At 52.6% G+C, this 57,671-nt stretch carries 51 protein-coding genes, 1 tRNA gene and 1 pseudogene (2 of these 53 only partly in view); 22 read left to right on the top strand and 31 right to left on the bottom strand.

The annotated features are described in order from the left end of the window. Positions 1 to 481: the 3' portion of a YecA/YgfB family protein gene (locus tag MWH02_RS11695; protein ID WP_101762207.1), read on the top strand. The gene continues 197 nt to the left of window position 1, outside the view; the window shows 481 of its 678 coding nt (coding positions 198-678); its start codon lies beyond the left edge, outside the window; its stop codon occupies positions 479 to 481. Between the two features lie 80 nt (positions 482 to 561). Here MWH02_RS11695 and MWH02_RS11690 read toward each other — a convergent pair whose 3' ends face one another. After that, positions 562 to 1,611: a DUF1176 domain-containing protein gene (locus tag MWH02_RS11690; RefSeq protein WP_271460691.1), complete on the bottom strand. Its 1,050-nt coding sequence runs from the start codon at positions 1,609 to 1,611 to the stop codon at positions 562 to 564. Between the two features lie 83 nt (positions 1,612 to 1,694). Next, positions 1,695 to 2,588: a LysR family transcriptional regulator gene (locus tag MWH02_RS11685; RefSeq protein WP_271460761.1), complete on the bottom strand. Its 894-nt coding sequence runs from the start codon at positions 2,586 to 2,588 to the stop codon at positions 1,695 to 1,697. Positions 2,589 to 2,676: 88 nt separating this feature from the next. Here MWH02_RS11685 and MWH02_RS11680 point away from each other — a divergent pair, with 88 nt between their 5' ends. Then, entirely contained in the window at positions 2,677 to 3,456 is a 780-nt protein-coding gene (locus tag MWH02_RS11680; protein ID WP_271460690.1) for an NAD(P)H-dependent oxidoreductase, read from the top strand. Between the two features lie 30 nt (positions 3,457 to 3,486). On the opposite strand, the gene MWH02_RS11675 is transcribed toward MWH02_RS11680, so the two are convergent. From MWH02_RS11675 to MWH02_RS11660, 4 genes are all read right to left on the bottom strand, one after another. Continuing rightward, positions 3,487 to 3,816, bottom strand: a complete 330-nt coding sequence (locus tag MWH02_RS11675) for a DUF1493 family protein (protein ID WP_008107769.1) — start codon at positions 3,814 to 3,816, stop codon at positions 3,487 to 3,489. Positions 3,817 to 3,944: 128 nt separating this feature from the next. Then, positions 3,945 to 4,331, bottom strand: a complete 387-nt coding sequence (locus tag MWH02_RS11670; RefSeq protein ID WP_271460689.1) for a DUF1090 domain-containing protein — start codon at positions 4,329 to 4,331, stop codon at positions 3,945 to 3,947. A gap of 184 nt (positions 4,332 to 4,515) precedes the next feature. After that, the gene (locus MWH02_RS11665; RefSeq protein WP_271460688.1) at positions 4,516 to 8,034 is read right to left on the bottom strand and encodes an AAA domain-containing protein; all 3,519 of its coding nucleotides are present in this window, start codon (positions 8,032 to 8,034) and stop codon (positions 4,516 to 4,518) included. A gap of 1,580 nt (positions 8,035 to 9,614) precedes the next feature. Further along, the gene (locus MWH02_RS11660; protein ID WP_271460687.1) at positions 9,615 to 10,550 is read right to left on the bottom strand and encodes an aromatic alcohol reductase; all 936 of its coding nucleotides are present in this window, start codon (positions 10,548 to 10,550) and stop codon (positions 9,615 to 9,617) included. An 85-nt stretch (positions 10,551 to 10,635) separates the two neighbouring features. Between MWH02_RS11660 and MWH02_RS11655 the strand changes: the two genes are divergently transcribed. After that, positions 10,636 to 11,037 (top strand): winged helix-turn-helix transcriptional regulator, encoded by a 402-nt coding sequence (locus MWH02_RS11655; protein WP_192235511.1) that lies wholly within the window; start codon positions 10,636 to 10,638, stop codon positions 11,035 to 11,037. Between the two features lie 991 nt (positions 11,038 to 12,028). On the opposite strand, the gene MWH02_RS11650 is transcribed toward MWH02_RS11655, so the two are convergent. From MWH02_RS11650 to MWH02_RS11640, 3 genes are all read right to left on the bottom strand, one after another. Next, the gene (locus MWH02_RS11650; protein ID WP_271460686.1) at positions 12,029 to 12,883 is read right to left on the bottom strand and encodes a helix-turn-helix domain-containing protein; all 855 of its coding nucleotides are present in this window, start codon (positions 12,881 to 12,883) and stop codon (positions 12,029 to 12,031) included. 622 nt (positions 12,884 to 13,505) lie between these two features. Beyond that, positions 13,506 to 14,468 (bottom strand): SDR family NAD(P)-dependent oxidoreductase, encoded by a 963-nt coding sequence (locus MWH02_RS11645; protein WP_271460685.1) that lies wholly within the window; start codon positions 14,466 to 14,468, stop codon positions 13,506 to 13,508. Between the two features lie 152 nt (positions 14,469 to 14,620). Further along, positions 14,621 to 15,550 (bottom strand): NmrA/HSCARG family protein, encoded by a 930-nt coding sequence (locus MWH02_RS11640; protein ID WP_271460684.1) that lies wholly within the window; start codon positions 15,548 to 15,550, stop codon positions 14,621 to 14,623. A 70-nt stretch (positions 15,551 to 15,620) separates the two neighbouring features. Between MWH02_RS11640 and MWH02_RS11635 the strand changes: the two genes are divergently transcribed. From MWH02_RS11635 to MWH02_RS11625, 3 genes are all read left to right on the top strand, one after another. Then, positions 15,621 to 16,220: a TetR/AcrR family transcriptional regulator gene (locus MWH02_RS11635; RefSeq protein WP_271460683.1), complete on the top strand. Its 600-nt coding sequence runs from the start codon at positions 15,621 to 15,623 to the stop codon at positions 16,218 to 16,220. Positions 16,221 to 16,621: 401 nt separating this feature from the next. Continuing rightward, on the top strand, positions 16,622 to 17,782 hold the full coding sequence (locus MWH02_RS11630) for an IS30 family transposase (RefSeq protein WP_110868471.1): 1,161 nt from the start codon (positions 16,622 to 16,624) through the stop codon (positions 17,780 to 17,782). A 136-nt stretch (positions 17,783 to 17,918) separates the two neighbouring features. Further along, the gene (locus MWH02_RS11625; RefSeq protein WP_271460682.1) at positions 17,919 to 18,659 is read left to right on the top strand and encodes an SDR family oxidoreductase; all 741 of its coding nucleotides are present in this window, start codon (positions 17,919 to 17,921) and stop codon (positions 18,657 to 18,659) included. A 133-nt stretch (positions 18,660 to 18,792) separates the two neighbouring features. On the opposite strand, the pseudogene MWH02_RS11620 reads toward MWH02_RS11625, so the two are convergent. From MWH02_RS11620 to MWH02_RS11610, 3 genes and pseudogenes are all read right to left on the bottom strand, one after another. Then, a pseudogene (locus MWH02_RS11620) lies at positions 18,793 to 19,175 on the bottom strand (Rid family hydrolase). 175 nt (positions 19,176 to 19,350) lie between these two features. Continuing rightward, entirely contained in the window at positions 19,351 to 19,881 is a 531-nt protein-coding gene (locus MWH02_RS11615; RefSeq protein WP_271460681.1) for a 5' nucleotidase, NT5C type, read from the bottom strand. A 62-nt stretch (positions 19,882 to 19,943) separates the two neighbouring features. Further along, positions 19,944 to 20,285 carry a winged helix-turn-helix transcriptional regulator gene (locus tag MWH02_RS11610; protein WP_271460680.1) on the bottom strand — a complete coding sequence of 114 codons (342 nt, stop codon included), beginning with the start codon at positions 20,283 to 20,285 and terminating at the stop codon, positions 19,944 to 19,946. A gap of 95 nt (positions 20,286 to 20,380) precedes the next feature. On the opposite strand from MWH02_RS11610, the gene MWH02_RS11605 reads away from it, so the two are divergent. Together MWH02_RS11605 and MWH02_RS11600 are read left to right on the top strand one after the other, a co-directional pair. After that, the gene (locus tag MWH02_RS11605) at positions 20,381 to 21,130 is read left to right on the top strand and encodes an SDR family NAD(P)-dependent oxidoreductase (protein WP_271460679.1); all 750 of its coding nucleotides are present in this window, start codon (positions 20,381 to 20,383) and stop codon (positions 21,128 to 21,130) included. A gap of 291 nt (positions 21,131 to 21,421) precedes the next feature. Beyond that, complete coding sequence (locus MWH02_RS11600; protein ID WP_271460678.1) at positions 21,422 to 21,709, top strand: helix-turn-helix domain-containing protein; 288 nt, start codon at positions 21,422 to 21,424, stop codon at positions 21,707 to 21,709. 193 nt (positions 21,710 to 21,902) lie between these two features. Here the strand turns inward: MWH02_RS11600 and MWH02_RS11595 are convergent, their stop codons facing one another. Next, positions 21,903 to 22,304, bottom strand: a complete 402-nt coding sequence (locus tag MWH02_RS11595) for a RidA family protein (RefSeq protein ID WP_271460677.1) — start codon at positions 22,302 to 22,304, stop codon at positions 21,903 to 21,905. Positions 22,305 to 22,442: 138 nt separating this feature from the next. Between MWH02_RS11595 and MWH02_RS11590 the strand changes: the two genes are divergently transcribed. After that, on the top strand, positions 22,443 to 23,045 hold the full coding sequence (locus MWH02_RS11590; protein WP_271460676.1) for a TetR/AcrR family transcriptional regulator: 603 nt from the start codon (positions 22,443 to 22,445) through the stop codon (positions 23,043 to 23,045). Positions 23,046 to 23,447: 402 nt separating this feature from the next. Here the strand turns inward: MWH02_RS11590 and MWH02_RS11585 are convergent, their stop codons facing one another. Both MWH02_RS11585 and MWH02_RS11580 read right to left on the bottom strand, forming a co-directional pair. Continuing rightward, on the bottom strand, positions 23,448 to 24,110 hold the full coding sequence (locus MWH02_RS11585) for a glutathione S-transferase (protein ID WP_100936154.1): 663 nt from the start codon (positions 24,108 to 24,110) through the stop codon (positions 23,448 to 23,450). Positions 24,111 to 24,464: 354 nt separating this feature from the next. Then, positions 24,465 to 25,028: a TetR/AcrR family transcriptional regulator gene (locus MWH02_RS11580; RefSeq protein WP_100936153.1), complete on the bottom strand. Its 564-nt coding sequence runs from the start codon at positions 25,026 to 25,028 to the stop codon at positions 24,465 to 24,467. 127 nt (positions 25,029 to 25,155) lie between these two features. Here MWH02_RS11580 and MWH02_RS11575 point away from each other — a divergent pair, with 127 nt between their 5' ends. Further along, positions 25,156 to 26,565: an amidase gene (locus MWH02_RS11575; RefSeq protein ID WP_271460675.1), complete on the top strand. Its 1,410-nt coding sequence runs from the start codon at positions 25,156 to 25,158 to the stop codon at positions 26,563 to 26,565. 233 nt (positions 26,566 to 26,798) lie between these two features. On the opposite strand, the gene MWH02_RS11570 is transcribed toward MWH02_RS11575, so the two are convergent. From MWH02_RS11570 to MWH02_RS11550, 5 genes are all read right to left on the bottom strand, one after another. Next, positions 26,799 to 29,123: a phage/plasmid primase, P4 family gene (locus MWH02_RS11570; RefSeq protein ID WP_271460674.1), complete on the bottom strand. Its 2,325-nt coding sequence runs from the start codon at positions 29,121 to 29,123 to the stop codon at positions 26,799 to 26,801. Then, a complete protein-coding gene (locus tag MWH02_RS11565) occupies positions 29,120 to 29,461 on the bottom strand; it encodes a DUF5375 domain-containing protein (protein ID WP_271460673.1) in 342 nt (113 codons plus the stop codon). Before MWH02_RS11565 ends, MWH02_RS11570 begins: the two co-directional genes overlap by 4 nt. Then, on the bottom strand, positions 29,458 to 29,682 hold the full coding sequence (locus tag MWH02_RS11560; protein WP_271460672.1) for a hypothetical protein: 225 nt from the start codon (positions 29,680 to 29,682) through the stop codon (positions 29,458 to 29,460). Before MWH02_RS11560 ends, MWH02_RS11565 begins: the two co-directional genes overlap by 4 nt. Beyond that, entirely contained in the window at positions 29,679 to 30,218 is a 540-nt protein-coding gene (locus MWH02_RS11555; RefSeq protein ID WP_271460671.1) for a host cell division inhibitor Icd-like protein, read from the bottom strand. The genes MWH02_RS11560 and MWH02_RS11555 overlap by 4 nt, the downstream gene beginning before the upstream one ends. A 218-nt stretch (positions 30,219 to 30,436) precedes the next feature. Continuing rightward, positions 30,437 to 30,703, bottom strand: a complete 267-nt coding sequence (locus MWH02_RS11550) for a helix-turn-helix transcriptional regulator (RefSeq protein ID WP_271460670.1) — start codon at positions 30,701 to 30,703, stop codon at positions 30,437 to 30,439. 629 nt (positions 30,704 to 31,332) lie between these two features. Between MWH02_RS11550 and MWH02_RS11545 the strand changes: the two genes are divergently transcribed. Continuing rightward, complete coding sequence (locus tag MWH02_RS11545; RefSeq protein WP_271460760.1) at positions 31,333 to 31,602, top strand: ogr/Delta-like zinc finger family protein; 270 nt, start codon at positions 31,333 to 31,335, stop codon at positions 31,600 to 31,602. Between the two features lie 371 nt (positions 31,603 to 31,973). Here the strand turns inward: MWH02_RS11545 and MWH02_RS11540 are convergent, their stop codons facing one another. The 3 genes from MWH02_RS11540 to MWH02_RS11530 form a co-directional block, all read right to left on the bottom strand. Continuing rightward, entirely contained in the window at positions 31,974 to 33,467 is a 1,494-nt protein-coding gene (locus MWH02_RS11540) for a TIR domain-containing protein (protein ID WP_271460669.1), read from the bottom strand. 106 nt (positions 33,468 to 33,573) lie between these two features. After that, entirely contained in the window at positions 33,574 to 34,842 is a 1,269-nt protein-coding gene (locus tag MWH02_RS11535; RefSeq protein WP_271460668.1) for a tyrosine-type recombinase/integrase, read from the bottom strand. Between the two features lie 164 nt (positions 34,843 to 35,006). Then, a tRNA-Leu gene (locus MWH02_RS11530) sits at positions 35,007 to 35,091 on the bottom strand. Between the two features lie 273 nt (positions 35,092 to 35,364). Between MWH02_RS11530 and MWH02_RS11525 the strand changes: the two genes are divergently transcribed. Then, positions 35,365 to 35,874 (top strand): YjjA family protein, encoded by a 510-nt coding sequence (locus MWH02_RS11525; protein WP_101762213.1) that lies wholly within the window; start codon positions 35,365 to 35,367, stop codon positions 35,872 to 35,874. A 45-nt stretch (positions 35,875 to 35,919) separates the two neighbouring features. Here the strand turns inward: MWH02_RS11525 and pdxR are convergent, their stop codons facing one another. Further along, complete coding sequence (gene pdxR / locus MWH02_RS11520) at positions 35,920 to 37,296, bottom strand: MocR-like pyridoxine biosynthesis transcription factor PdxR (protein WP_271460667.1); 1,377 nt, start codon at positions 37,294 to 37,296, stop codon at positions 35,920 to 35,922. Between the two features lie 110 nt (positions 37,297 to 37,406). Between pdxR and MWH02_RS11515 the strand changes: the two genes are divergently transcribed. The 3 genes from MWH02_RS11515 to MWH02_RS11505 all read left to right on the top strand — a co-directional run bounded on the left by MWH02_RS11515 (position 37,407) and on the right by MWH02_RS11505 (position 39,428). Then, on the top strand, positions 37,407 to 37,886 hold the full coding sequence (locus MWH02_RS11515; protein WP_271460666.1) for a carboxymuconolactone decarboxylase family protein: 480 nt from the start codon (positions 37,407 to 37,409) through the stop codon (positions 37,884 to 37,886). Between the two features lie 95 nt (positions 37,887 to 37,981). After that, positions 37,982 to 38,617, top strand: a complete 636-nt coding sequence (locus MWH02_RS11510) for a hypothetical protein (RefSeq protein ID WP_101762216.1) — start codon at positions 37,982 to 37,984, stop codon at positions 38,615 to 38,617. A gap of 133 nt (positions 38,618 to 38,750) precedes the next feature. Then, positions 38,751 to 39,428: a MarC family NAAT transporter gene (locus MWH02_RS11505; RefSeq protein ID WP_110868046.1), complete on the top strand. Its 678-nt coding sequence runs from the start codon at positions 38,751 to 38,753 to the stop codon at positions 39,426 to 39,428. Positions 39,429 to 39,517: 89 nt separating this feature from the next. On the opposite strand, the gene MWH02_RS11500 is transcribed toward MWH02_RS11505, so the two are convergent. Genes MWH02_RS11500 through MWH02_RS11490 form a run of 3 tightly spaced genes read right to left on the bottom strand, consistent with a single transcriptional unit; the run spans position 39,518 to position 43,317 of the window. After that, a complete protein-coding gene (locus MWH02_RS11500; RefSeq protein ID WP_271460665.1) occupies positions 39,518 to 40,774 on the bottom strand; it encodes a c-type cytochrome in 1,257 nt (418 codons plus the stop codon). Between the two features lie 4 nt (positions 40,775 to 40,778). Beyond that, entirely contained in the window at positions 40,779 to 42,548 is a 1,770-nt protein-coding gene (locus tag MWH02_RS11495) for a GMC family oxidoreductase (RefSeq protein WP_192235833.1), read from the bottom strand. 37 nt (positions 42,549 to 42,585) lie between these two features. Further along, positions 42,586 to 43,317 (bottom strand): gluconate 2-dehydrogenase subunit 3 family protein, encoded by a 732-nt coding sequence (locus MWH02_RS11490; RefSeq protein ID WP_101762220.1) that lies wholly within the window; start codon positions 43,315 to 43,317, stop codon positions 42,586 to 42,588. 532 nt (positions 43,318 to 43,849) lie between these two features. Here MWH02_RS11490 and MWH02_RS11485 point away from each other — a divergent pair. From MWH02_RS11485 to MWH02_RS11475, 3 genes are all read left to right on the top strand, one after another. Further along, entirely contained in the window at positions 43,850 to 45,418 is a 1,569-nt protein-coding gene (locus MWH02_RS11485) for an ABC transporter substrate-binding protein (protein WP_271460664.1), read from the top strand. Positions 45,419 to 45,659: 241 nt separating this feature from the next. Then, positions 45,660 to 47,162 carry a helicase HerA-like C-terminal domain-containing protein gene (locus MWH02_RS11480; protein WP_101762223.1) on the top strand — a complete coding sequence of 501 codons (1,503 nt, stop codon included), beginning with the start codon at positions 45,660 to 45,662 and terminating at the stop codon, positions 47,160 to 47,162. An 80-nt stretch (positions 47,163 to 47,242) separates the two neighbouring features. Further along, a complete protein-coding gene (locus MWH02_RS11475; protein ID WP_271460663.1) occupies positions 47,243 to 48,520 on the top strand; it encodes a DUF445 domain-containing protein in 1,278 nt (425 codons plus the stop codon). A gap of 32 nt (positions 48,521 to 48,552) precedes the next feature. On the opposite strand, the gene lptG is transcribed toward MWH02_RS11475, so the two are convergent. Continuing rightward, on the bottom strand, positions 48,553 to 49,629 hold the full coding sequence (gene lptG / locus MWH02_RS11470; RefSeq protein ID WP_101762225.1) for an LPS export ABC transporter permease LptG: 1,077 nt from the start codon (positions 49,627 to 49,629) through the stop codon (positions 48,553 to 48,555). After that, the gene (gene lptF, locus MWH02_RS11465; RefSeq protein ID WP_110868051.1) at positions 49,629 to 50,729 is read right to left on the bottom strand and encodes an LPS export ABC transporter permease LptF; all 1,101 of its coding nucleotides are present in this window, start codon (positions 50,727 to 50,729) and stop codon (positions 49,629 to 49,631) included. The genes lptG and lptF overlap by 1 nt, the downstream gene beginning before the upstream one ends. Positions 50,730 to 50,998: 269 nt before the next feature. On the opposite strand from lptF, the gene pepA reads away from it, so the two are divergent. From pepA to MWH02_RS11445, 4 genes are all read left to right on the top strand, one after another. Further along, positions 50,999 to 52,510 carry a leucyl aminopeptidase gene (gene pepA, locus MWH02_RS11460; RefSeq protein WP_271460662.1) on the top strand — a complete coding sequence of 504 codons (1,512 nt, stop codon included), beginning with the start codon at positions 50,999 to 51,001 and terminating at the stop codon, positions 52,508 to 52,510. A gap of 172 nt (positions 52,511 to 52,682) precedes the next feature. Further along, the gene (locus MWH02_RS11455; protein WP_110868052.1) at positions 52,683 to 53,144 is read left to right on the top strand and encodes a DNA polymerase III subunit chi; all 462 of its coding nucleotides are present in this window, start codon (positions 52,683 to 52,685) and stop codon (positions 53,142 to 53,144) included. A gap of 2 nt (positions 53,145 to 53,146) precedes the next feature. Continuing rightward, entirely contained in the window at positions 53,147 to 56,002 is a 2,856-nt protein-coding gene (locus tag MWH02_RS11450) for a valine--tRNA ligase (protein WP_101762228.1), read from the top strand. A gap of 66 nt (positions 56,003 to 56,068) precedes the next feature. Further along, positions 56,069 to 56,572, top strand: a complete 504-nt coding sequence (locus tag MWH02_RS11445) for a GNAT family N-acetyltransferase (protein ID WP_110868053.1) — start codon at positions 56,069 to 56,071, stop codon at positions 56,570 to 56,572. Between the two features lie 88 nt (positions 56,573 to 56,660). Here the strand turns inward: MWH02_RS11445 and miaE are convergent, their stop codons facing one another. Both miaE and rraB read right to left on the bottom strand, forming a co-directional pair. After that, positions 56,661 to 57,422 carry a tRNA isopentenyl-2-thiomethyl-A-37 hydroxylase MiaE gene (gene miaE, locus MWH02_RS11440; protein ID WP_101762230.1) on the bottom strand — a complete coding sequence of 254 codons (762 nt, stop codon included), beginning with the start codon at positions 57,420 to 57,422 and terminating at the stop codon, positions 56,661 to 56,663. A 60-nt stretch (positions 57,423 to 57,482) separates the two neighbouring features. Further along, positions 57,483 to 57,671 carry the 3' portion of a ribonuclease E inhibitor RraB gene (rraB, locus tag MWH02_RS11435; protein ID WP_008104254.1) on the bottom strand. It continues 234 nt past the right edge of the window, so the window shows 189 of its 423 coding nt (coding positions 235-423); its start codon lies off the right edge, out of view — the gene reads right to left on this strand; its stop codon occupies positions 57,483 to 57,485.

The raw sequence follows: 57,671 nt of genomic DNA, 5'->3' as shown, positions 1-57,671 counted from the left end.
GTCGAATGAGCGCGAGATGGATCGCTTTATGACGCTGACCTTCCAGCATCTGAACGACATCGCCGAGCGTCTGGCCGAGTTCCCGGAGCAGTTTGATCCGCTGTTTGGCACCCAAGAGATGGAAGGCCAGGAATTCACCGTGGTGGAAGATTGGTGCTATGGCTATTTGCGCGGCGTGGCGCTGGATGCGGACTGGTCGCTGCTGCCAGAATCACTGCAGCCGATGATGGATACGATTGCCTTGCACGGCAGCGAAGATCATCTGGCGAAGCGCGAAGCCTTCACGCCGGAAGAGTTTGAAGCCAGCATCGAGGCGATTCGCCCCGCGGCGCTGGAGCTGCATGAATACTGGCAGGAACAGCGCATGGCGCAGCCCGATCCTGAACCTCAACTGCCGCACTTTGCCGGCGAGAAAACCGGCCGTAACGATCCTTGCCCGTGCGGCAGCGGTAAAAAATATAAGCAGTGCTGCGGTAAATAATATTTGCACCTTCCGTAGCGGCGCAATTTATTGCGCGTCCCTGGCCTTTTAATCGCGCCGCTACCGATATGTGCGTTTTTTCAGGGAGCCGGTTTCACCTCGGTCACCCAGGTTGACAACTGCCATGCGCCGCCCGCACGAATCGCGCGGCACATGCCGGTGGTGGCATCGCTGCTCTGCTCAAACGCTTTGCCATCCCACACCCACGCCGCTGTACTCCAGCAATCGCCGATGCCGCGCCCTTTCTGCGCTTCTGAGATCACACCTTCACTGTAATCAGAGCCGGAATCCGTCACCAGCTGCGGCGTGCCCTGCAATGCTTTATCGATCAGCCAATAGCCATAACCTTCGTTATACGCTCCGCGCCAGCACAGCGCGGCGATCAGCACATGCGCATCATCAACCGGCGTTAAGGTCAGCGGCTCCGCGCCCTCTTCCGGCTGATCGTCGGACGGAGCCAGATTGTCGCAGCTGTCGTCGTCGGTGAGTGAGGCGATCAGCTTTGGCTTCAACAGCGCCAGCTCATCGGCCGTCAACGGACGCGCATCGGCCTTAGCCACTTTTACCTGCTGAATCACCGGCATCGCCATCGCTGCCGGTACGCTGCTTTCCGGCTTGTTCCCTTTGCGCACCAACGCGCCCGGCGTACTAAGACGACCTTGCGCATCATCCATCTTCAGCAGCACCGCAAATGCGCCATTACTGGAGAGATCGAAAGGCTCATCACCACCGCGAAACTCCACTTTGCCGCTGCCTTTAATGCCGTTAATTAGCGCCTGGGTTTGTTCATCCGTCAGCGTCCATTCGTCGTTATCGGCTTTCGCCACGTCGCCCAGCGCACGATCATCAATCCACAACGCTAAGTTGTTCACCACTTTAGAATCGTCATCGCCGGTATCGGCCAGCACCACGCGACCATGCGTCACCGCATTCGCTCCGCCCGCGCGTACCAGCAACACCGAGCCGCCCGCGCCCTCTTCAGCGCTGTAACCGGCGGCACGACAGGTCAGCGTGTTATCGCAAGCCAGTTCCCAGTCTTTGTGGCTAAAGGAGACGCCGTCTTGATCTGCCAACAGCGGCGCACTCATGCTGGCAAGTAGCGACATCGCCAGCAGCAATCGGGTAATCATGCCATCTCTCCATAATGGTAAAGGTGGCTAGTGTGATGATTTTTGTGACGCGGGAGAAGTGAATTTTTGGCGGCGATGCTGATTTAAAGCGCCGCCACAATCTGCTGCCGCAACCACTGCTGGGCCGGATCGCGGTGCAGACGTTCATGCCACAGCAGCAAAATATCAAAGCCTGGCACCTCCAGCGGCAGATCGACAACCGCGAGGTGCGAATCGTGACGCACCAACCGCTCGGGCAGTACCGCCACTAAATCACTGCTCGCCAGCGTTTCCTGCATAAACAAGAAGTGCGGCACCGACAGCACCACGCGGCGTGAACGCCCGAGCTTCGCCAGCGCATTATCGGTGGCGGCGCTAAAGCCACCGCCATCGGGCGATACCATGACAAATTCCAGCTGACAGAATTGATCCAGCGTCGGTGGACGTTGCAATTGCGGGTGATCGCGCCGTCCCGCCAGCACATAGCGCTCGCTGAACAGTTTGCGTTGATGCAGCGTCGGCGGCGCGTTATCGCCCGTATGAAACACCACATCCAGCTCACCTTTTTCCAACTGCTGTGCTACCAGCGGCGGATTCAGCGCCAATATCGCCATACGACTTTGCGGCGCAGCTGCGCGGATCAGGTTGAGCGCGGGCAGCACCAACGCCGACGAGGTGTAATCGGTGGCGGCGATGCGCCAGGTGATATCGGCATTGGCCGGATTAAAGGTATCGGGCGGCGCTACCGCACGCTCAACCGCTTCCAGCGCCAGACGCAGCGGCTCACGCAAAGCTGCTGCGCGCGCCGTTGGCAGCATGCCACGCGGCCCCGGTAACAATAGCGGATCGTCAAAATGCCTACGCAATCGCGCCAACTGAGCGCTGACGGAAGGCTGCGAGAGATGCAAACGCTGCGCCGCGCGCGTGACGTTGAGTTCGCTTAACAGCACGTTGAGCGTCTGCAGCAGATTCAAATCCAGCGAGTCGATATTCACTATGGCTATACCTGGGATAACAGCAATTGATTTCCACTATAGTCAGCGCCGACTTAATCTGCAGTGGTTTTCATCTCACAGGATTAAGCCCATGAATGTACTGATTGTGTATGCCCATCCGGAACCGCGTTCGCTGAGCGGTTCACTTAAAGACTTTGCCGTGCAGCATCTGCAGCATGCCGGACATCAGGTGCAGGTCTCTGATCTCTATGCGATGCAGTGGAAAGCGCCGCTCGACGCTGCCGACACGCGCGCCCCATTAGTGGGCGACCACTTCGATGCGACGCTGGATTCTCGCTTCGCCTACGATCATCAGCTACAGGCCGCCGATATCGCCGCGGAGCAGGAAAAATTGCGCTGGGCCGATACGGTGATTTTCCAATTTCCGCTGTGGTGGTTTTCGATGCCCGCCATCATGAAAGGCTGGTTTGACCGCGTTTACGCCAACGGTTTTGCTTACGGCGTGGGCGAGCACAACGAACAGCATTGGGGCGATCGTTACGGCGAAGGCAATCTTAGCGGCAAACGTGCAATGCTGGTGGTGACGACCGGCGGATGGGAATCGCACTACAGCCCGTGCGGCATTAACGGCCCGATCAACGATCTGCTGTTTCCGATTCAGCACGGCATGCTGTTTTATCCCGGCTTTAGCGTGCTGCCGCCGTTGGTTTTCTATCGGGTACAAAAGTCAGCAGCAGAACGATTTGCTGGCTGGTGCGATGCGCTGGCTACAAGGCTAGATACGTTGGCGGAAACCGCGCCAATTGCCTACCGTCAGCAGAACAGCGGCGACTATGAGATTCCTGCGCTGACCTTAAAGGCGGAGTTTGTCCTGGAAGAGAGTGGCTTTGGCGTGCATGTGAAGCGGTGAAAGGTGGCAGACTCGGCGCTGAGCCTGCTGTTACTCGTACAGCCAGCGCCCCGCTTTTGCTGATTCAATCAACATTCCCAGCGTGAAATCGGGTACCACCGGCACTTCACGCTTATTGAATGGATTGAGAATCTGCGCCAGCGAGGGCTCATCGGGATAGTAGGTTTCAATGACGAATCCGCCGCGATCGACGCTGAACTCGCCGAAGAACTCATCCATCAGCGCAGCGGCTTCTTCACGCTCGAAGTTAAGATCGCTATCGATATCAATCTGCGGCGTCAGCGTCTTTTGCTTAAACAGGTAAACGCCGTCGTAACGCCGCACCAGCTCGTAGATACGCTGCTCAATTTCAACTGTCATCGCTTCTGCACCTCCACTGATTTCACCGGAGCGCCATTCTGCCATGCAATCCCAACAGTTGGATGAAAAAAATCTCTGCAGGAGAATTTTGAGACAAAGAGCCAGTTTTCCCAGCCGGGATGCCTGGTTTATTGCGTTAATGCATCCCGCGCTTCTTTCAACTCATCTCGCGCGTCAGCCAGTTTACGCTGCTGCTTCTCAATTTTATCGCTGCGGCCTTTGGCCTGCGCTTCCCTTAGATCTTGTTCGCGCTCCTGCACTTTCAATTGCTTCTCGGCCACTTTCTGCTGGCGCGCTTTAAGCAAGCCGCTGTCGGTGCAGTTTGCATTGGTTTCGCGTAACGCCTTTTCCAGACCGGCGATGCGCGCAGCATTGCCATGCTCACGCGCCATCGCCAGCTCTTGCTGGATATCCTGCTTTTTAGCGGCGCAGCCGGTGGCTGGGTTGGCAGCCTGAACAGACGTCACGGTCAAAGCAGACAAAAGAATCGAAAGGGAAATCAGGGTGTTTTTCATGGTGAACTCTTGGTTTACGTTGACGGGCGCTATTATACGAAGAGTTCTTAAGAGGATCTTAAAGGTGCAAGCAACTTACTAAGCCGTTTCCATTAAGCTGCCGTTTGACGGTGAAAAAAGGCTTGGCGCTATTAATTTGATACACATAACGCCAAACTCACCTCGGACATGATGTGGCTCCGCCTCACAATTGGCGTTGAATCAAACTCGTGTGAATCGTTTTAATTTCACCTTTTAAGTTATCTCCGCGATACACCATCGACGTATCGTACCGTTGATACTTATCTTCTCGTGTGGCGCTAAACCAATTAAACGAACCAACACACAGTAAACGCTCGTCCCCAATTACGATTTTACTGTGAACGCGATTGACCAGCTTAGTAGTAACACCAAACTCATTCAGTTTTTCCAGTGCGCTGTGAAGCCGCCGCTGTTTTTCTTGACGCTTTTCATAATCACTATGTTCGGTATTGTAATGCTTGTCCGTCACCACAGTAATATCAACACCGCGAGCACGTGCCTGAATCATTGAGTTTAAAAAGCCAGTTTGCTCAAGCATTTGCCAGGTCAACCAAGGAGAGACAATGGTAATGCTCTTCTCGATTGTACCCAATGTCTGATTCAGAAATGCATCATGCTGATCTACCCCATGTAGCGTAGAAACGGGCATCTGGGCTGCGTTCAAGTCTTTACGTACCTGAAATTCAAACGCTAATGCGTTGCTGTCTTGTGCAAACAAGTATTTTGCCAATAATCCTCTTGGCGAAGAGGCAGGTTGGATCTCAAATAAATCCATGTCCCCAAAGACCAGGAAACTATCTTTAGCGCGGGAGACCGCAACGTTCAACATGCTGCTGTCGCTGTCGATAAATCCACCATCCTCATGTTTGGAATAAACTGGGGAGAAGATCACGATTGCTCTTTCTGCACCTTGCAGGGAGTGAACAGTGCCGACGGTCAGTGAATCATCATCTCCACCACAGTTAATACCCAGCTTACTCAATGAGGCTCTAATAGCGTTCACCTGCGCCGAAAATGGCGTTACGATTCCCACCGTTTGATGCAGTGGTTTGTCATAATGATGCTCTATTTCTTCTTTATGGGTCGCCAGCCAAGCCGCTATTGTCTCGGCTTCACAAGTGTTGTATCGGCTGCCACCGTTTGCCCGTTTACCCAACCCATTAATATGCAGATAACCCATCGCTGGAAAAAGTGTCTCTTTTTCACCGCCCCGTTTTGGCTGTAACTTGCCGTGGTAGCAGAGCGCGTTACAGTAACCGATGATGTTATCGAAACAGCGGCGATGCTCATACAGATACATGCCGCGGGCCAGATCCGGGTCATACTGGTAGCGCGAGCTAAATTGGGCGATTTTCATCACGCTGCCCGATGCCGAGCTTTTCCCTGAATCACATATAAGCGCATAAGACTCCGCTAGCGCTTCCTGAGTACCGACAGGGAGGAGGTTCTCCTCAACCATATTGCCGATATCAATGCCCGGCAAACTGTTCCAGATGGGTGCGATCTGTTCCGTATCGCCAATTACTAACGCTTTTTTTGCTAATGCGAAGGAGGCTGCGGCTACCTCCGGCAATACCTGCCCCGCTTCATCAACAATTAATAAATCGGCAAAATTATAAAAATATCCGGATTCAAATTTCTTAGCGCCGCCAACATGTTCGCTGATGACCATATGACGAGGCAGCATGTAACAGGTCATCACCACACAAGGGGTGAGCTTCATTCTTCGATGCCAGCGAGCCAGGGTAGCTTTCGCCCCCTTACGACCTTTTTCCTTTCGAAGATCGCCAATGGCGGCCATGTCCATCAGCCATCGCCCCTCCCAGTAGTGAGATGCAGTAAGAAATGCCGGGAATCGGATAGCCGTATCGGCGAGCGCATCAGCCACAGCAAGGGTTATCTCATCTTTGCCCGCATGTCCCAGGGAAACCGAGAAACCATGCCAAACTCGCAGAGCTTCGCTTTCACGTCTGGAAACGTCCTGAGCAAAATCAATCTGCTGCTGGTACTTGGCCTGCTCTTTTTGGGCGCGAGCAATAAGCCCGTCGATATAAGCATCAACATCTTCCGGCGCTGAGCCCTTAAACTCGGCCATTCTTGTACCAAACGTAGTGTCGAGTAAGAGGTTAATCTGATAGTGGCGCTTTGTACGAACCGCGGGAATCCAGGAGAAGATCGCATAGAGCATCGACTCGCTGGCACGATACTGTTGCCACTGCTTTTTACCCTGAGTTAACAACGCAATGTCTTTTGTGCTATCGAGCAGTAGCTTACTTTTATCGTGAATATAAAGGTCGAGGTCTTCGCTAAGGTGGATCCGCTCCTCGCGAATGCGGATCAAATTCCCCCAAGCCTGCTCAATATGTTTAAGCTGAGCTAACTGCGTGGTTAATCGCTCATGTAGTAGATTCACAACTTGTTCTGGAGAACGGCATTCCGCAGATGGGAAGGCTACTTTTGCCCTCTCCAGATAAAGTACCAGCGCATCTTCAACGTATTCGGTAGATTCCACACGGTTGAAAAAGTCTTCAGTCTGGTACTGTTTAGCGGCCTCAGCTTCACGCATTTGAGAAGGGAAATAAGCACCATAACTTTTTAGTTCCGGTAGCCAGCGCCCGGCCATAGCCCCTGTTCCAGTGGAAAAGTCTTTACCGAAGGCCTCAATGATATTGGTAACGGCTTGGTTGTTGGTTGAGGTGGCAATCACTACCGGTGGTTCAGATTTGTTAAATGCCGCTTTAACCCATTCAGTAGCAATGATAGAGAGAACAAGTGTAGTTTTTCCAGTTCCCGGCGGACCATTGACGGCAAGGATATCGCCCGACTGCTGCGTGAGATAATGGTTAAGAGCGTCGCGCTGCGCCACAGCAAGCGGGAATTCATCTCCTGAATGGCCTAATCGCTCGCTGAATTTCGCATTAGATGCAAGCAACGGTTCCAGGATCGGCCTGGCAGCCGAAGCAAAGCGTGTTAATAGCGGAACCTCTTTCTTGCACACCCGAAGATGATCATACAGAGGGAGGATATGGCGGCTGGCACCGCCGGGCTGGTTGGCTTTTATAACGTAACCATATTCGGCGAGTTCATATTGCTCGTGGGTGGCGACCCATTGTCCGATTACGTATTCCAGCAAATTGCTTATTTCAGTCTGAAATTTTTGCCACTGCAGCTGATGCTTCTCATACCGCTGGGCTCGCTGCTCGTCATTTTCCTCTTCGTATTGCTGTTCGTAATCCACTTCAAAGGTGGTCGAGTTATGCGTGGTTTTATAACTATCATATTGCGCCATCTCGCCAATTGAGAAGGTGCCTTTTGGGAGAGGCTCTAATAGATCACGGGGGATAGTGGCCGATGAAGTAGGGAACAAAAAACCTTCGCGATTAAGTAGCGCAGATGATACCAGCGGTGTGACTATTCCAGGAGCGCCTGCCGTTCGCTCTTTGCCGTGCTGTAGCAAACGTAACCAGGCTTTAGGTCGTAGCACTACCTCAACGGTTTTTACCGTGTCACCTTCACCCTCAAAAAACGCATTAACAGTCTCTTCATCCAGCCGTCCCGTGCTGATGTCCACCCAACGAGTAAATTTATCCGCATCCTTACGCTCAAATGCCCCTTTCCCTGATTCGGCATCGGCTAAAGAATTACGCCAGTATGATGTGAATCCCAGAGTATTCCTGTCCATTATCCATCCCTTGACATAATAAAATTATTGATTTAATTGATATTAACGCAACCCATGGTTGAACATTGTCCACGATGAGAACGCGATCGCAATAATTTGTTTATGTTGCTAAGGGAGTGAGATTAGGTAAAAAGCCAGATTTCAGACACAAAAAAAGCCGCTCGTAAGCGACTTAATTTTGCATCAATCGATGGTGCGAAGGCCGGACTCGATAATCAATTCAAGCATTTGATTTTAAATAAAAAACAACAAAACACCACTGTTAATGCCCCCTTATGTGCCCCCAATTTTTTTTTGGCGAAATCTTCATAGATATCCTTTCACTAAATTTTTGTATTGCCCGTTTCAAGTAAAAGCCTGCTTAATGTGGCGGATTCGTTCTAAGGTTGAAATCCACATAATCATTTTCCACCTAAAAAAAGATTTTAATAATTATCCTTCACATTATTCACTTATTGATTTTTATTATTAGAAACATAAACTTATACTGTGAATGATTGGTGCAGGGTGACGATTATCATTCATATCAGGTGAAGTCTGGACGTAAAAAAACGGCTTTCGCCGGTAAATATCGTCATGTTGCTGTGGGATCATCGCACCTTAGCAGCTAATCGCTCATGCTCTATCCCTTGAGATCGAGATTGGATTGCACCACTGACTTTTTACGAGGCTTTAGTCAGTGATGCCCCGTGCTACCGAATGATGCTCTTAAGTAGCAGGTCAAACATATTTATGTTATGCGGAATCTTATGGCGGTTGGCCTCCATGTAAGCGCGATAGGAAGGATACAAATAGCGCTTAGAGGCTGAAGTGGCCGGATGCTCGCATTCTACTATTGAGTGCTCTTAGCTCTCACGCCCTGTGGATGGCTGAAATGCTGCATAAGCAGGCGCACTATAACAACGTTAAGCTCATCGCTGATTTTTCCTTTACCTGCGAATCGTGCTTGTTTGCCGGAATGATTTCCAGGAAGTGCAGGATAGCCGATGGCGCGCTATGACTGTTGGGCGTGCGAACTTGTCAGCGATTAGCCAATTACCGCAGTGCTTGCAAAGATCCCAGAGTAATGACCGATGCAAACATCACCTTATTCAGTCCGGCCAGCATGGTAGCGATTTACGCAATTATGCTTTTCCGCTGCCTCAGGCACCGGTTACTTCCAGAAAGTATTACTAGCCAAAGCGATTCGCTATAAATATAAACAGCCCAGAGAGAATAATGCTGAGCTTCTCCAGTCTGCGTCCGGCGGCAATGCGGCCCAGTTACAGCTTGAAAGTTGTTACCTGAGCTTGCAGCATCTCGCCTTCACCCGCAGAGCGTTTTAACCAATGTGTTGCATCTATCAGTTGAACTTACAGCCAGAAGCAGACATTGAGGAATTGATTTAGGGCGAAGGCGGGCCCTAAATATATTAGGGCTTTCATTTTAAGCTCTGGCTCTATGGATAGGTGGGTAAACCGCAATTTCAGCAAAATTGCAGTGGCTTTTTTTCTCTGAAGACAAGAGCAATAGATATTCACAGCGTCGGCATCTGATTTTGTTCTGCACCGCTTAAAATAGAGCTTAACAATACCGGAGTGCTACATGCCGTGCTGTTTTGCCAGCCATTGACTGGCCGTTGTAGTTGAAATTCTCTGACGGTGATTGTAAGTATTGCGCTTACTCCAGGCTACGCCGTCTGGCCGTGCGAAAGCAATTCGGTAATTTGCACCAATATCTTGCGGATTGTGCTGCGCATCACCCTGAAGCTGTTGCCTGTCCAGTAATTTTCTGTTTACTTTGATGCCCCAGTAAGCACTCATTAAATCCGCAAGCTCGCTGTAAGTCAGCGTATCACCTGCAATATAGACAATCTCGTTTTTGAAAGTGGGCTGATGGAAGAAAATGTCCGCAGTCAGCTTGCCAATGTCTTCTGGTGTGGTTAGCGTTACCGCGTGCTTCCAGTCTCCTAGGGCACAGACGGTTTTACTTTGCGCGTCAATCACACCAAAACCGGGCTCAAACAAATAGCTGGTAAAAATGCCTGTGGATACGATGACCCACGATGTTGCGTTTTGCTGGCGTAAAAGGTGGCGAACTTCGAGCTGTTCATCCCAAACTTGTTGACCGCTGCCTTTACCCACTACGTCATAATCAACGCCAAATTGCCATGGGAAGTAGCGGGCTACAGCCGCTTTGAATACCGCCTGCGTAATTTTTATCTGTGTTCCTGGCCCGCCGACAAAACCACTGCAGTTGATGACGGCGTCGAAAGCAGCAAATAGTTCACTCAGTTCATCAATACTGTTTTCCTGCAGATCGCCCTCTACTACAGCGATTCCAAGTTTCGTCAGTTCATCCAGCCGTGCCTTGCGCGAGCCAGAAATGGCATAAGCGGCTTCGCTTCTGAGTAACACGCTAATTTTTACATCGGTATGTTCCTGCACTTTATTGCTCATCGCTCTCAATACCTGAATACCAAGCTCGCCTGCACCGAGTACTAAAACAGTATCTTTAGGTTTCTTTTCAGTATTCATTGTTGCTTCCTGTTGTATTAAAACGTCATCCTGACAGCTGACATGACCTGGTTCAATTAGGCACACGCATGATACCGGAGGTGATATGGAGTCTGAGCGGGAAGCACTGTTGCAATTTTCCAGGGAATTTTGTGAGGAATTAAGCAACGATGATGAGGGCCTAAAACGTGAGATCCTGGCTCATGCAGGTAATCGCTGGTCGCTGGGCGTGCTGCATATTCTTGGTACTAACGGACCTCTTCGTTACGGAGAGTTACGCCGCTACCTTACGAGTGTCACTCAAAGAATGCTGACGCGAACACTGAGACATCTGGAGCGGGACGGGCTTATATCTCGCTATGATTATGAGGAAAAGTTGCCCCGGGTGGTTTATGCGATTACAGATATGGGAAAAGAAATGCTTCTGCGGATGCTACCTTTATGGTCTTGGATTATTACATCCGCAAGCTATTTCCGGGAAACAAGAGCACAGTATGACGGTGATTGAATCTTTTGGTGACAACATGACAAAAAGAGACTTGAGGAATTTTTGCATGTTAAAACTCTCTTCAAGAAAGCTGCAACGTGATATTGCAGCCTACATTGAGAGCCGATAGGTCTGCTTCTCGCTCATAGTAGACCTTGCCACGCGAGCATGTCCGCTTTGTGCTAAAAGCGGAAGTTGCAAACCTTAACTGGTAAGCATAAAAAAAAATACCTGCCCTCCGAGGAGGAGGGCAGGTACGAAACGCGGTGGTAGCGTACTGTGCTGTTATATAGTTTTCGACATTGTGAGGAAGACGCCTGACAATCCCGTTAGACATCCTCCTGTCACTGAGCAGTAGGATCGCTCACCTATGACACAACACTATCTATATTAATTACTTAAGAGTAAGTCACAAGCGTAAGCGGTAAATTAAAAAAAACGTCGGGTGAAAAAACCGGCGAGGGGGCGACATGTTTCGTGTCCATCTCAGCAGGCTTCGTGGAGGGCGATTTTAAAATTATCTGGCTTACCGCCTGATCCGTATCCGCGCAGAGACGACGAAAAACAGACGGGAAAGAATGGTCTGCTACAGCGCCGACGTTGCGCCGGTACTGGCAAACCATTTTCGGCAGCTACGGCTGGCAGGCTGTTCAGGCGGTGCGGCATGGGGGATACCAATGAGATCGATGGTGCCCCGAAAGAGTAGGCTGGTTTGCTGAAAAGCTTTAGCTCCTGCCCGTGCCGGTCCGTTTTATCCCTTCGGTAAAGTCGCTTAACTACGAGAGCGAATGCAACACCGGGCAGGTGACCGAACGAACAGTGACTACGAAGAAAAAAGCGTACCTGTCAGACTCTGAGCAACATGCACAGCCTGGTAAGTTCCTGCGGATTTCTGGTCCGTGCCAGAAGAATATTTCTTCACGACAGGGCAGTCTCTGTAATTAAGTCCTGGTCGTAAATAGCCCAGGCTGCTAAGCACTAAAATCCGAGATCCTGCTGATTAATTAACGAATCAGTTTGAGCTTTTTTTGTCAGTTACAGGTATGTAATAACTCCCCCGGAAGCTTAACTCACCTTTATAAGACTCCTCCTTACTTTCACATATGAAAAAATCTTTTCCGATCCGGCGGGCTTCGCGTCTGAATGGCATAATATGCCCGTAAATATTTACCTGCATTTCTGTCAACTGCTCAGGTGTTCCCTGAAAAGGAAACCGTAGAAATGTTGCATCTCCATCTGAAGTGGTATGTCCTTCCGGAATATCGGTTGCTAACGTCAGGCTGAATTTTAGTAGTTCAGCGTTACTGGGAGACTGTTCACACATTGCAGCGAAGGTTAGCGTAAACACCTCATTCGGCATTTTTCCGGCGATGCGAAATAATTCCTGGCGCTGCTCTTTGTGGAATCGCACATTCCCAAGGTCTGTAGTGTTACAGGTATAGCTCAGACTGATACCCGGTAATGAATGCAGACTTGCCCTAATGCGCTGCGGGGCTGGCAATACTGGATATTCTCCGGTGAATTCTGGGATCAACCCAACAAAACTCCAGAATTCAGACTCACGATAACGACCTGGTGCCAGACCAAATTGACGCTTGAAGGTGCGGGTAAACGTTTGCTGCGTACTGAAACCCAGCCTGTCCACTATTTCGATAACGGTAAGGCTGGTCATTTTCAGCATGATTGCAGCCCTGTATAGCTTTCTTTGGCGAATGTAGGAGGCGAGGGTAAGTCCAGTTTCAGCCCTGAAGAGTCGCTGAAGATACCACTTACTGTATCCAGCACTTACAGAAACATCATCCAGAGAAACTTTCTGGTCAAGATTTTTTTCAATCCAGATCAATAAATCCCGCGTAAAGCTGTTCATTACCAATTCCAAAAAATGTACGGATAACCGTCTGTGTTCTGATTAGAATATTCTCGCCAGATATCAGCGATAATGGCGCCCGCTACGTCATTCACTTAGTTTCAGTCACACGCATGCTTTTAAATGACACTCTGAGAAAATGTATGGCCTGAAGTTAAATCAACACGCTGTCCAGTAAATCCTTTCTGATATTTCTGGCTTATTGAATTAATCTATTAACTTTTTACATATTTTAAATTCCAGGGGGTATTGTGTAACTGACGGCTGTTGTTTCTCTGACATCGCCTACCCCATAATTTCGTATCTGAAAAAGGTGTTCTTTTCTCATTTCGTCTCGTAGAATCGCCCGCTGCGCATCGTTGTGAAGCGTAGCGGGCAGGAGCCGTTCATTGCTTGCCGCTTTTATCCTAATCGGACAGTCGAGATCATGACTTTAAGTCGTATTGGAAATTATTGAGACAATTTTTAGTCCGCCTTACTGAGGTGCCCTCACTTTTTTAAATTGAGTTGCCTGAGCGTATTGCTAGCGGTAAACGGTCAGCGAATAAACATTTCAGAATTTCAGAATTAAGGGCGATGGTGTGCACGTGACGTGTGGACACCATCACTTATTGTCAGATCATTATTTGCTGTCAAACGCGTCAATCCCGGTAAGATGAGCGGAAAGCGCCCAAAGTCGTCTGGCTTGTTCAGGATCTGCGGCATAAGGCCGGACGCCGACAAAGGATGGGGGTTCGCTTTCGTCTAACGATGCGATGTCACAGTCTTCGCAATACAAACCTCCCATGCCAGCTAACTGCGGAGCTGTTGCGGCCCAAACCTGGGTAGCCGCACCCTGTTGCGGTGTCTTAAAAATTGCATCAACAGGATTGCCGTCAGCGTCTAGCCAGCCGGCGGCGATCATTTCGTCCTGTGGCAGATGACGCTGGAGCGGTGTGAGAATCGCACCGGGATGAAGGGAGAAAGCACGGACACCCTCGCGCTGACCAAGCCGATCAAGGTGGACAGCAAACAACGCAGTGGCCGTCTTCGACTGACCATAGGCCAGCCACTTATCGTAGTCCTTTGTAAACTGCACATCGTCCCAGCGGATATCTGATTGGTGATGCCCTGCCGATGACACTATGACCACCCTTGCACCACCCTTGAGCGCAGGCCATAGCAAATTTACAAGTGCGTAATGCCCCAGATGATTTGTGGCAAATTGTGCCTCCCAGCCTGCCCCTACTCGGGTTTCCGGACAAGCCATGATTCCTGCGCTGCCGATCAGGATGTCGATGTGTCGATTGCTGGCCAGGAAACGCTGCGCGAAATCATGCACGCTGGTCAGGTCGGAAAGATCCAGCTGCTCAATTTCAACATTGGATATTCCATTAGTCTTTGCACGCGCAGCTTCAACATCGCGTGCTGCAACAACGACACGCGCACCCGCATCGGTCAGTGCCCGTGTCGTCTCAAGACCCAGACCGGAATGCCCACCAGTCACTATAGCGGTGGTTCCGGATAGATCGTGCCCTTCAAGTATCTCTGCTGCGGTGGTTGCCGCTCCAAAACCCGATTGGATGGGAGATTGTTTGCTGATCATGTCGTGTCCTTAAGAATCTGACGGGGAAGAGGGGAAAAGATCAACGGTCAACATACGATCGATGACCATGATCTGATACCAGTAGATGTCACCACCGGTGAGGTGCGGCTCCGGGCCGCACGCTAACATCGGGTCGCGAGATAGCCTGATGCTCAGGAGATCCCCGGCCCGATTTCAAGACGACTGGCCCTGCTGGCAATCCAGTCCCGAAAGGAGGTCAGTGGCACGCCCCACTGCTTCAGGGCATTGATGTCAACTTTGTATCCCTCGACATTTGCCCAGACCTGAGATGAGACCAGTGTCTCAATTGCTCCGGACGCCAGCATTTCGGCTTCAGTGAGCGACCGCAAAGAAACGGGTCTGCCGGACACCTCTGAAAGGATTTGAGCTACCTCGCCCATGGTCAGTGCTTCGGCTGCGAGTCCGATTTCCTGCTTGTTGAACCGATCCGGTTCGGCAAACGCTGCGGCCGCGAACTTCCCCACGTCATCGGTAGCGATAAGGTCAATTCGGGTGTCCTCGTGCATGGCGGTCTCGATCACGCCCTTCGCAAGGCCCGGAAACATCCATTGGGCCTTGGCCCCGATGAAGTTGTCCATCATCAAAGCTGGCTTCAGGATCGTCCAGTGGGGAAAACCGGCCGCCCTTACCAGATCGTTCACGGTGGACTTGCTGTTCCAGTATACCCGCCCCCACCGGCCCTCATCCCAGCCGATAAAAGAGGTCTGTTCGTCGGCACGCGCAACCGAAGTGTGTACAAAGGTATCGACGCCAGCGTCACGGGCGGCTTCCACAAGATTGCTTCCGGTCCGAACCTCCACATCCGGATCCTGGGGTGTCGGCGGCATCTGCACAGAAAAGACGCCGTGAATACCGGACATTGCAGCCTTCAGGCTTGCCGGGTCATCGAAATTTCCCAGGCAGAGTTCAACACCCTGTTTGGCCAGCGCCTGTGCGCTTGCCGAACCGGTGTCACGAACCAGAGCACGGACGTTGAAACCTTTGCCTATCAACGCCTCGGCTGTGGCGCCGCCCTGGGCTCCTGTCGCACCAGTTACCAGGATTGTACGGGACTGTTTCATTTATTCTCTCCTGCATGTTATACGCCGATTAAAAGGCGCCAGAACATTACTATTGCTGAAACGGACATTTGTGTCCACTTTATTTCATGCAGAGGGAGCGAAAATATGCGATATTAATCGCATGCAAAATGAGAGAAAAGATGCGATCCGCAATCGTGCGGAGTTGCTGGCGGCCGCGGAGTCCGCTGTGGCGGTGCATGGCGTAGACGTCGCATTTAACCTGATCGCCAGGTTGGCCGGTGTGGGTCAGGGCACCCTCTATCGTCACTTCCCCAATCGTGAAGCGCTGATCCAGGCACTACTGGAGCGCTCAATGGACAATCTGGAGTGCTTTGCAGCCCAGCAAAGTGGTGATGATGCGATGTTTCGTGTGCTCGAATTCTACGCAAGTCAGATCGAAAAGCATTTCGCGCTTGCCACCTGCTGCGGCGTCGTCGATCCGAACCACATCGGTTTCATAGCGGCGCGCAGGCGTTTCGCTGACATGATGAGCCCGCTTCTGCAGCGAGCTATCGACGCGGGCCTCTGCAAGCCCGCAGTCACGATCATCGATATTGGTTCGCTGATAGCCATGCTGACGGCGCTTCGAAGCGGCACTAGCGGCGAGACCAGCGTTTCCAGTCCCCAGAGGATGCTGACCTTGATGCTGGAAGGTATGCGCCGCATCTGAATATACCTGCGGGAATATAGGCATTTTCTGACCTTAGCCTGCAATCGTAGTCGCCTTTGCTCACAAAACAGCGCGGTCTCTTGCTCACGTTCCGTGTTTACGGACAAGCCGCGCTGCTCACTATATCTGCCAGTAGTCAGCGCGACCAGGGTCATATCGGCTCTTCGACTCTCCGGAGCCACTCTGCGAACCGAAAGACACTTTGTATGGCTCCGATCTGCTGTACTGCTCCCTGTTTACTAATACGCGATTAAGTAATCAAAAACCCAGTTACTGTAAAAGAATAGAATTGCGACGTCTGCTCCTTGCTCATAGCGGACCTTGGTCTGTCGTTAGTCCGCTTTGTGCTGTGAGTTCAATGGGTCGATGCAACGCTATCCTTAATCAAGGGGGGCGTTGCCATGAAACGAAGAACTCGGATTAACTACACGCCAGAGCAGAAGGCGATTATCTGGGACAGATATAAGCAAGGTGATTCCCTGCATGATATCGCCAGAATGTTCGACAGATATCATTCTTCTATTATGCCCACTATCCACCAGACTGGTGGATACCGCCCCCCTGTCCGAAAGCGGCATCCGTTAGCGCTTTCACTTGATGAAAGAGAGGAAATCTCCAGAGCGCTGGTAGCAAAAATCAGCATCAGGGCGATCGCTAACAAACTATCGAGAGCCCCCTCAACGATTAGCCGGGAGATCAAGAGGCACGGTGGTGCAAAACAATACCGTGCATCAAAAGCGGATACTGCTGCCTGGGAAAATGCTCTGAGACCAAAACCTTGCAAGCTAATTGAAAGACCCACACTGTGTAAAATCATCGCAGAGAAGATGCATCAGGACTGGTCGCCGGAACAAATCGCCGGTTGGCTGAAACGCTGTTATCCGGATAATCAGGAAATGCATGTGTCACACGAAACGATATATAAAACGCTTTTTATACAAACCCGGGGTGCATTAAAAAAAGAACTGCAGCAATGCCTCAGAAGCGGAAGAGTCGTGCGTAGATCCAGAACATCATCGCTTAAAGGGAAGGGATTAGGGTCAATCCCGAATACAATCTCTATCAGCGAAAGACCACCTGAAGCCGCTGACAGAGCCATACCAGGTCACTGGGAAGGTGACCTGATCCAGGGCTCTAAAAACTCCTATATCGTCACCCTCGTAGAACGTCATTCCCGTTTTGTTATGCTGGCCAGGATCAGGGACAACAAGACCATAACGGTTATATCTGCACTCATCAAACAAGCCCGGGAATTACCTGCAGAGCTATATAAAACATTAACATGGGACCGGGGCGCTGAAATGACCAGCCACACCCGGTTTACTGTAGCCACAGATATCCAGGTTTACTTCTGCGATCCTCAATCCCCCTGGCAACGCGGCTCCAATGAAAATACAAACAGATTGCTTAGGCAGTATTTTCCAAAAGGAACTGACTTATCGGTTCACAGCCAAGAAAGACTAAACAGCGTTGCCAGACAGCTCAACGAAAGACCGAGAAAAACGTTAGACTATGAATCACCCGCAGAGCGTTTTAACCAATGTGTTGCATCCATCAGTTGAACTCACAGCCAGAAGCGGACGTCCAGGCCGCAATCCATGCGTTCCCATGGTTGGTTACGTAATGAAACAGATGACGAATAGTGTTTTGTTTACGTAAGGTAAAAGCTGATTCCGCAGCTAAATAAAGGAAGTAAGCATGGGAAGATTTCAGGGTAAACGTATACTGATCACGGGCGGCACCAGTGGCATCGGGCTGGCAGGGGCTCAGCGTATTGTTACAGAAGGTGGCAACGTAGCCATTACAGGGCTTAATGAAGAAAGGCTTGAATGTGCACGCAGCTTGCTTCCTGCGACATCACTTATTTTAAAAAGCGATGCTGCAAGCGAAGCTGACATAAACGAACTGGAGGAGGCTATCAGAGGCTGGGGTTCACTTGATGGATTATGGCTTAATGCCGGCTTTGCAGAGGTAGGCTCTCCGGAATCTGTAACGGCAGATTCTTTCAATCATATGATGAATGCTAATGTGCGCGGTCCGATGCTACAGCTGGCAGCTCTCTCCAAATCACTTAATTCAGGGGCGTCCGTTCTGGTGACATCATCCTCATCTGTATATGAAGGAGCGCCGATGACAAGCCTGTATGCAGCGACGAAAGGCGCCGTCATCGCGATGGTCAAAAGCTGGGCATCTGCGTTTGCTGAACGCGGTATCCGCGCCAACACTTTGGTACCAGGTCCGATTGAAACTAACTTCAGGCACTTTATGCCAGAAGAGTCTCGTCAGCAGTTTGAAGATTTTGTAGTAAGCCAGGTTCCTTTAGGTCGTGCAGGAACAGCAGAAGAGGCCGCTGCAGTTGCACTTTTCCTCCTGTCCGATGAAGCATCCTATGTTACCGGCAGCCAGTATGCTGTAGATGGCGGTCTGGCACATTACTGACCGCTTACCAAAGCCACGAAATTAACTGAAATTAATCGAATAACGTCCGCTTCTCGCTCATAGCGGACCTGACATACTGGTCCGCTTAGTGCCAGCAACGGAAAAAACTATTATTTTAGACCCACGCCTAAAACTATCTTTTGGCTACAATCCGCATTTCCACAAGGGCATTCTCAGGAATGAACTCTGACACGCCTATAGCAGACCATGCCGGATATGGCGCCTTAACATACTCATCTTTACGCTAGAAAAAACGTCGATATGTTTTTTTAGGTCAATGTGAAAAGTGGTCATCTCAAGTATGTGATCATAGTTTAAACCAGCGGCTTTTAAATATACACCAAGCTTATAAAAGGCATCATGGAATTGTTCTTCTGGATGCATACTTATAGGTTTATCCCTTCGTGCGGCGGTAACACCGGAAAGATATACTGTGCCATCTGCTTCGATAACGGGGGAAAAGTGCCAATCATCAATATAGTGTTGGAATTCTTCAGGGATGATCGATTTTTTCATAATTTCATCTCAAGTCGATGACTTAATAAATGTCTGTATTTTCGAAATTAAATGCCCTCTGCGAGCATGATGTTTACCCTGTCCACTCATTGCTCATTGCTCATTGCTCATAGAAAATATTGCCTCGCGCTCATTTCCGAGTTGTGCCATAAGCGAACCTCTCACATATTTAAAATTATTTATCAACGTAAAAATAATTTTCAATTTCAAGCCAGTTATTGACCCGATTGAAGCCTGTGACATGCTTATTATGTGGAGCAGAAAATAAAATCGCTTCGCCATTAAAGTGCTCAAAATGCCGAGCATTATCATCGATAAGATAATCAGCATTGAGGATACTTTTGCTTCCACAGAAAACAATATTCATCGGGTTAATAAACGGGAAGTGATATTCCAGCCACCGAAATTTCGCATCAAACGAAAGGGGAAACTCCATTGCCGCTGTGGTGATAAATATCTCATACTTCCTTGCCAGTCTTTTAATTATTCGCTGACTGTCAGGCATGACGGCCAGATCACCAAAAAATCCGGCTTCCCCGATCATCTCCTCTACCTGTTCCTTTATATCGGGCCGTAATTGCTGGATGGTTAATCCCTCGAGATCAGCCAGCGTAATGTGTGCATTAAAACGTGCATTAAAGCTTGGGATCATTTTGCTGTTAAAGTCAGCAATTACCTCATCCATATCTATCGCGATTCTTTTCATCAATTTCCCCTCTATCAATGCTGCCGTAGGAATCGGGCTGTTGAGTAAATTTAGACATAAATTCAGCAAGCATCTTTATGCCGCCGCTCAACAGCGCTTGCATTTTCTCGGTTCGCATTGCCCCATTCGCAGAGAGGCTGTAATGCCAGCGCAAGTGTTTTGCCAAAATCTGTAATCGCGTATTCAACTTTTGGCGGTACTTCTTTGTAATCGTGTCTCAATATAATCCCATCTTCCGTTAAGTCCTTGAGTTGCTGAATTAATACTTTTTCACTGATACCTTCAGTAAGGCGCTTCAGCTCACCAAAACGTCGTGGACTAAATTGCAAATGAAACAACAGTATAGGTTTCCATTTACCACCTATATAACGCAGGGCCACATCAAGACCACAGACTGATTCCATTATCATAATCCTGTCACATACCTTTTGGTAGGTACTATTATATTTGAAAGTATAAAGATAACATGTTTTTTCGCTTCTTAATCTGGATAAAAAAAATGGGTAAGCTTGAAGGAAAAGTCGTTGTTATCACTGGTGCTAACAGCGGGATTGGTCTCGCCTCCGCTAAACGTTTTGCGACTGAAGGTGCGCAAATCTTTATGACGGGAAGACGCGTGCGTGAGTTAGAAGAAGCTGTAGGCGAGGTAGGACATGACGCAACCGGGCTCGTCTGCGATATTTCAGATATGGATGATCTCGATAATTTGTTCGAAGAAGTTCGGCGTAGGGCGGGCCGAATTGACGTTCTGTTTGCCAACGCGGGTGGCGGTGATTTTGCCTCTTTGTCGGCCGTGACCGAAGAACACTTCAATCGCATCTTCGACACCAATGTCAAAGGCACGCTTTTTACCGTACAGAAAGCGCTACCTTTTCTGAAAGACGGTGCGTCAATCATTTTGACGGGTTCAACCAGCGCAACCACCGGCGTACCTGAATTTAGCGTATACAGCGCAAGTAAAGCAGCAGTGCGGAGCTTTGCCAGGTCATGGATTCTTGAACTCGCGCCTCGAAAAATCCGGGTAAATATCCTGGTGCCCGGCGCCACTTCAACACCGGGTTGGCATGGTCTTTCGCCTGATGAAAAATTCAATAGTGAAATGATAAGCGCTGTAGAAGCCACTACTCCTCTGGGCCGTCTGGCTGAACCTTCAGAGGTTGCTGCCGCCGCATTATTCCTTGCTTCTGAGGACAGTAGCTTTGTTAACGGAAGTGAACTGTTTGTTGACGGTGGATCAGCTCAAATTTGAATATCATCTGCCTCTGAACAGAATCTGATAAAGTCCGGTCTTCTCCGGACTTTTATAAAATCAGCAAAAAAAGGAGCTGACCAACTCTCTAATAATTTACACAGAGTGATGTAAGTAATATCTTATATACTTTCCTGTTTCGCTCACACAGGTCCTACCCTTCACTTTAGTTAGTTTAAAGTAAAGAGCGGCCATATCTGATACTTCTGCGTAATCCATTAAAGTGAGCAGGTTATACAATAACGCCAGATTATAATTTAAACTGATTCACTTTAGCTAAAGAGGAAAGCAATGCCTTTTTCAGTCACATCTCTTGCTATTCTTCGTTCTATGCGCGAGGGAGGAAGATATCTATTAAGAGGAGACAAAACTCACGGTTGTCAGGTCATGTATAACCCAGTCACTAAACAGAGAGAAGACAGAACAGCTCTTAGCCTAATTCCATTAGAACGTGCTGGATTGATTGAGTTTGAGCGTGACCCCATTAACCCAAAGCGCTACTACAGCGTAAAAATGACGAGTAAAGGGATGGCGTTCTTAGATGAAAATTATGGATCAGCCAAGAAACTATTCGAGTAAACTTTCCGAACATTCCTTACTTTCTCCTAACAATCATAATACCCTCTTAGGCTGGATGTCCTGTGTCAGGAGCAGACGTTTTGATAATCGGCTGAAAATAGGACGTTTGTTTGCCTTAAATACATAACCTGTGCTGCGCTTGCCAGAATCGGGGAACCATTATCGGCTCCCCTCATAAATGGGACTAACGTATCTATACCTGAGGTTGAGGAATCCGAGCGATGACCTTTATCTCAAAATCAAATCCCGCCAGCCAGTTAACCCCCACGGCTGTCCAGTTCGGATACGGGGGCTGAGGGAAAACGGTTTGTTTCACCTGCATGATGGTTGAAAATTGATTCTCCGGATCGGTGTGAAAGGTTGTGACATCTATCAAATCGTCAAACGTACACCCTGCAGCTGCAAGCGTGGCATCGAGATTTTCAAAGGCACGCTCTACCTGTGTTGCAAAGTCGGGCTCAGGGGTACCGTCCTCCCGGCTCCCCACCTGTCCGGAAACAAATAGTAAATCGCCAGAGCGGATCGCTGCAGTATAACCATGCTTTTCATAAAGAGCGTGGCGGTTGGCAGGAAAAACGGGTATCGGCTGGTTCATAATGCCTCCTGTATACGGATGAGCGACAGTTGATGCGCGGCATAAATAAATGAATTAATATACGCGGCGTATGTAAGATTAATCACACATACATGGAGTATGTCAAACTAATTGCGCTGTTACGCTTAAGGAGCATGTATGGCTGCCAAACGCCGCGCCGAAACGATGGAAGAGACCCGCACGAAGTTGATTACGGCCGCACGAAAAGCTTTCGCCGAAAAGGGGTTTGCAGCTGCGTCGATGGATGATTTGACCGCCAGTGTAGGCCTGACACGTGGTGCCCTCTACCATAATTTTGGCGATAAAAAAGGGCTGCTTGCCGCTGTAGTAACACAGATTGATTCTGAAATGGCGCAAAGCGCTAAACGTGCTGCGGCACAATCTGCTGATGATCAGCAGAAGCTGCTGGCTGAAGGGATAGCTTACATCAGGATGGCGCTGAATGAAGAAGTCCGGCGCATTGTTCTGCTTGATGGTCCGGCTTTCCTTGGGGATCCTACAAAATGGCCGAGCCATAATAGCTGCCTGGACGCCACTCGCGATAGCATTTCAAATCTGGTTGAACGCCGGTCAATTAAACCGGTCGATGTGAATGCCACCGCCTGGCTGTTAAATGGTGCCGCACTGAATGCCGCTCAGTGGGTGGCTGCAAGCAACCATCCGCAGCATGCATTACCAAAAGCGATTCAGGTTTTTACTCTGATGGTAAGCGGCCTGCTTGAGGGCGTCACGCCTCCATAATCCTTGTTAACCCAACGTGGGTGTTCGCTTACGTTGGCAGAAGCGGTTAAATCAATTTCTGATTTCGCAGAAGATTAGATAGCCGCTACGTATTTAGTGATTGTTATCGATCCTGAAAATATCCCTTTTAGTAGTGCTGCTGCATTTAGATATGAGCCACAAAGCGATTGAACAGCATTACAACGTGCCCTGTGTAGTCAATGAGGTAAGCATTCAAAGCGCTCACCAGTAGTAATGACATACATTAAACAATATCCGCTTTGTGCCAAGAGCGGACATAATGGGTGCACAGTGACTTGGTTCAAGACGGTTTTTTAGTTACCGTGACATTTTAGTCAGTCCTTTTCCAGCCACTGCACACCGATGGTGTGGAGGATTAATCGGATTTGCCCGGCAGAATAATCAAACCTTTCTGCGTAAGCGCTCCTCTTCTACCAGCGCTTTCCACTGCTGGAAGGACGGCCTTGCCTGCATGCGCTCATACCACTCGCGTAACGCGGCGCACTCTGAAGGAACCTGCAGGTTCACTAACGCAGAGAAAATCATCCCTCCGATTACTGCTATATCTGCCATTGAGAAGTTCTCACCGGCTACATAAGGTAGTTTCTGCAGAACGCGGTCAAAATAATGCATTCCCCGGACCGCCTTGTCCCGCATCCGGTTGCCCCACTCAGGGTTCTGATAGAGTTCAACCTCAGGGCCTAAACCCGGAGTGGCGTGATGGAAATACACGCTCACTGCATCAAGGAACTCAATTTCAGCGCGCCTGGTCATCATATGGATGACGCCCTGTTCCACCGGGGTGGTGCCCGTCAGAGAACGTGGTGCACTCAGAGCGTCCAGATACTGCGTGATGGCCGTACACTCTGCGATAAGCGTACCGTCATCAAGCTCCAGAACGGGAAGCGTGCCAGAGTAGTTGATGGCAAGAAATTCGGTTTTCTTGTGTTCGCCCGTCCATAAGTTAACAGGCACAAACTCTGTATCAGTAAGCAGTCCTTTCTCGGCAAGTGCAATGCGAACGCGTGCGGGATAAGGGCCGTCATACCAGTCATAAATTTTCATCAACGGATGATTCCTTTGTGTGAGTGAGTTCATGTCAAAGCAATAAAACTAACTAATGATAGGTAGTTTCGTGGCTAAGATTGAGGCAGTTCCGGATGGCTGTCAATACCTACCTTACGATTGTTAGTTTTTTTATTCACACTTTCCGGGACGTCCTCAATTCGATTAAGGGACCGGCAGGGAGAAGTATCATTGTTGCGATAGCGCGACAAGCCGCGAGTATGACCGGTGAGGCGCCTGAGTTAATTTGCCCGCCTGTGCGGCAGCCGTTTTATGCCAGACCGCAGCGCGTCCGTATGAATTGTCTGAAAGAGGTTCAGGCAGCGCCAGCTGAAGCGGACGGCCGCCTGATTTTTACTGCGGTAGCAGACCCGTAAGCCTGTAGCCCTCAATGAGCTCATCAAACAGCTGAATATTGTTACGGCTTCGGGCCATCAGCTGCGCGCCGGCAACGGCAGAAAAAAGGGAGCCGGCACGGACTCTGCTCTCTCCTGATGCGGCAATACCGGCCTCATGCAGCTGTCCTGCCAGCCAGTCGATGTTGATGTCAGCAAACTTTTGCACCTCATCCCTGACCGGTTGCGGCAGATCATCGTACTCAGCCGACATAAAGCTCCCCATACAGAGCCGGTTCCCGCTTTCGAGGGATCGGCGAAATATCTGCGGGTAGCGTCGCAGACTTTTCAGCGCATCTCCCTCACTTTCCCTCAGCATTTCCAGATCACGCGCGGTGTCCTCCCAGTAACGCCGGGCTACCGCTGCGCCCAGCTCGGCCTTACTGGGGAAGTGGTAGTAAATGCTGGCAGCCTTGATTCCCACCTCGTCGGCGAGTCCGCGTATGTTCAGGCCGGTGTAGCCGTGCGCCTGCGCCGCCAGCCGGGCTGCGTTAAGAATTTCGTCACGGGATGTTTTGCTCATAATTTCTCTTCTCCGGTCGCTGAGGTAGTGATTCTAACATTTGTTAGGTAGGTATTGACAGCCTGATTTAACAGGTCTAGATTTCACCTACCAATCGTTAGTTAGTTTATCACATTGAGGGTTTATCATGAGCAACGAAATTTATTATTCAGACGCTACCGACCTGGCCAGCATGATACGTAACCGCGACGTTTCGCCGGTTGAAGTAATGCAGGCGCATCTTGATCGCATCGCAGCCACCAACCCGGACGTCAACGCAATAGTCACGCTCGCAGAGGACGCACTGAAACAGGCCGAAGCGGCAGAGGCCGCCGTAATGAAGGGTGAGAAACTTGGCCCACTTCACGGCGTTCCCTTCACCGTAAAGGATTCCATCGATACTGCCGGCGTGCTGACTAAGCGTGGTTCACCCATCTTCAAAGGTCGTCTGCCGGATGCAGACGCGACCAGCGTGGCGCGCCTTAAAAAAGCGGGCGGGATCGTGCTGGCAAAAACCAACCTGCCGGAATTTTCATACTGGATTGAAAGCGATAATCTGCTGTCCGGCCGCTCTAATAATCCCTGGGACCTGACCCGCACGCCCGGCGGCTCGAGTGGCGGCGAATCTGCTGCAATAGCCGCAGGCATGTCCCCGCTGGGGCTGGGAACGGACCTGGCCATTTCAGTACGTGGACCCGCCGCACAGACAGGCATCACCTCAATGAAAGCCACCCACGGAAGCGTGCCCATGACAGGCATCTGGCCGCGCGCGCCGCGTCGCTTCTGGCATGTCGGCCCAATGGCCCGCTCGGTACGCGATATTGCGCTGGCCTTCTCTCAGCTTTCCGGACCTGATGGCCAAGATGCGTTCTCCAGCGCCGCGCCACTGCATTCCGGCGGTCTGCCGCCGGTGCCGTCACGTCCTTTACGAATTGGCTGGATGACAGGCCCGGGCTTCGGTCCGGTTGATCCGGAAGTCGCAGCGGTAGTTAAAGCGGCAGCGGATGCGCTCAAAGAGCCTGGCGTTGTGGTGGAGCACGTCGGAATTCCCGCGCTGGAGCAGGATTTTGCGCTTGACGTCTTCAATCGTTTGCACGTTATGGAGATGAAGCCGGCTTTTGCAGCGGCAACGGCCGGTCGCCGCCCCGATGAAATCTATAAAATGGCAAAAACCATGCTGTCACTGCCTGATACGCCAATATCGGACTTCATTGATGCGGAGCAGGCCGCCGAAAGGTTACGTGATGGATTTGCGGAATACTTTTCACGTTACGACGCGCTTATTACGCACGTACTCCCCATTCCGGCGCACAAACACGGCGCAGACAGGTTTGTCATCGACGGTCAGAGCGTCGATGCCACCTATCTGCAGGGCGCCACAGTTCCACTGAACGTAACCGGCCTGCCGGGGATTGCGCTGCCGTTCGGTAAGAGTCGTGAGGGGTTGCCCATCAACGTGCAGATTGTAGGTAAATGGCATGATGAACACGTTATTCTCCACATTGCTTCTCTACTCGAAACAGTGAGCCCCGTTAAAGGTTCTCATCCGTCACTGTGAATATGGCCATGCCCCACGATAACTGTGGGGCATTTGAAACAGTTGCTCAGTGTGAAATACCGATATTAACCAGCATGTCCGCTTTTCGCTCATAGCAGACTCGACTCATTTCAAATGTGGCAAGCGAAATTCTCTTACATAACAGAGAATGTATTTTTATATGCAGCTGGATGAATTTAGCGCCTTTAACGAGCGAAAAAACCGGCTTTCGCCGGTTTTTTCAGTTGTGAAGCTCAGGCGGCATCACACTTTGGCAGCCAGTCAGAACTGCTTTCCTCAGTCAGATCGAGATTGGTCTGCATTCCCAGCTTCGTGCGTCGTTTCAGATAATGATGCCCGTACTCACGCATAATGCTTTCCAGCGACAGACTGAACATCTTCATGCTGAGTGGATTCCTGTAGCCGTTCGCCTCCATGTAAGCCAGATAGGCATGGTAGAGATAGCGTCTTGGCTGTAAGGGCCTGATGCTGGCGTTTCCCATATAAAGCGATGTAGGTTCCGGCGTGGTGAACAGATAGCCGCAGAAGTCCACCATCGGATCCGCGTCGCGCTTGATGCGCATCGCCTCATCAGAGTTCTGCTGCGACTGAAGCAACGCTCTTGCGTCCTGCGGCTGGCTGAACTGCTGCATCAGCTGGCGCACGATAACGGCCAGCTCGCCGCTGATTTTTTCCTTCAGCCGTGGGTCGCGTTCGTTTGCCGGGATAATTTCCGGGAAGTGCAGAATAACCCGGCGGCGCGACACCCCGCCGCTGCGGTCGGTGAAGCGCATCGGGTTGTTGTTTACCGCCAGTATCACCGCCGGAATGTGCGTTGAGTAGGCATCGCGGTATTTCGGGTCCACGGAAACCGCATCGCCGCCGGTAATCGCCTTGATGCCCGCGCCGTCGCCGCTCCACTTCTCCTGGTCGGGCAGAATTATCAGCGAGTAGCCAATCACCGCCGCGCGCTCGCGCGATGACTCCAGCGTCTCGATGGTCGCGGAGGTGGTGTTGTCCGTTCCGGCCAGCATCGTGGCGATTTCGGCCATGATACTTTTGCCGCTGCCCCCGGGCCCCGTGACCTCCAGAAACAGCTGCCAGTCGTAGCGGTTCGCCAGCACCATAAACAGCGCCGCGAGAATAATATCGCGCTTTGCCGCGTCGCGTCCGGCGGCGCGGTCCAGCCACTGCCAGAAGTGCGGCGCGTGGTTCGCCAGCGTCTCGCCCTTAACCGGCGCGGTAAAGTCCACCTCGCTGACCGTGCGCAGCCAGAAGCATTTTCTGTGCGGGCTGAAGCTGCCGGTGCGCGTGTCCAGCACGCCGTTGCGGAAACCTATCAGGCGGCGCGCCGGGTCGGACTGCTGCGGCAGCATCAGCTTCAGCGTGTCCACCACGCCTGAAATCTTGCCCGCCGAGAACGGCGCCCGCAGCCGCTGGAATAATTTCGCCACGTCGCGCTCAAACTGCTTTCCCGAAATGACCTTCCACGCGCCCGCCCTGTAGCGTGACAGGATTTCGCCGCTGGCATCCACCGCCAGCGCATTGCGGTAATGCTCAGCAACGCGCTCCGCCTTTTCGCTGGCGCTCATCGCCGAAAACTCCGCTTCGCTCATCACGTCAAACGGGCTGGCGGTGGCGGGCGCGGCGGCCTCAGCAAGCGCCTGCTTCGTCGATACGTCGCCGAGCTGCACAAAGGCGTCGTTCCAGTCGCCGAACACGGGCGGCAGCGCGACGACGGCGTTACTGACATCGGCGGCCTTCTTCGCCTTATCCTGACCGTTGCCGTTAAGGTCGCGGTCGGCGGCAATCATCAGCTGCAGCGTGGCGTGCTTTTCCCGGGCAAGGCCAGCCAGAGAAAGGAGGTTGCCCGATGAGAGCGCAACCCACACCTCATCACCGGTCAGGTTATGCACCGTCAGGCCGGTCGCGTAGCCCTCGGCAAGCCAGATGCGCTTTGCAGGCTTAGCGCTGCTGAGAACGTGGCAGGCGCCTTTCACCTGGCCGCCCTTGAGCGTGCGCTTCTCTCCGCTGGCGTTGATGAGCTGCACGTTAACCAGCTGGCCGCTCATGTCGTGCAGGGGCACAACCACATCGCCGGTGCGGTAGGTCGTTAACGCCACCTTGTGCGCCTTCGAAAGCGTAAGGCACGCCTGCTCTGGCAGGCCTTTGCGCGACAGGTAGGCGTTGCCCGCCGCTTCCTTTGCCGAACTGACCAGCTGCTGCGCCAGTGCAGCCGCTGCGGCGCGGGATGCCTCGTCCGCTTCGGGACCGGCTGCCGTACTGTTGCCGGCCGCTACCGGCGGCAGGTTGCCGGTCAGGTCGTTTACGCGCGCGGCGGCCTCTATGAACGTAATGCTGAGCGCCTTTTTCACCAGGTCCATGCCGTCACCGGCTCCGCACTGATTACAAATCCACGTGCCGCGCCCGTCTATATCGTCGAAGCGAAAGCGGTCCGTTCCCTGACAGACCGGGCACGGCATGTGGCGGTTTTTAATTACCTTCACGCCCAGCGCGGGGAGTATGCGGGGCCAGTGGCCCCGCGCAGCGGTGGCCGCCTCTGATACGGTCATTTTCATCGTTCTGTTCTCCCTAAGTGCAGCACCGGCGCGTCTGTCATGCGCCCGCAGAGTTCATCCATCATCACCTGACCGAGAAAGCTCAGGCGCGGGGCCGACTTCAGCGGCCCGGTGGACAGCAGGTCATCCAGCAGCGCACAGGCAATTTCCTGACCGCGCTGGCGTCCGTGCTGGCGCAGGTAAAAGCCCTCCAGCTCGGCTTCAATAACGTGTTCGAGGCGCGCCAGCGTCAGGCCGGGATAGCGCTGCTGCTCGCGGCAGACGGTCAGCCACGCGCAGGCGACGGCGCGGCGTGAAAGCGCGGCGCGCAGTTCAGGCGAAAGGGTGCGGTCTTTCATGATTCAGCCTCCGCGTTCATCCAGTTGTTCTGGCAGCGCGTCACCACGTCATCCAGCTGCTCAGTGATGAGAAAGACCAGCGAAGCCAGCTGCGCACGCTGAGCGGGCTGCGGCAGTTCGTGGCACTCCTGAAATGCGGTCATGTCGATGACGAAGCGCCCGGCGTTGCGAAGATGTTCAAGGCGTACCAGGTCGGCGTGAGAAATCGTGGCGTGAGTCATGCGCGCACCTCCCGTACCGGCAGGCGGGCGGCAAAGGACAGCACGTAGTCGCGGGCCAGCGAAAGGCGGGCGGCGCGCTCATCGGCGGCAACGGTGCGGAGCATATGAATATGCTGCTGGCGCTCGCAGCGGCGGACGGCAGCAAAGACGAAAACAAACTGAGGGTATGGGGAATTAAGGACCGTAGCCATGATGGCAGTCTCCTGTGAATAGCGGTTAACGCCACCACCGGAGTTCCTACACTCATGGGTGGTAGCCCGAACAGGGGTAGGAATACCGGCTTCACAGGATACCGGCCAGCCCGAAGGCTGCCCCGCCCGGGCCACCATTACGCAGACGGCGCAACGGATACAGAACCGTTGCCCGAGAAATGGGTGCACTGAGGCATGGACACAAAAAAAGACGCATGGCGCGTCTGGTGTCGCCTGTGAATTACGCGGGTTCCTACGCCCGGCTGTCGATTTTGCGACAGCGAAATTACTGTACCAGGGAATGGCCCCGGCGCGCAAGCCGGAGGTAGCAGTTAAAAATGACATCAGGCAACCTCAGCAGCTGGCGGGAGAAATGTCGCTACGGGAAACAGTCCGGATACCGGAGGGCGGGACGCCTGCACATTGCAGGCTGAAGGCTGGCTTCGTTGCGCGAAAGCGCTGCGGCTGTAGCAGCTTACCCATCCCGGCACCAGTCACATACATGAGGGGGAATGCGTGCGCGGCAGAGGGTTGGCGTGATTTACCGGCATGGTTCAAAAACCTCATGCGGTACGCTCCTGACCGCGTGCTGCAATGCGATCGCTCATCCATACGCTGATTTCACTGGCGAGCCAGGCCACGTTCTTGCCGCCAAGCGACACCTGCGCCGGGAAGGCGTTACGGCTGATAAGGTCGTAAATGGTGGAGCGTGACAGGCCGCAGACGTGCATGACTTCAGGCAGTCGCAGGAAGCGGTCGTTCAGCACCGGGTTTGACGGTAAAGCCGGGGCCGCAGGAGCGGAGGAGTTTGCGGATAATACGGTGTGCATGAGCTACCTCTTATTGAGTCCGTGGTGATACGGACGGATACGTCCGGAGTCGGGTAGCTCTTTATTCTCAGCATATTTACTGCCAAAGCAACAAGGCGAAATGGTGTTGTAGCTGGCACAAATGGGTGAAAAATAACCGCCTCTTTTTCACACAGGTAAATAGTGGTCAATATAGACCAATAGTGCCGAGATGAATTATGCAAGTCGCTTTTAATGATTAATCCTTGTGGAATCAATCGAAATAAACACTCGAAAAGGTTTATCTGCATAAAAAGTTGGGTGAAGCATGGTGAATACTGGGTGAAGAGATAACCATTAATTGTTCACCCTTTAATATATTGTATTTACTCTCTTTTTTATTAAGGTGAAGAATGGTGAAGGATATATATAAATTTAAAAGTTGAGCAGATAGCCAATATGTCACCTTGCTGCCAGCCAGAAGAAGGTCACTTTGTCTGGGCCATCACACAACGCCATCCGATAGCTCGCCTGTGCCAGCAACGGCACAATGCATTCACCGGAGCCGCCATTGGCTCTCCCCAACAAAGAAAGCTAACGATAACGGCTTTAATAAACCGTTAACTCCACCCTGAACGGGGAACTGGCGCTAAACAGAAGGATAAAACGTGATGGCAATGAAATGCCCTGAATGCAGCATGACCGCACACACGCGTACCAGCGAATATCAGACAGGTACGTTAAAAAAGACGTGGTATCAGTGTCGTAATATCGACTGCTCCTGCACGTTTACAACGCTTGAGAGCCTGGACACCATTATCATGAAGCCGCAGAAGGTAGCTGAAGACGTCCCTGAGAAAGAATCACCGCCACCACGGCAGACGCTAAACCGTTATGGAGCTGCAAGCAGGCTTTCGAACCGCCAGAACGCCCCCTGCTGAGTTTTATCAGCAATACCTGACCGGCCATCGCGCCGGTTTTTTTCATCTCTTTTCTCTGGCAAGCCTGATTCGCATGAGTGCATGCCTATGCTGCATGAAAACGCATGAATAAATGCAGCTGAGTTTATGCAATTCAGGCCAGCACTGGCGCGGCCTGAAGGGACTCATGCAGCCGCATGAAAACTGCTACATAAAGCGGGCAGGCGTGGCGGGGGTACGAGCGCGCGCAACGTATAAATAATTTAGAACAGAAGTGATAATAGTTCGTTTATATTTACACGCTAATTGTGCAATAAACACACCTTACAGTTTCAAAAGCTACTGCAAAGTGTGTTTAAAGAGAAAATTAATTGAGCCTTTAATCGATCTAATCAGTCAGTGTTTTCATTACGTCTAAATTCTTCAAGCTTGGCACACATAATTGATGAGATATAATTTATTTGCGTTTCAAAATCACCCGCACGATCAAATGTTATTCCACCAACCTTCCGTGTTTCATCAAGCATTCCTGCAGGCGCATCATTGAACCATATAGGTATTATGCAATTCTCACCAAATCTGTGTTTAAAATTATCAGACTCAAATTTAGTCCAGATTTTCACAGGATAATGGTGGCTATATAATACAATTACGAACAAAGATGAACTTCTATAAATTGGAGCCAAATATTCTTCAACATCATTAGCAAGGATACGGTGCTGCTCATTTTTATCATAAAAAACGGACACCTCTCTATCTTGCAGTTTATTAAACAAACCTTCTGCCACCTCACGATCTTGCCCAGCAAACGAAAGTGCAAAATCGTAATCGCCTCTAAACATTATTCCTGAGTATCCTACTTGTCTAGCAAAGTTAGTCCAAATAAGATGCCTGATAAAATATAAAAACTTAGGATCCTCAATTGTTAGAAGGTTGGTTTTGTGTTCAAAGTGAATTAATTCTTTAATGCTATCACTATCATCTATGAGTGCCGAAAGGTGGCCTTTATCTATAACTTGTAATACGCTAGCTTTCATCTCTCCATTTCTTGCAACTGCTTCTCTTGTATCCAGAACTCCTTCGTTAGTTCGAGATAACCAAGAAAGCAAATGAAGATATGGCGCTCGACCTTCTCTTCTTAATTTCTTTCCAGTTGCAAAATCTCTTGCAAGAGGAAAAAAACGAGGATTTAATTCTTCCAGAACTTTTTCTCTAATTGCTGGCAAGCTTATATCAATAGCCAAAGGTGACTTATCTTCATGAGTAATGATTAAGCCAGCCTGTAGACAAGCCTCACTACATAATATTTGTGCCATTGCAAAACTGCCCTCAGCCTCTTCTGATATTTCATCAGCTACTGATATACGGCAATTTAACGCACTCTCACCAAGAGATATTAAACTTCTAATTCTTTCTTGATTAGTACGCCCAACCCGAATTACTTCTACCCTGTGTAATAAATCTGGAGAGTACTCTACAAGAGTCTGTCCAGCTCTATTTATTCCAATTAGCACAATCTTCGAGGCACCATCCTCTTCATCAGCTAAAATTTTTAAATAGTCACTAAGTTTTCTTCTACCGCCTTCATCAAGCCTATGAAAATCATCAATAATTACAGTCCCTACCCCTTTCATTGCAGGCAACTCATTTATCAACACCACATCATCAGCTTTACGAGCTGAAAGCATTAAAACTGTTTCAACTAGGCCCAATTCATCGAGAGCTCTTTTTATGCACGATGTTTTACCAATCCCAGAAGGCCCCTCAATAATCATCCCCCTGCCTGGAACCTGAAGCCCTGATTTAACTCTAATATACTCTGCAGGTTCAACAAATGTATGGGTCGGGACCCCAGACTTTTTAAAAACTTCATCTAATCTGGTCATAAAATCCTTATAATAATCAAGATAAGAGAGTAATTGACATTAAAACACAGTAAAGTCACATAAAATAGGACGTTACTTATAATAAGGGAATTATTATAAGATACAATTATTTTAAAACAGTTAGGCCTTTAGCAAATTCAAATGGCGGTGTGTAGTTCAATAACGTATCATAAAGATAATCAGCCCACCATTGCACCATCAATTTACGTTCATCTAAATGCTGAGAAGTATGAATATATGCAGCTCGAACGCTATTTCGCTCAGAATGACTCATCTGTCGCTCAATAGCGTCTTCAGTCCACAACCCTGACTCCCCTAATGCCCCCCTAGCCATCGTTCTAAAACCATGCCCGCAAACTTCACTTTTTGTATCATATCCCATTGCACGCAATGCGTTATTAACTGTGTTTTCACTCATCACTTTTTTGGGATCATGGTCACCAGGAAATAATCGTGGATTATCACCGCTAATTTGCTTTAACTCGTCGAGTAAAACCAGTGCCTGACGGCTTAAAGGAACAATATGTTCCTCTTTCATCTTCATGCCACGATGTGAGTAACGAACGCCCTTAATCTCTTCACGCTTCGCAGGAATTCGCCAGCAAGCTTTATCGAAATCAAATTCATCCCACCGTGCAAAACGAAGCTCGCTGGAGCGCACAAAGGTGAGCAAGGAAAGCTCAACAGCGATGCGAGTAATTGCACGCCCGCGATAAGCCTTCAGCCGCTCTAGAAACTCAGGGAAGCGACTAAATGGTAAAGCAGGATAGTGACGTGCTTTAGTTGTAGAGAGAGCTCCTGCCATATCCATGGCCGGATTAGATTCGATGTAATCATTCTGGACGGCATAGCGCATGATTGCCGTTACCCGCTGCTGCAGGCGTTGTGCTACGTCGTGTTTGCCAGCGGCATCTATTTTCTTGATCGGGGCTAAAAGGTGGCTGGTTTTGAGCTGACGAATATCAGCAGTTCCGATATGGGGAAAGATGTAGAGTTCAAGATAGCGCATAACGCGTGAACGATGATCATCACTCCAGCGTTTGTTACTGGTGTGCCATTCGCGAGCGACAGTTTCGAAGGAGTAGGCACCGGACATTACTGCCTGCGCTTCTTTCTGCTCAGCCTTAGGATCAATTCCCTGCCCTAACAGCTTTTTAGCGTCGTCGCGCTTTGCTCTTGCTTCAGCTAGTTTGACCGCAGGCCAGACGCCAAAAGCCAGGCGATCTTCTTTTTTGTCAACGGGACGGCGATATTTCATGCGCCAGTATTTGGCGCCTTTAGGCGTGATCTCGAGATACAGCCCGCCGCCATCGGCCATTTTATAGGTTTTGTCTTTGGGCTTGGCGGTTTCGACTTGGCGGGCGGTGAGCTTCATTTTGGGGGCACATTTTCAATCGAAGAGTAAGTGCCCCTTATTATGCCCCCACCGATCCCCGGATTGCAACGGATGCGCTCGGATGAATTCGGACCAAAAAAAAAGCCTTTCGGCTTTAATTTTAGTAACTTGCGGACTGTTACGGAAGTTCTCGTATCTTTAAATGGTGCCGAAGGCCGGACTCGAACCGGCACGTATCTCTACGGTTGATTTTGAATCAACTGCGTCTACCGATTTCGCCACTTCGGCACTGAAGAGGATGCGGAAAACGTTGGGGATTATACCGTTACGAACAGCGTGCGCAACCGGAATCGTTAGGGATGTGCGCTAAGCGTTGAAAAAAACAGCATTTCGCGGATAACTGCTTGTTATACCGTCGATCCCGCCAACCGACGTTCAAAAATTAAAACCCAGAACGGTCCCAATTTTCCCCAATCAGCCCGGTTAACTGGAACTTTCCGAATTCAAACCTCTCTTAACCAAAACTGACGCAGTCAGAACATAAAAGACAACGAGGTTGAGATGAAAGTACAACGCATGATTTGGGGATGGGGCATCGCGGCAGCCATGGTTGCGGGGAGCGCATCGGCAGCAAGCTGGCAGGATCAGCTGAGCAGCGCGGCATCGCAGCTGTCACAGCAAAACAACAGCACCAGCAACACCAGCACCACGCAGAACGGCGGCATGTCGCTCTCATCGCTTACCGGCCTGCTCAACGGCGGCGATAAAGCGGTGAGTTCCAACAGCATGACCAACGCTGCAGGCGTGATGTCCTACTGCGTGCAGCACAACGTGGTGGATAACAACGTGAAGTCGGTAAAAGATCAGGTGCTGAGCAAACTCGGCCTGAACAGCACCACCGCGCAAGAGCAGAAAACCGATTACCAGCAGGGTTTGCAAGGCTTGCTTAACACCGGCAACGGTCAGCAACTGAATTTGCAAAGCCTGAGCAACTCGCCGATGGGTGAGAAGCTGAAAACCAAAGCCTGCGATGTGGTTCTGAAGCAAGGCAAAAAATATATCGGCATGTAAGGACGCGCCGATATCAAGGCGCGAGCTGTCCCTCGCGCCTTTTCTTTAGTCCAGTAACGCTCGCGTCTCCAGCACCGTTCTCTGCAACAACTCCCGCGCCTGGTCCAGCGACCGAATGTTGGTATAGCCAATCACCAGGCCATAGCGTTTCTGCGTCTGCATATACCAGCCGGAGAGCGGCAATACGCGCAGCTGATGCCGCTGCCAAATCTCCGCCAGCGCTGTGTCCTGCGTGCCATGCGGCAGGAAGGCGACAATGTGCATGCCGCCATCCGTCAGTTCAAAATCAAACACATCCGGGAAACATGCCTGCAAGGCATCCAGCATCATGCGGCGTCGCTGCTGATAAAGCGTGCGCATCTTTTTGATGTGGCGATAGAAATGCCCTTCGCTGAGGAACTGCGCCAGAATCTTTTGCGGCAGCAGCGACATACCGGTTTCAAGGATTTCCCCCCACTCGCTGAAGCGCGCGATGGTCTCTTTCGGCATCACCAGATAACCCACGCGCATCGCCGGCATCATGGTTTTGCTGAAGGTGCCGGTGTAAATCACCCGATCGTGCACATCCAGGCTTTTCAGCGCCGGAATCACTTTGCGCGTGTAGTGAAACTCGCCGTCGTAATCATCTTCAATAATCCAGCTGTCATTGTACTGTGCCCACTCCAGCAGTTGATGTTTGCGCGGCAGCGATAAGGTTACCGCCAGCGGGCTGTGATGCGTAGGCGTGACGATGGCGAAACGCGCATCGGCGTGATAGCGCAGCAGATAATCCACATCCATGCCTTGCCGATCGACCGGCACGTAATGCAGATTCGGCGCGATGCGCTTCAGCAGTTTTTGCCCGAAGAAATAGCCGGGATCTTCAAACAACACCTTGTCGCCAGGCTGCGCCAGCACCGCCAGAATGAGTCGCAGGTTGGCGCGATAGCCGCTGGTGATGAAAATCTGTTCCGGCTGGCAGTTAAGTCCACGCGAAATATTCAGGTAGCTGGCGATGGCTTCCCGCAGCGGCTGATAACCCATGACCGGCGGCAAAATCATCTCATCGGCGCGCAGGCTGCGCGCCGCTTTGCCGGAAATCAGCAGCCATTTTTTGTGCGGAAACGCATCCAGCGCCGGGATGCCAAGCCGCAGCTCGCCTTTGCTCTCACGCTGGATTAACGCGCTCACTGGCGGCGCAGGCACTGCCGTTTTGCCGGTTGTTTCCGGCAAAATCAGTTCAGGATTAACGCGCGTGCCCTTCGCGCCCTGACTGACAAAATAGCCTTCGCCGATCAGGATTTCATAAGCGGCTTCCACCGTTTTTCGCGCCACTTGCAACTCACTCGCCAGCGTACGGATCGCCGGTACGCGGTCGCCCGGCTTCAGCTGCCCTGCAAGAATCTGCTGGCGATATCGCGCATAAATCTCTTTATAACCCACGCCATGCCCTACCTGTTTTCACGTTTTTTGACCCTTTTCACTCAGACATGGAAGTTTAAGATGCCCGCATCACCTTCGCATTGAAAAACGACTGACCTGAGGATAAAAACATGACTGCACGCGTTAACCACTTTAAAACCGTACCGACACTGGTCAAAGCCATGTCCGATCTCTCCATTAACGTTAGTAATGTTTCATTAGAAACCTCACTGAAGCATCTGGTCGATCTGCGCGCCTCGCAGCTCAATCAATGCGCGTTCTGCGTCGACATGCATGTGAAAGAGGCCAAACTGCACGGCGAGCGCGAGCTGCGTCTGCATCATGTGGCGATCTGGCGCGAATCCCCGCTGTTCACCGCCAAAGAGAAAGCGGCGCTGGCGCTGACCGAAGCGCTGACGCGTCTGGGCGATCACGGCATCGACGAAGCGCTGTATAGCGAGGTGCGCGCGCACTTCTCCGAAGTGGAGACCAGTGAGCTGACGTTCTGTATCGCGGTGATCAATACCTGGAATCGCCTGATGGTGCTGTCGCAGATGACGCCGGGCGCACTGGACAGCGCTTATGGGTTGGATCGTGCTGATTTACGTTAATTTTTACCGCCAGTCGCTCATGCTGCTGGCGGCACCATGTTCATCTGCGCTGCCTGAGGCTATAGTGAGATTTTGCACCACACAGGACAGCGCACATGAAAGGCATCAACATTGCGATTTACTTCGATCCCGACCAGATTCACATCTGCGTTCACCAGCAGGATGACAGCTATCTTAGCCAACACTTTATTTACGACGACAGCGTAATTGAAGAGATCTATCAGTGGCTGGAGCAGTTCACGCCTAATCGCACCCACATTTGCCTGATTGAGCACGATACCGCCGATATCCTCGCCGATGAGTTGGTGGATAACGGTTATCACGTCCATCAGGTGACGCAGCACGATCTCTTGACCTGGTTCGCCAACGAACCGCCTGCCGAACCCGATGGTTCACCGGTGCGCGCGCTGCTGCGTTATCTGGAGAACGAGCAGCCATCCGAATACCAGTCACGCACGCCGCAGATTGAAGCGTTGATGGATCTGCTGGATGAGCTGGACGATCTCGAAGGTGTGGATGAAGTTGAAGATGAAGACAATCTGCCGGATGACGTGCTGCGCCTGATGAAGCAGAAGAAGATCAGTGCGCAAGACGCCGCCCAACGCCTGCTGCCGGATGTGAATGAGCGCATTCGCGAGCATTTAATCAATTATCCCGAACTGATGACGCCTGAGCTGCTGCAGGATTTCTTCCCTGAGCTGATCGAGGCGCTGGATACGCCGAAGCACTAATCAATGAACGCACACACCGTAGCGGCGCGATTTATCGCGCGGTTTTGACCGACTCTCCATCCTCTTAACGCGCAATAAATTGCGCCGTTACGAGCCGTGCGATTATCGAATAATTTTTCAAATGGGACATTTCATGCTGGAGTTGTTTAAAGCCATCGGGCTGGGATTGGTGGTGATTTTGCCGCTCGCCAATCCGCTGACCACGGTGGCGCTGTTTCTCGGCCTGGCCGGAGAGATGAATTTCCAGGAGCGTAATCGCCAGGCGATGCAGGCCTCGATCTACGTGTTCCTGATCATGATGGTGGCGTGGTATGCCGGCAGCGCGGTGTTGCACACCTTTGGCATCTCCATTCCCGGCCTGCGCATGGCGGGCGGATTGATTGTGGCGTTTATCGGTTTTCGCATGCTATTTCCGGCGAAACCGGTCGGGCATTCGGTCGAAGCCGAGCACAAGCAGGATGAACTGGACGCGACCGACAGCAACCGTGAAACCGTCAACATCGCATTTGTGCCACTGGCGATGCCGAGCACCGCGGGACCGGGCACCATTGCGATGATCATCAGTTCCGCGTCGACGGTTAAATCGGGCGTAGATTTCCCGGCATGGGTGGTTGCCGTCGCCCCGGTGCTGACGTTTTTGGCCGTGTCGGTGATTTTGTGGATTTCGCTGCGCAGTTCGGGCGCCATCATGAAGCTGGTTGGTAAAGGTGGCATCGAAGCGATTTCACGTCTGATGGGCTTTTTGCTGGTGTGTATGGGCGTGCAGTTCGTGATTAATGGCGTGTTAGAAGTGATTCACAATTATCATTGAGACCACGTTGAAGACGCGCAATGAATTGCGCCGCTACGGTATTTGCGCCTATCCGTAGCGGCGCGATTTATCACGCAGTTTTAAGCGATTTACTCACCTTTCAACGTTTTACGCACTTCTGCTACCTGATCTTTCGTCACCGCTGGCGCATTGTTGCTCCAGCCCTGACGAATGAAGGTCGCCAGTTTAGCCACTTGATCATCATCCAGACGCTTAGCAAAACCCGGCATCGCCAGCGTTGATGGCGCTTTCTCGGTGGATGGCTGCTGCGCACCGGCCAGAATGGTGTGGATCAAACCACCTGGATCCTTGGCATTGACGATGGTCGCCTGATCCAGCTCCGGGAAGATCCCCGGCGCACCTTTACCGGTGACAAAGTGGCAGGCGCCGCAGTTGTCGATATACAGACGCTCACCTTCCGACAAGCCTTTCGCAGCGGTCAGTTTCGCTTCGGTTGCCTGCTGCTTCTGCACGTTGTACGCCTGCAGCGGCGGATTACCACCAAGGAACTTCAGGTAAGCCGCGATCGCTTTCAGGTCGGCATCTGTCATGTGCGAGCTGGAGTGCTCAATCACTGACTTCATCTCACCGCCCACTGCGGCCTTATCGTTACGACCGGTTTGCAGGTAATCAACGATCTCCTGCTCGCTCCAGCGCGGCAGACCGCGCAGTGACGGCACATCCCAGTTGTTCAGGCTGCCACCGGCAAGGAACTGATCGTCGCCGCTATCCAGCGCTTTCTCGTTCATGCCGAGGCCGCGTGGCGTATGGCAGCTGCCGCAGTGACCCAGGCTTTCCACGATGTAAGCACCGCGATTAACCTCTTCTGACGCGCCGCCAATCGGCTGGAATGGCTTGTCAGAGGTGAACGCCCAGTTCCAGAAGCGCATGCCCCAGCGCTGGCTGAACGGAAAGCTCAGATCGGTTTCCGGCGGCTGCTCGCTGCTCGGCTTCACGCCTTTCATGAAATAGACGTAAAGCGCGTGCATATCGGCGTCGGAGATTTTGGCGTAATCCGGGTACGGCATCGCCGGATAGAGACGCGACCCATCCGGCAATACGCCTTTGCGCACCGCGTCGGAGAACTGCTGCTCGCTGTAGTTGCCGATGCCGTGCTCTTTGTCCGGCGTGATGTTGGTGGAGTAAATGGTGCCGAGATTCGACTCAATCGCCAAACCACCAGCGTAATCCCCTTTACCGGAAACGGTATGGCACGCCATACAGTCGCCGAGACGCGACAGGTATTCACCCTGCTTGATCAATTGAGCTTCATCTTCCGCGTGTGCCTGCAGTGCAAAGCTGCCCAGCAGCACGGCGTTGGCGATTAACAATGATTTTAATTTCATGCGCTTATGCCTGTACCAGTGGACCGGGATTTTTCAGATAATGTTCTTTAATGGCTTGTGCCGCCATCAAGGTGATCGCGCCGATGGTATCGGTCGGGTTCGCCTGGAAGTTTTGCGGGAAGGCGTTGCCGCCCGGTACAAACACGTTATGAACGTCCCAGCTCTGCAGGTACTTGTTCAGTGCAGAAGTTTTCGGGTTATCGCCCATCACCGCGCCGCCCACGTTGTGGGTCGAAACGTATTTGGTGAGGTCAAAGTCCGCGCCCATTGGCAGGAAGCTCATGCTCATGCTGTCTGGGTTCAGCTCTTTGGCGATGTTGCCGACGATGCCTTTCAGGTGCTGTTGCAGCTTCAGTTCGTTCTCTTTCCAGTTGAACGTCATGCGCAGCAACGGCTGACCGCGATGGTCGGTGTAATTCGGATCCAGATCCAGATAGATATCGCGATACGACTGGCAGGTAGTGGTGATGCTGATCTTCATGGAGTGGTTGTACCACTCCTCCAGACCTTCTTTGTAACCCATGCCCCACGATGGCGTGCCTTTCGGCAGCGCAGCAGCCATTGGCGTGCCGGTGGCTTGCGAGCTGTGGATCTTGGCGCCGCCGAGGAAACCGAGGCCCGGACCATCGAAGTTGCCTGGTGAGATGTCGTTGAACATCTGGCCGGTGGCGCCGGCGGTGGCGTAAGAGTTGAAGTTTTTGTCTTTGAAGAACAGGGTTGCGCCGCCGTTCGACAGGAACGCGTAGTTACGCCCCACCACACCCTCTTCGGTGATTGGGTTATACGGCTTGCCGATACCGGAGAGCAGCATCAGGCGTACGTTATAGAGCTGGAAGCTGGACAGCACCACGATCTTCGCCGGCTGGAATACTTCGTTGCCGTCCACATCGTAGTAAATCACGCCCTTGGCAGTTTTCTGGTCGTCATGCAGTACCACTTTCACCACTTCCGCATGCACTTCGTATGAGAAGTTCGGCATACGTTTCAACGCATCCATCACCGCCGTTTGTGGTGAGGCTTTTGAGTAGTTGAGGCACGGATATTTCGAGCAGTAGCCGCAGTAGTTACACGGCGCGATCTGGTTGCCGTACGGGTTTTTCCACGCGCGTGATACGCACGCAGATGGGTTCGGGAACGGATGATAGCCGAGTTTGGTGGCCGCCTCTTTGAACATCACGTTGTTCAGCGTATCTTCCAGTGCAGGCAACGGATAAGGTTCAGAACGCGGACCTTCAAACGGATCGCCGCCAGGCAGAATCTGGCCGCGCAGGTTGCCGGTGGTGCCGGATTGACCGCAGATCAGCTCAAACTTGTAGTAATACGGCTCGATCTCTTCCCAAGTGAACGGGAAGTCCATCACGCGCATATCTTCCTGCAGGATGCCCGGCTTGTAGGCCTCATCGACGTAGGTTTTCAGCTTCAGGTCGGTTGGGGTTGGACGAATCAGCACCGCCGTCCAGTGCATGCCCGCGCCGCCCACGCCGGTTCCCGGCGCAAACGCGCCCCATTTACGGGTCGGCAACGCCGTCTGGCTGCTGTTGTAACGCACCGTGACCGCCACTTCTTTTGGCGTAGCGAACACTTTGTTACGCACGTTGTAGGCGTATTCATCAGCCGGTTTCGGATAAGCGAAATCCGGGTAATCACGCTCGCCGCCACGCTCCAATGCGCGCACTTCGAGTCCCGCCATCGCCAGTTCAATACTCATCAACGAGCCGGCCCAGCCGAGGCCGCAAACGACGACATCGACTTCTTTCTTTGTAATCTGTGCCATGTTAATCCTGTCTCACATACCAAAACGGGGGGTGTGCTTACGCGCTTTCACCCAGGAGGCTGACCGGTCCCAGCGGGTACGGCACGTTGTGCTGCTTCACCCATTCGGTAAAGCTGGCGCGTGCGCCCGGGAAGCCGATGGCAATCCAGGCTTTCATGCCTTTGTTGCCGCCGTACATCGGGTCAGCGAGGTAGCCGTGTTTGGTATCTGCAAGCAGCTGGCCGAAGAACTGCGAGGCCTTCAGGTTCTCTTCGCCCAGGGCGGCGAAGTCAATGCCGTCGTTTTTGTTCACTTTGGTCAGCACCGCATCTTTCTCTTCCAGTGACAGCTCATGGAACGGTTTCTGGAAGTTGCTTTGCGTCCACTGATTCACCAGCTTGATACCGGTTTGGTACATCTGCTGTGGCGTGAACGGGATTTGATAACCCATGGTGGCAGGCGCATGCACGTTGAACGGACCCTGCATGTAAATCTCTGCCCCGAACTCCGGGCTGTGCAGTTGCTGATCGATAAAGATCGGCACGTTGGTTTCCAGTGCACCTGGCGCTTTACCTTTGCCGCCGGCTGGAATCAGGCGATCGGTTGCGGCCAGGATAAATTGCCACTCATCGGCACTGAAAAAGATCGGTTTATAGTCGGCGAGCTCGGGTGCTGCCATTTCCGCAGCTTGCGCCGCAGTCAATCCCTTAAATACCAGGTCACTTAATGGCAAAGCCAACAGCGACCCAAGTAAAAACTTACGTCTGGTGGTCGGTTTATTTAGAAGCATGGCGCGACGACTCTCACTTGCTAAGAAAGATAATTATTTTTGTTAATAGCTTTATAAATCGGTAAATAACCTGGCAATCTTAGGGATATAGGTATTTCAGAATGTAAAAATTCAATTAAGGATGTGTTTTGATGAAATTCAGTCATCATGTTGAATTTAGGTTAAGGCTTGGTAAAAGGCTTTCGAGGCGAAAAAACAGGGTTTAACCGTACATTTGATGGGAAAGTGGCACGAATCAGTGGGCATTTGACCAGGAATTATCGCGCAAAGAAATAATCGCAGAAATGAATCAATGAAAAAAAATCATACTTCCATACCAGAGAATTATTCTCATTTATAACATCTTATTTACTTTATTGACCAGCAGATGAACGATCTATTTAGCGGAAATGACAAGTCGCGCACAAAATAAACGCAATAATTCCCCCTGGTAATCAATTGTAATATTCCGGCACAGCTCAGAACAAACCGGCATTTTGCCAAAGCGACGGCAGAGATAGAGTGAATTTATCTATCACTCAGGACAATAACAATGCGCTCACTGATTTTGCTCGTCGCTTTATGGGGCAGCAGTTTTGCACTGCACGCCGCCACACCGAAAGATACCCTTGTCGTCGCCGTCCCGCTCGACGGCATTATTAGCTTCGATCCCGCTGAAAGCTTCGAAACCGTCAGTAACAGCGTGCAGCGCAACATCTACCAAACATTAGTGGAGGCAGATCGTCATGATCCGCAGAAGCTGGCACCGCTGCTGGCCACCCACTGGCAACAGGGCAGCACGCCGCACAGCTTAGTGTTCAACATCAAACCCAACGCACACTTCTCCAGCGGCAATCCGGTGACGGCGCAGGATGTGATCTTCTCACTGACGCGCGCGGTGCAGCTGAACAAAGCGCCCTCTTTCATCCTCGCCGAATTTGGCTGGACCAATGAAAACATCGCCAGCCAGTTCAAAGTGCTGAATGACCATCAGTTGGAGATTCAGTGGCCAGCGCAGATTGGTCAGAATCTGGCGTTGCGCCTGCTGACCGCGCCGGTGGCCTCGGTGGTGGATAGCAAAACCGTGCAGCAACACGTCGCCAATAACGATCTCGGCAACGGCTGGCTGCATACCCATTCCGCCGGCAGCGGCGCATTTATCCTTCAGCAATATGTGCCACAGCAGGCGCTGGTGCTGAGCGCTAACCAACAAGCGAATCCGCAGCCGAAGCTGAAACGCATTCTGCTGAAAGGCGTGGCGGATGCCAGTGCGCGTCGTCTGCTGATTCAGCAAGGCGATGTTGATGTGGCGTATCAGCTTGGCCCGGATCAAATTGATGCGCTGAAGAGCGACAAGAATCTGCGCATTGAAGCCTTCCCATCGAGCCTGGTTTACTACCTCGGTTTCAATACCAAAGACAAAGCGCAACCGGCCTTGGGCAATCCGGCGCTGTGGCAAGCCGCGCGCTGGTTGGTGGACTACAACACCATCTCGAAGGATTTGCTTAAAGGTCAGTACCGCATTCATCAGAGCTTCCTGCCGCAGGGTTTTGACGGCGCGCTGGACGATCAGCCGTTCCACTACGATGTGGCGAAAGCCAAAGAGATTTTAGCCAAAGGCGGCATCAAACCGGGGACGAAGTTTGCGCTGACGGTGATCAATCAGCCGCCCTACATTGACGTGGCGCAGGCGCTGCAGGCCAGCTTCGCCCAAGCGGATGTGCAGATTGAGTTGCAGCCGGTGGCGGAATCGGAGTTGTGGAGCAAAATGCGCGGTCGCGATTTCCAGTCGATCTTCATTTACTGGGGCGCAGACTATGTCGATCCAAACACCAACGCCAGCGCCTTTGCCTATAACGTGCCGGGCGGTTCCAAAACCCTGGCGTGGCGCGTCGGCTGGGATATTCCGGATCTGAGTGCGAAAACCCGCGCAGCGGCCGGTGAAAGCGATGCGGTTAAGCGCCGTGCGCTCTATACCGATTTGCAGAAAACCGTGCAGCAGAACTCACCGTTTGTGGTGACGCTACAGGGCGCGCAGCAGGTTGCGGTGCGGAATAACGTGAATCATGTGCAGCAAGGGATTGGTGTGAGTTTGCTGTTTTTTGATACGGTGCAGAAGTAGTTTTGGATTGTGCTCGCATTCCCCCTCCTCGGTCCTCCCCCATAAATGGGGGAGGAAGATGCTGTCATATGTCAGTGCTGAGGCTGCATGTGGCAGCATCTCCTTCCCCCGTTTACGGGGGAAGGCCGGGATGGGGGACAGCAGGCACATAATTACGCCTTTTTCGGCACAATCCTCCTCCCTCCTCGCGCGCCGCTTGCTATCCTTCTGGCATAACCTATTGCCTGAGAGCGAAAAAATCATGACCACTCCGTTACTGATTGCCCAAACGCCTGACGTTCAACTGCATCTTCTCTCCAACATGGCGAACCGCCACGGTTTGATCACCGGCGCTACCGGCACCGGCAAAACCGTTACGCTGCAAAAGCTGGCGGAATCCTTCTCCGATATTGGCGTGCCGGTGTTTATGGCCGATGTGAAAGGCGATCTCACCGGCATTTCCGCCGCAGGCGAAGGATCCGAGAAGCTGCTGGCGCGTCTGGCGAAGATTGGCGTCAGCGACTGGCAGGCGCAGAAAAATCCGGTGATGGTGTGGGATATTTTTGGTCAGCAAGGCCATCCGGTGCGCGCCACGGTATCCGATCTCGGCCCGCTGCTGCTGGCGCGGCTGCTCAACCTTAACGACGTGCAATCGGGCGTGCTGCAAATCATCTTCCGCATCGCCGACGATCAGGGCTTGTTGCTGCTGGATTTCAAAGATCTGCGCGCCATGACGCAATACATCGGCGACAACGCCAAAGCCTTCCAGACGCAATACGGCAACATCAACAGCGCGTCCGTTGGGGCGATTCAGCGCGGATTACTGGCGCTGGAGCAGCAAGGTGCCGAGCACTTCTTTGGCGAGCCGATGCTGGATATCCGCGACTGGATGCGCTGCGATAGCAACGGCAAAGGCTTTATCAACATCCTCTCGGCAGAAAAGCTTTATCAAATGCCGAAACTCTACGCCACCAGCCTGCTGTGGCTGCTGGCCGAGCTGTATGAGCACTTGCCCGAAGCTGGCGATCTCGATAAGCCGAAAATGGTGTTTTTCTTCGACGAAGCGCATCTGCTGTTTACCGACGCGCCGCCGGTGCTGCTGGAGAAAGTTGAGCAGGTGATTCGCCTGATCCGTTCGAAAGGCGTTGGCGTCTATTTCGTTACGCAGAATCCCGCCGATATTCCCGATAACGTGCTGGGCCAGCTCGGCAACCGCGTGCAGCATGCGTTGCGCGCCTTTACCCCGAAAGATCAGAAAGCGGTAAAAAGTGCCGCCGAAACCATGCGCGCCAATCCGGCGTTTGATACCGTCGAGGCGATTCAGGCGCTCGGCACCGGCGAAGCGCTGATCTCCTTCCTCGATGAAAAAGGCAGTCCATCGATGGTGCAGCGGGCGATGGTGATTGCGCCCGGATCGCGCATGGGGCCGGTTACGCAGGATGAACGCAATGGCCTGATCAACAATTCGCCGCTGTACGGTAAATACGATAGCGAAGTCGATCGCGAGTCGGCGTTCGAAATGCTGCAAAAAGGCGTGCAGGCCACCACGCAGCAAGCCAATGCGCCGGAAGCCAAAGGCAACAAGGTCGCCGTTGATGACGGTATTCTCGGCGGTCTGAAGGACATTCTGTTCGGCACCACTGGCCCACGCGGCGGCAAGCGCGACGGCGTGGTGCAGAGCGTGGCGAAGAGTGCCGCGCGCCAGGTCACCAATCAGATCATTCGAGGTGTATTAGGAAGCCTTCTTGGCGGCCGCCGTCGCTAATACCCGGCATACTTCAAGCCGCAGGTGCGTTAGCTGTATGTCTTCCTGCAACTCGAATTGTTTAGGGTATTTAAGGAACTATGGATAAATTCCAACAACTTAAGCGCAGCAAACGTCTGGCGCTGTCACTGCTGCTGATTGCGGCAGCCACCTTTATTGTAACGCTGTTTTTGCCGCCCAACTTTTGGGTGCTCGGACTGAAGGCAATCGCAGAAGCGGCGATGGTCGGCGCATTAGCCGACTGGTTCGCCGTGGTGGCGCTGTTCCGGCGCGTGCCGGTGCCGTTTATCTCACGTCATACGGCAATTATTCCGCGCAATAAAGATCGCATTGGCGAGAATCTGGGTCGCTTCGTGCAGGAGAAATTCCTCGATACCGATTCGCTGCTGGCGCTAATTCGCCGCCACGATCCGTCGCAGATGCTGGCGCAGTGGCTGAACACGCCGGGCAACGCCGATCGCATTGGTCGCCATCTGTTACAGGTGATGCGCGGTTTTCTCGATCTCACCGATGACCAACGCATTCAGCGCTTTCTGCGCCGTGCGGTGCATCGCGCGCTGGATAAGGTCGATCTCACCCAATCCAGCGCGCTGCTGCTGGATAGCCTGACGAAAAATAATCGCCATCAGGAGCTGCTGGATGCGGCGGTACAACAGCTGCTGCGCTTGCTGCATAAGCCCGGTACGCGCGAGTTTATCGCCGCGCAGATTGTGCGCTGGCTCAAGCGCGAACATCCGATCAAAGCCAAAATGCTGCCCACCGAATGGCTGGGCGAACACAGCGCCGATTTGGTGGCGAATGCGGTGGATTCGATACTCGATCAGGTCGCGCTCGATCAGGGGCATGAGTTGCGCCTGGGCTTCGACCGCGCGGTGCAGCGGCTGATTGAGCGGCTGAAAAGCGATCCCGAAATGGCGGAACGTGCTGAAAACATCAAGAGCTGGCTGAAGGAAGATGAGTCGTTCAATCGCTACATTGGCGAGCTGTGGCAGGATTTACGGGGCTGGCTGAAAGACGATCTAAATAGTGAGGATTCACGGGTGCAGGAGCGCGTCAGACTGGCCGCGCTGTGGCTGGGCGAGACGCTGGCGGCTGACGAAGCGCTGCGCGCCTCGATGAATCAGCATCTGGAAGATGCCGCACGCAGCGTGGCGCCGGAGTTTGCTGCCTTCCTGACGCGCCATATTAGCGATACGGTGAAAAGCTGGGATGCGCGCGATATGTCGCAGCAAATTGAGCTGAATATCGGCCGCGACCTGCAGTTTATCCGCATTAACGGTACGCTGGTTGGCGGGACGATTGGGCTGATTTTGTATGTGTTGTCGCAGGTGCCGGGTTGGATCGAGCGTATTCAGTAAAAAGGTCGCCATGAATGGCGACCTTACAAGGCTTAGCGGCGTTTCATCAGCAGGAACAAGCTGATGGCGAAGAACGCACCGCTCGGCAGAATCGCACCCAGAATCGGCGGCAAACCGTATACCAGGCTTAGCGGGCCAAAAATCTGGTCCAACACGTAGAACAGGAAGCCAAAGCTAATCCCCGTCACCACGCGCACGCCCATTGATACGCTTCGCAGCGGACCAAAGATAAACGACAGCGCCATCAGCATCATCACCGCCACAGAGAGCGGCTGGAAGATTTTGCTCCACATATTCAGCTGGTAGCGCCCGGCAACCTGGCCGCTCTGCTTGAGGTATTTGCTGTAGTTATACAGGCCGGTGATCGAGAGCGCGTCCGGGTCCAGCGCCACTACGCCGAGCTTGTCAGGCGTCAGGTTGGTTTTCCATTCGCCGCTCAGGCTTTGCGAGCCGGTAATTTGTTTGGCATCTTGCAGATCCGATTCATCGACCTGCGACAGCGCCCAGACCTTTTTATCCGCATCCCAGGCGGCACTCGCCGCATAGCGTACGCTGAGTAAACGGCGCTGATCGCTGAACTTGTAGATGCTGACGCCATCAATCTCGTTATCACCTTTGATGCGCTCGATGTAGATGAAGTCGTTGCCGTCCTTCGCCCACAGGCCGTTTTGCGTTGAAACCAGCGAGCCGCCGTACAGCTGCTGCGCACGGTAGTTACGCGCCATCTGTTCACCTTGCGGTGCAACGAATTCGCCCACCGCCATGGTCAACAGCACCAGCGGAATCGCCGTTTTCATTACCGCCAGCGCCACCTGCATGCGGGTAAAGCCCGATGCCTGCATCACCACCAGTTCACTACGCTGCGCCAGCGTGCCCAAACCGAGCAGTGCGCCCAGTAGCGCCGCCATAGGGAAGAAGATTTCGATATCTTTCGGTACACTGAGCAACGTGTAGTAACCGGCGTCCAGCGCGGTGTAAGCGCCCTGCCCGGTTTTCCGCAGCTGATCGACGAACTTGATAATGCCCGACAGCGACACCAGCATGAACAGCGTCAGCATGATGGTGTTAAAGATAGTTTTGCCGATATAGCGGTCAAGAACCTTAAACATCAGACCGATCCTCCACGGCTAAAGCGCGCGCGGATGCGACGCATCGGCACGGTATCCCACATGTTCAGCAGCACCGCCAGCGCCAGATAGGAGAAGTTCACCACCCACATCCAGATAGCCGGATCGAAGCGGCCTTTCGCGGCGTTGGAACGCAGAGAACTTTGCAGTAAGAAGAAGATCAGATACAGCAGCATGGCAGGCAGCATCGACAGCACGCGGCCCTGACGCGGGTTCACCACGCTAAGCGGCACCACCATCAACGCCATAACCAGGACGGCAAAGATCAGCGTCAAGCGCCAGTGCAACTCCGCCTGGAACTGCGGGGTTTTGGTCTTGAGCAGCGTGCTAATATCCGCCTGATCGGCATCGTTCGGATCGAGCGTGGCTTCTTTGTAGCCTATTACCGCCTGATAGTTGACGAAGTCCGTGATGCGGAAGTCACGCAGCAAGGCGGTGCCTTCAAAACGCGTGCCTTTATCCAGCGTCACCACCTGCGAGCCATCTTTGTGTTGCTCCATGTGGCCGCTATCAGCCAGCACCACCGAGGGACGCGCGTTGCCTTTGGGACGCAGCTGCGCCAGGAACACGTTGCCGAAGGTATTGCCCTTCACATCTTCAACAAACAGCACCGCATTGCCGTCGCTGGAGGTCTGGAACTGCCCAGCCGCCAGCGCCGCCGCGCCTGGGTTTGATTTGGCGTTTTGCGTCACTTCCTGCTGATAACGTGATGACCATGGCCCTAACCAAATGACGTTGACCGCCGCCACAAGCGAGGTGAAAAGCATCAGGATCATCGCGGCTTTAATCAGCACACTTTTGCCCAGGCCGCAGGCATGCATCACCGTGATTTCACTTTCGGTGTACAGCCGCCCAAGGGTCATTAAAATCGCCAGAAATAGGCTTAGGGGCAGGATAAGTTGTGCCATTTCAGGCACGCCGAGTCCTAACAATGTCAGAACTAAGTTTGTTGGAATTTCGCCATCCACCGCAGCTCCCAAAATCCGCACTAACTTCTGACAAAAGAAGATCAGCAGCAGGATGAAGAGGATAGCCAGCTGGCTTTTGAGCGTTTCCCGAACCAGATATCTAATGATGATCACGCTTAGTACGCCTGTGATAACTTGTCTTTTTGCAGGAAAATCGCTAGTTTCAACGCTTATCAGCCATTTTTCTTCATCAATGGCCGTCATCGTAGCTAAAATAGTATGACGAACGCGTTAGTGTGGTGAAAAAACAACATACTTGTCACCACCACTCATTATGACTACCGGCGTTGAATTGTCATGGCGTCGCAACGAATTAATGAGTTACGAGCGCGCTACATTCTAACGACAGCCAAGGCCGTTGTCTTTAAGATTCAGGAGAGTGCATGGAGTTCAGTGTAAAAAGCGGTAGCCCGGAAAAACAGCGTAGCGCCTGCATTGTTGTTGGCGTTTTCGAACCGCGCCGTTTGTCACCCATTGCTGAGCAGCTGGATAAAATCAGCGATGGCTACATCAGCGCCCTGCTGCGCCGCGGTGAACTGGAAGGAAAAGTGGGCCAAACGCTGCTGCTGCACCATGTGCCGAATATCCTCTCCGAACGCATCCTGCTGATCGGCTGCGGTAAAGAGCGCGAGCTTGATGAGCGCCAGTATAAGCAGGTCATTCAGAAGACAATCAATACTTTGAACGACACCGGCTCAATGGAAGCGGTGTGCTTCCTGACTGAACTGCACGTCAAAGGTCGCAATACTTACTGGAAAGTGCGCCAGGCGGTCGAAACCTCTAAAGAAGCGCTCTACAACTTTGATCAGCTGAAAAGCAACAAAGTCGAGCCGCGCCGTCCGCTGCGTAAGCTCGTGTTCAACGTGCCGACCCGCCGTGAACTTACCAGCGGCGAGCGTGCCATTCAGCACGGTTTGGCCGTAGCTGCCGGTGTGAAAGCCGCCAAAGATCTCAGCAATATGCCGCCAAATATTTGTAACGCCGCGTATCTGGCGTCGCAGGCGCGTCAGCTGGCGGATGCGTACAGCAAAAATGTCACCACCCGCGTCATCGGCGAACAGCAGATGAAAGAGTTGGGGATGAACGCCTATCTGGCGGTTGGCGCAGGTTCGCACAACGAATCGCTGATGTCGGTGATTGAGTACAAAGGCAATCACGATCCGGAAGCGCGCCCCATCGTGCTGGTCGGCAAAGGCTTAACCTTTGATTCCGGCGGTATCTCGATCAAACCCGCCGATTCCATGGATGAGATGAAGTACGACATGTGCGGTGCGGCGTCCGTTTACGGCGTGATGCGCATGGTGGCGGAACTGAATTTACCGCTGAACGTGGTGGGCGTGCTGGTGGGCTGTGAAAACATGCCTGATGGCAAATCGATGCGTCCGGGCGACGTGCTGACCACTATGTCAGGTCAAACCGTTGAAGTGCTGAATACCGATGCCGAAGGCCGTCTGGTGCTGTGCGATGCGCTGACCTACGTTGAACGCTTCGAGCCAGAAGTGGTGATTGACGTGGCCACACTGACCGGCGCCTGCGTGATTGCGCTGGGTCATCACGTTAGCGGTTTGATGTCGAACCATAATCCGCTGGCACACGAGCTGATCAGCGCATCTGAGCAGTCCGGCGACCGCGCCTGGCGTCTGCCGATGGCGGATGAGTATCAGGAGCAGCTGGAATCCAACTTTGCTGATATGGCGAACGTTGGCGGCCGTCCTGGCGGTGCGATTACCGCCGCCTGCTTCCTCGCGCGCTTTGCGCGTAAGTTTAATTGGGCGCACCTGGATATCGCCGGTACCGCATGGCGTTCCGGTAAAGCCAAAGGCGCAACCGGCCGTCCGGTACCGCTGCTGTCGCAGTTCCTGCTGAATCGCGCAGGGTTGAACGGCGACGATTGATTTGGTAATGGCTGTCCCCCATCCCGGCCTTCCCCCACAAGTGGGGGAAGGAGACGCTGCTACATGCGAATTCACAACTAACATAGGGCAGCATCTTCCTCCCCCACTTGTGGGGGAGGACCGAGGTGGGGGACAGCAAGCACCCAGCTCCCCCTCTCATCCAAAGGATCCCATGAAAAACGCCACTTTCTATGTGATGGAGTCTGAGAGCGCCGGCGATGGTCTAACCGCCATCGAAGCGTTGGTGTGCTCTCTTGCCGAAACACGCTGGCGTGACGGCAAACGCATCCTGATTGCCTGTGAAAACGAAGAACAAGCCAATCGGCTGGATGAAGCGCTCTGGCAACTTCCGGCTAACGCCTTTGTGCCGCACAACCTGGCTGGAGAAGGCCCGCGCTACGGCGCTCCGGTTGAGCTGGCCTGGCCACAGCGTCGCGGCAGTTCACCGCGCGATCTGCTGATCAGCCTTCTGCCACAGTTCGCAGATTTTGCTACTGGTTTCCATGAAGTGATAGACTTCGTTCCTTATGAAGAATCTCTAAAACAACTGGCGCGCGATCGCTACAAAGCCTATCGCAGCGTTGGTTTCCAATTGAATACGGCGACGCCACCCTCGCCGCAAACGACAGTGTAGAAATGGAAAAGACATATAACCCGCAAGATATCGAGCAGCCGCTCTACGAGCACTGGGAACAGCAGGGCTACTTTAAACCGAATGGCGATACCAGCCAGGAAAGCTTTTGCATCATGATCCCGCCGCCGAACGTCACCGGCAGCTTGCATATGGGTCACGCTTTCCAGCAGACCATCATGGATACCATGATTCGCTACCAGCGCATGCAGGGTAAAAATACCTTGTGGCAGGCCGGTACCGATCACGCCGGTATCGCCACGCAGATGGTGGTAGAACGCAAAATCGCCGCTGAAGAGGGCAAAACGCGCCAGGATTATGGCCGCGATGCATTCATCGACAAAATCTGGCAGTGGAAAGCGGAATCCGGCGGCACCATTACTCGCCAGATGCGTCGTCTCGGCAACTCGGTTGACTGGGAGCGCGAGCGCTTCACCATGGACGAAGGTCTGTCCAACGCCGTGCGCGAAGTGTTTGTCCGCCTGTACAAAGAGAACCTGATTTACCGTGGCAAACGCCTGGTAAACTGGGATCCAAAACTGCGTACCGCAATCTCCGATCTGGAAGTGGAAAACCGCGAGAGCAAAGGCTCGATGTGGCACATCCGCTATCCGCTGGCTGACGGCGTGAAAACCGCTGAAGGCAAAGATTATCTGGTGGTGGCGACCACGCGTCCGGAAACCCTGCTGGGCGATACCGGCGTCGCGGTTAACCCGGAAGATCCGCGTTATAAAGATCTGATCGGCAAAGAGCTGATCCTGCCGCTGGTGAACCGTCGTATTCCGATCGTTGGCGATGAACACGCTGATATGGAAAAAGGCACCGGCTGCGTGAAGATCACGCCTGCGCATGACTTCAACGACTACGAAGTGGGTCGTCGTCATAAGCTGCCGATGATCAACATTCTGACCTTTGATGGCGACATCCGCGAGCGCGCGGAAGTGTTCGATACCAATGGCGAAGTCAGCGACGCGTGCGCAGACGACATCCCGGCACAGTTCCAGAAAATGGAGCGTTTCGCCGCGCGTAAAGCGATGGTTGCCGCCATTGATGAGATTGGCCTGCTGGAAGAGATCAAACCGCACGACCTCACCGTGCCTTACGGCGATCGCGGCGGCGTGGTGATCGAGCCAATGCTGACCGACCAATGGTATGTGCGCACCGCACCGCTGGCGAAAGTCGCGGTTGAAGCGGTAGAAAACGGTGATATCCAGTTCGTGCCGAAGCAGTACGAAAACATGTACTTCTCATGGATGCGTGACATTCAGGATTGGTGTATTTCACGTCAGCTGTGGTGGGGACACCGCATCCCAGCATGGTACGACAACGACGGCAACGTCTATGTTGGCCGCACCGAGGACGAAGTGCGTCAGGAAAACAATCTGGCTGCCGATGTGGCGCTGCGCCAGGATGACGACGTGCTGGATACCTGGTTCTCGTCCGGTCTGTGGACCTTCTCGACGCTGGGCTGGCCGGAGAACACCGAAGCGCTGCGTACCTTCCATCCAACCAGCGTGCTGGTGAGCGGCTTCGACATCATCTTCTTCTGGATTGCGCGCATGATCATGCTGACCATGCACTTTATCAAAGATGAAAACGGCAAGCCGCAGGTGCCGTTCAAAACCGTTTATATGACCGGTTTGATCCGCGATGAAGAAGGCCAGAAGATGTCCAAGTCGAAAGGTAACGTCATCGATCCGCTGGATATGATTGACGGCATTTCGCTGGAAGATCTGCTGGAGAAACGTACCGGCAACATGATGCAGCCGCAGCTGGCTGAGAAGATCCGCAAACGTACCGAAAAGCAGTTCCCGGACGGCATCGTGCCTTCAGGTACCGATGCGCTGCGCTTCACCCTTGCCGCGCTGGCTTCTACCGGTCGTGACATCAACTGGGATATGAAGCGCCTCGAAGGCTACCGCAACTTCTGCAACAAGTTGTGGAACGCCAGCCGCTTCGTGCTGATGAATACCGAAGAGCAGGATTGCGGACAAAATGGCGGCGAAATGAAGCTGTCGCTGGCGGATCGCTGGATTCTGAGCGAATTCAACCGCAGCGTAAAAGCCTACCGTGAAGCGCTGGATAACTATCGCTTTGATATCGCGGCCAACATTCTGTACGACTTCACCTGGAACCAGTTCTGTGACTGGTATCTGGAGCTGACCAAGCCGGTGATGACCAGCGGTAGCGAAGCGGAACTGCGCGGTACGCGTAATACGCTGGTCACCGTGCTGGAAGCGCTGCTGCGTCTGGCGCACCCGATCATTCCTTACATCACCGAAACCATCTGGCAGCGTGTGAAAGGCCTGAAAAACATCGATCACGATACCATCATGCTGCAGCCGTTCCCGCAGTATGACGCGGCGAAAGAGGATGCCGAGGCGCAAGCCGATATCGAGTGGATGAAGCAGGCGATCGTCGCGGTACGTAATATCCGTGCTGAGATGAACATCGCACCAAGCAAGCCGCTCGACGTGCTGCTGCGTGACTGCTCTGCCGCCGCGCAGCGTCGCGTCGAAGAGAACCGCACCTTCCTGTCGCGTTTGGCGCGTCTGGAAAGCCTGACCATTCTGCCTGCAGGCGAGAAAGGCCCGGTTTCGGTCACCAAGATTGTTGAAGGCGCTGAGTTGCTGATTCCGATGGCGGATCTGGTCAACAAAGAAGCCGAGCTGGAGCGTCTGGCGAAAGAGCTGGTGAAACTTGATGTCGAAATTGAGAAGATCCAGACCAAGCTGGCGAACGAAGGCTTTGTCTCACGTGCGCCGGAAGCGGTTGTCGCCAAAGAGCGTGAGCGCGTGGCTGAGCTTGAGCAATCAAAAGCAAAACTGTTTGAACAGCAGGGCGTGATTGCGGCATTGTAAGCGCTTCAGTCCAACTGCTTAATCGAAGCCGGGCACTGCCCGGCTTTTTTATACCGGAAGATAATGATGACCAGCGACGCTCCCATCAATTTAAAGGTGCGCCCCATTTCAGCCGCCGATAACCCGCTGATTGCGCAGGTGATCCGTGATGTGTCAGCCGAATTTGGCCTGACGGCGGATAAAGGCTACACCGTGTCCGATCCCCATCTCGATCGCCTGTTCGAACTCTACAGCGAAGCCAACAGCGCTTACTGGATTGTCGAACATGATGGTGTGGTGGTGGGCGGCGGCGGCGTTGCACCGCTGGCCTGTAGCGCGCCGGATATCTGTGAGCTGCAGAAAATGTATTTCCTGCCGCAAGTGCGCGGCTTAGGTCTGGCGCGCGATCTGGCGCTGCGTGCCATGGAATTCGCCCGTCAGCAGGGCTTTCAGCGCTGCTATCTGGAAACCACCGGCAGTTTGACGCGTGCGATTAAGTTGTATGAGTCGTTGGGGTTTGAGCTGATTGAGAGCGCGATGGGTTGTACCGGGCATGTGGATTGTGAAGTGCGGATGCTGAAGGTGTTGTGATGTGCTCGCTGTGTGTGCTCGCTGTCCCCCATCCCGGCCTTCCCCCGCTAGCGGGGGAAGGCCGGGATGGGGGACAGCGCGCACAAACCTAAACCGCCGGCACTCCACTATGAAACCGCAGTTCGCCATCCGGCTCGCTGATTAAGCGCGCTTCTGCCTCGCCAAACACCTGCACGCGAGGCGCAATCTCCTTCGGCGAAATCTGCTGCGCCAGCTTCAGGTAATCCTGATAGTGACGCGCTTCCGAGCGCAGCAGCGAAATATAGAACTTCTCCAGTTGCTCATCCAGATACGGCGCCAGGCTGGCGAAACGTTCGCAGGATCGCGCTTCGATGTACGCCCCGCAAATCAGCTTATCCACCAGCGCTTCCGGCTCGTATGTGCGAATTTCGCGAATCAAACCTTTGGCATAGCGGCTGGCAGTGATTTTGCGATACGGCAAACCGCGCGACTGCATGATTTCCCACACCTGATAGAAGTGGTGCAGCTCCTCTTTCACCAGCAGCACCATCATCTCCACCAAATCATCGGCCCACGGCAGCTCGTTGCGCACGATAATGCTTTTGGTCAGATTCTTGTGGGCATTGATAAAGTTACCGTCCTGCTCGTCGCGGTAGATAAAATCTTCATACGGCTTGAGCCACGCCAGAATGGCATCACCACTTGGCTTATCCGCCACGTATTTACGGATGATGAACACCGCGGTTTGCGCGGCTTTCAATTCACAAACCATGTGATCGGTGAGCAGCAACGTCAGATTTTCCGGCTTGCGCGCTTCATCAATCCACGCTTGTGGCGTGCGGCAATGCAGGAATTGATAGATCGGTTCTAATAGCGGAGCGTAATTCATGGGCAGTCTTTTGTCTTACGGGGAAACGTGTTCAGGGCGGCGAGTGCCGCCCAGTCATGCTTAGTGACGCACACCGTTGTCTTCTTCGTCGTCGATGAACTCGCCATCGTCGTCTTCATCTTCGGCATCAGGATCTTCAAAGTAGGTGCCCCACCCGTCGTAATCGACGTTGTAGCTGCCCGCCAGATTCACCAGCTGCTCAACCTGCGCATCAATCAGCTCTGGCTTCAACGCGCCTTCGCTCAGGAT

The organism is Pantoea leporis (assembly GCF_028048155.1).
Taxonomy (GTDB): Bacteria; Pseudomonadota; Gammaproteobacteria; order Enterobacterales; family Enterobacteriaceae; genus Pantoea; species Pantoea leporis.
The sequence above is the reverse complement of the archived record's forward strand: the minus strand, read 5'-3'. Positions and strand labels throughout refer to the sequence as shown.

Coding starts and splice junctions, on each gene's coding strand:
- MWH02_RS11690 (WP_271460691.1), bottom strand. CDS start 1,611: ATGATTACCCGATTGCTGCTGGCGATGTCGCTACTTGCCAGCATGAGT.
- MWH02_RS11680 (WP_271460690.1), top strand. CDS start 2,677: ATGAATGTACTGATTGTGTATGCCCATCCGGAACCGCGTTCGCTGAGC.
- MWH02_RS11675 (WP_008107769.1), bottom strand. CDS start 3,816: ATGACAGTTGAAATTGAGCAGCGTATCTACGAGCTGGTGCGGCGTTAC.
- MWH02_RS11670 (WP_271460689.1), bottom strand. CDS start 4,331: ATGAAAAACACCCTGATTTCCCTTTCGATTCTTTTGTCTGCTTTGACC.
- MWH02_RS11665 (WP_271460688.1), bottom strand. CDS start 8,034: ATGGACAGGAATACTCTGGGATTCACATCATACTGGCGTAATTCTTTA.
- MWH02_RS11660 (WP_271460687.1), bottom strand. CDS start 10,550: ATGAATACTGAAAAGAAACCTAAAGATACTGTTTTAGTACTCGGTGCA.
- MWH02_RS11655 (WP_192235511.1), top strand. CDS start 10,636: ATGGAGTCTGAGCGGGAAGCACTGTTGCAATTTTCCAGGGAATTTTGT.
- MWH02_RS11650 (WP_271460686.1), bottom strand. CDS start 12,883: ATGAACAGCTTTACGCGGGATTTATTGATCTGGATTGAAAAAAATCTT.
- MWH02_RS11645 (WP_271460685.1), bottom strand. CDS start 14,468: ATGATCAGCAAACAATCTCCCATCCAATCGGGTTTTGGAGCGGCAACC.
- MWH02_RS11640 (WP_271460684.1), bottom strand. CDS start 15,550: ATGAAACAGTCCCGTACAATCCTGGTAACTGGTGCGACAGGAGCCCAG.
- MWH02_RS11630 (WP_110868471.1), top strand. CDS start 16,622: ATGAAACGAAGAACTCGGATTAACTACACGCCAGAGCAGAAGGCGATT.
- MWH02_RS11625 (WP_271460682.1), top strand. CDS start 17,919: ATGGGAAGATTTCAGGGTAAACGTATACTGATCACGGGCGGCACCAGT.
- MWH02_RS11615 (WP_271460681.1), bottom strand. CDS start 19,881: ATGAAAAGAATCGCGATAGATATGGATGAGGTAATTGCTGACTTTAAC.
- MWH02_RS11610 (WP_271460680.1), bottom strand. CDS start 20,285: ATGGAATCAGTCTGTGGTCTTGATGTGGCCCTGCGTTATATAGGTGGT.
- MWH02_RS11605 (WP_271460679.1), top strand. CDS start 20,381: ATGGGTAAGCTTGAAGGAAAAGTCGTTGTTATCACTGGTGCTAACAGC.
- MWH02_RS11600 (WP_271460678.1), top strand. CDS start 21,422: ATGCCTTTTTCAGTCACATCTCTTGCTATTCTTCGTTCTATGCGCGAG.
- MWH02_RS11595 (WP_271460677.1), bottom strand. CDS start 22,304: ATGAACCAGCCGATACCCGTTTTTCCTGCCAACCGCCACGCTCTTTAT.
- MWH02_RS11590 (WP_271460676.1), top strand. CDS start 22,443: ATGGCTGCCAAACGCCGCGCCGAAACGATGGAAGAGACCCGCACGAAG.
- MWH02_RS11585 (WP_100936154.1), bottom strand. CDS start 24,110: ATGAAAATTTATGACTGGTATGACGGCCCTTATCCCGCACGCGTTCGC.
- MWH02_RS11580 (WP_100936153.1), bottom strand. CDS start 25,028: ATGAGCAAAACATCCCGTGACGAAATTCTTAACGCAGCCCGGCTGGCG.
- MWH02_RS11575 (WP_271460675.1), top strand. CDS start 25,156: ATGAGCAACGAAATTTATTATTCAGACGCTACCGACCTGGCCAGCATG.
- MWH02_RS11570 (WP_271460674.1), bottom strand. CDS start 29,123: ATGAAAATGACCGTATCAGAGGCGGCCACCGCTGCGCGGGGCCACTGG.
- MWH02_RS11565 (WP_271460673.1), bottom strand. CDS start 29,461: ATGAAAGACCGCACCCTTTCGCCTGAACTGCGCGCCGCGCTTTCACGC.
- MWH02_RS11560 (WP_271460672.1), bottom strand. CDS start 29,682: ATGACTCACGCCACGATTTCTCACGCCGACCTGGTACGCCTTGAACAT.
- MWH02_RS11555 (WP_271460671.1), bottom strand. CDS start 30,218: ATGTCATTTTTAACTGCTACCTCCGGCTTGCGCGCCGGGGCCATTCCC.
- MWH02_RS11550 (WP_271460670.1), bottom strand. CDS start 30,703: ATGCACACCGTATTATCCGCAAACTCCTCCGCTCCTGCGGCCCCGGCT.
- MWH02_RS11545 (WP_271460760.1), top strand. CDS start 31,333: ATGGCAATGAAATGCCCTGAATGCAGCATGACCGCACACACGCGTACC.
- MWH02_RS11540 (WP_271460669.1), bottom strand. CDS start 33,467: ATGACCAGATTAGATGAAGTTTTTAAAAAGTCTGGGGTCCCGACCCAT.
- MWH02_RS11535 (WP_271460668.1), bottom strand. CDS start 34,842: ATGAAGCTCACCGCCCGCCAAGTCGAAACCGCCAAGCCCAAAGACAAA.
- MWH02_RS11525 (WP_101762213.1), top strand. CDS start 35,365: ATGAAAGTACAACGCATGATTTGGGGATGGGGCATCGCGGCAGCCATG.
- MWH02_RS11515 (WP_271460666.1), top strand. CDS start 37,407: ATGACTGCACGCGTTAACCACTTTAAAACCGTACCGACACTGGTCAAA.
- MWH02_RS11510 (WP_101762216.1), top strand. CDS start 37,982: ATGAAAGGCATCAACATTGCGATTTACTTCGATCCCGACCAGATTCAC.
- MWH02_RS11505 (WP_110868046.1), top strand. CDS start 38,751: ATGCTGGAGTTGTTTAAAGCCATCGGGCTGGGATTGGTGGTGATTTTG.
- MWH02_RS11500 (WP_271460665.1), bottom strand. CDS start 40,774: ATGAAATTAAAATCATTGTTAATCGCCAACGCCGTGCTGCTGGGCAGC.
- MWH02_RS11495 (WP_192235833.1), bottom strand. CDS start 42,548: ATGGCACAGATTACAAAGAAAGAAGTCGATGTCGTCGTTTGCGGCCTC.
- MWH02_RS11490 (WP_101762220.1), bottom strand. CDS start 43,317: ATGCTTCTAAATAAACCGACCACCAGACGTAAGTTTTTACTTGGGTCG.
- MWH02_RS11485 (WP_271460664.1), top strand. CDS start 43,850: ATGCGCTCACTGATTTTGCTCGTCGCTTTATGGGGCAGCAGTTTTGCA.
- MWH02_RS11480 (WP_101762223.1), top strand. CDS start 45,660: ATGACCACTCCGTTACTGATTGCCCAAACGCCTGACGTTCAACTGCAT.
- MWH02_RS11475 (WP_271460663.1), top strand. CDS start 47,243: ATGGATAAATTCCAACAACTTAAGCGCAGCAAACGTCTGGCGCTGTCA.
- lptG (WP_101762225.1), bottom strand. CDS start 49,629: ATGTTTAAGGTTCTTGACCGCTATATCGGCAAAACTATCTTTAACACC.
- pepA (WP_271460662.1), top strand. CDS start 50,999: ATGGAGTTCAGTGTAAAAAGCGGTAGCCCGGAAAAACAGCGTAGCGCC.
- MWH02_RS11455 (WP_110868052.1), top strand. CDS start 52,683: ATGAAAAACGCCACTTTCTATGTGATGGAGTCTGAGAGCGCCGGCGAT.
- MWH02_RS11450 (WP_101762228.1), top strand. CDS start 53,147: ATGGAAAAGACATATAACCCGCAAGATATCGAGCAGCCGCTCTACGAG.
- MWH02_RS11445 (WP_110868053.1), top strand. CDS start 56,069: ATGACCAGCGACGCTCCCATCAATTTAAAGGTGCGCCCCATTTCAGCC.
- miaE (WP_101762230.1), bottom strand. CDS start 57,422: ATGAATTACGCTCCGCTATTAGAACCGATCTATCAATTCCTGCATTGC.